General features: G+C 40.3%; 53 protein-coding genes, 1 pseudogene and 1 riboswitch (1 of these 55 running past the window's edge). Of the genes and pseudogenes, 39 read left to right on the plus strand and 15 right to left on the minus strand.

The genetic code is table 11. The features are described 5' to 3' along the window. Positions 1-105 precede the first annotated feature (105 nt). The 7 genes from H2672_RS12525 to dnaA form a co-directional block, all read right to left on the minus strand. The gene (locus tag H2672_RS12525; RefSeq protein WP_186671860.1) at positions 106-1,209 is read right to left on the minus strand and encodes an HD-GYP domain-containing protein; all 1,104 of its coding nucleotides are present in this window, start codon (positions 1,207-1,209) and stop codon (positions 106-108) included. Between the two features lie 134 nt (positions 1,210-1,343). After that, positions 1,344-3,893, minus strand: coding sequence for a DNA gyrase subunit A (gyrA, locus tag H2672_RS12530; protein WP_186671862.1), 2,550 nt, complete (start codon positions 3,891-3,893; stop codon positions 1,344-1,346). Positions 3,894-3,977: 84 nt separating this feature from the next. Continuing rightward, positions 3,978-5,900, minus strand: coding sequence for a DNA topoisomerase (ATP-hydrolyzing) subunit B (gyrB, locus tag H2672_RS12535; protein ID WP_186671864.1), 1,923 nt, complete (start codon positions 5,898-5,900; stop codon positions 3,978-3,980). A gap of 81 nt (positions 5,901-5,981) precedes the next feature. After that, positions 5,982-7,100, minus strand: a complete 1,119-nt coding sequence (gene recF / locus H2672_RS12540; RefSeq protein ID WP_186671866.1) for a DNA replication/repair protein RecF — start codon at positions 7,098-7,100, stop codon at positions 5,982-5,984. Then, positions 7,090-7,329 carry a S4 domain-containing protein YaaA gene (yaaA, locus tag H2672_RS12545; protein ID WP_186671868.1) on the minus strand — a complete coding sequence of 80 codons (240 nt, stop codon included), beginning with the start codon at positions 7,327-7,329 and terminating at the stop codon, positions 7,090-7,092. Before yaaA ends, recF begins: the two co-directional genes overlap by 11 nt. A gap of 99 nt (positions 7,330-7,428) precedes the next feature. Next, positions 7,429-8,565 carry a DNA polymerase III subunit beta gene (gene dnaN / locus H2672_RS12550; protein WP_186671870.1) on the minus strand — a complete coding sequence of 379 codons (1,137 nt, stop codon included), beginning with the start codon at positions 8,563-8,565 and terminating at the stop codon, positions 7,429-7,431. 170 nt (positions 8,566-8,735) lie between these two features. After that, complete coding sequence (dnaA, locus tag H2672_RS12555) at positions 8,736-10,085, minus strand: chromosomal replication initiator protein DnaA (protein ID WP_186671872.1); 1,350 nt, start codon at positions 10,083-10,085, stop codon at positions 8,736-8,738. Positions 10,086-10,590: 505 nt separating this feature from the next. On the opposite strand from dnaA, the gene rpmH reads away from it, so the two are divergent. The 11 genes from rpmH (at position 10,591) to H2672_RS12610 (ending at position 20,999) form a co-directional block, all read left to right on the plus strand. Next, entirely contained in the window at positions 10,591-10,725 is a 135-nt protein-coding gene (gene rpmH / locus H2672_RS12560; RefSeq protein ID WP_067204080.1) for a 50S ribosomal protein L34, read from the plus strand. An 80-nt stretch (positions 10,726-10,805) separates the two neighbouring features. Continuing rightward, positions 10,806-11,147 (plus strand): ribonuclease P protein component, encoded by a 342-nt coding sequence (rnpA, locus tag H2672_RS12565; protein ID WP_186671874.1) that lies wholly within the window; start codon positions 10,806-10,808, stop codon positions 11,145-11,147. 84 nt (positions 11,148-11,231) lie between these two features. Continuing rightward, entirely contained in the window at positions 11,232-11,996 is a 765-nt protein-coding gene (gene yidC, locus H2672_RS12570) for a membrane protein insertase YidC (protein WP_186671876.1), read from the plus strand. Further along, the gene (gene jag / locus H2672_RS12575; RefSeq protein WP_186671878.1) at positions 11,993-12,766 is read left to right on the plus strand and encodes an RNA-binding cell elongation regulator Jag/EloR; all 774 of its coding nucleotides are present in this window, start codon (positions 11,993-11,995) and stop codon (positions 12,764-12,766) included. Before yidC ends, jag begins: the two co-directional genes overlap by 4 nt. A 196-nt stretch (positions 12,767-12,962) precedes the next feature. After that, positions 12,963-14,348: a tRNA uridine-5-carboxymethylaminomethyl(34) synthesis GTPase MnmE gene (mnmE, locus tag H2672_RS12580; protein WP_186671880.1), complete on the plus strand. Its 1,386-nt coding sequence runs from the start codon at positions 12,963-12,965 to the stop codon at positions 14,346-14,348. A 117-nt stretch (positions 14,349-14,465) separates the two neighbouring features. Beyond that, a complete protein-coding gene (gene mnmG, locus H2672_RS12585; protein ID WP_186671882.1) occupies positions 14,466-16,355 on the plus strand; it encodes a tRNA uridine-5-carboxymethylaminomethyl(34) synthesis enzyme MnmG in 1,890 nt (629 codons plus the stop codon). 196 nt (positions 16,356-16,551) lie between these two features. After that, positions 16,552-17,268: a 16S rRNA (guanine(527)-N(7))-methyltransferase RsmG gene (gene rsmG, locus H2672_RS12590; RefSeq protein WP_186671884.1), complete on the plus strand. Its 717-nt coding sequence runs from the start codon at positions 16,552-16,554 to the stop codon at positions 17,266-17,268. Between the two features lie 93 nt (positions 17,269-17,361). Beyond that, complete coding sequence (gene noc / locus H2672_RS12595; RefSeq protein ID WP_186671886.1) at positions 17,362-18,225, plus strand: nucleoid occlusion protein; 864 nt, start codon at positions 17,362-17,364, stop codon at positions 18,223-18,225. Positions 18,226-18,365: 140 nt separating this feature from the next. Continuing rightward, positions 18,366-19,127, plus strand: a complete 762-nt coding sequence (locus H2672_RS12600; RefSeq protein ID WP_186671888.1) for a ParA family protein — start codon at positions 18,366-18,368, stop codon at positions 19,125-19,127. After that, complete coding sequence (locus H2672_RS12605) at positions 19,120-19,959, plus strand: ParB/RepB/Spo0J family partition protein (protein ID WP_186671890.1); 840 nt, start codon at positions 19,120-19,122, stop codon at positions 19,957-19,959. Before H2672_RS12600 ends, H2672_RS12605 begins: the two co-directional genes overlap by 8 nt. A gap of 335 nt (positions 19,960-20,294) precedes the next feature. Further along, positions 20,295-20,999 (plus strand): DUF554 domain-containing protein, encoded by a 705-nt coding sequence (locus H2672_RS12610; RefSeq protein WP_186671892.1) that lies wholly within the window; start codon positions 20,295-20,297, stop codon positions 20,997-20,999. Here H2672_RS12610 and yyaC read toward each other — a convergent pair. Next, positions 20,910-21,551, minus strand: a complete 642-nt coding sequence (gene yyaC / locus H2672_RS12615; protein ID WP_186671894.1) for a spore protease YyaC — start codon at positions 21,549-21,551, stop codon at positions 20,910-20,912. The two genes, H2672_RS12610 and yyaC, sit on opposite strands and share 90 nt — an antisense overlap. 74 nt (positions 21,552-21,625) lie before the next feature. On the opposite strand from yyaC, the gene H2672_RS12620 reads away from it, so the two are divergent. The 3 genes from H2672_RS12620 to ychF all read left to right on the plus strand — a co-directional run bounded on the left by H2672_RS12620 (position 21,626) and on the right by ychF (position 23,990). Continuing rightward, positions 21,626-22,510 (plus strand): mechanosensitive ion channel family protein, encoded by an 885-nt coding sequence (locus H2672_RS12620; protein ID WP_370569645.1) that lies wholly within the window; start codon positions 21,626-21,628, stop codon positions 22,508-22,510. 11 nt (positions 22,511-22,521) lie between these two features. Then, positions 22,522-22,719, plus strand: a complete 198-nt coding sequence (locus H2672_RS12625; protein ID WP_186671897.1) for a DUF951 family protein — start codon at positions 22,522-22,524, stop codon at positions 22,717-22,719. A 170-nt stretch (positions 22,720-22,889) separates the two neighbouring features. Beyond that, entirely contained in the window at positions 22,890-23,990 is a 1,101-nt protein-coding gene (gene ychF / locus H2672_RS12630; protein ID WP_186671899.1) for a redox-regulated ATPase YchF, read from the plus strand. Positions 23,991-24,085: 95 nt separating this feature from the next. On the opposite strand, the gene H2672_RS12635 is transcribed toward ychF, so the two are convergent. Beyond that, positions 24,086-24,655: a DUF3267 domain-containing protein gene (locus H2672_RS12635; protein ID WP_222439389.1), complete on the minus strand. Its 570-nt coding sequence runs from the start codon at positions 24,653-24,655 to the stop codon at positions 24,086-24,088. Between the two features lie 148 nt (positions 24,656-24,803). On the opposite strand from H2672_RS12635, the gene rpsF reads away from it, so the two are divergent. From rpsF to H2672_RS12735, 20 genes are all read left to right on the plus strand, one after another. Further along, positions 24,804-25,091 carry a 30S ribosomal protein S6 gene (gene rpsF, locus H2672_RS12640; protein WP_186671901.1) on the plus strand — a complete coding sequence of 96 codons (288 nt, stop codon included), beginning with the start codon at positions 24,804-24,806 and terminating at the stop codon, positions 25,089-25,091. A 59-nt stretch (positions 25,092-25,150) separates the two neighbouring features. Beyond that, entirely contained in the window at positions 25,151-25,696 is a 546-nt protein-coding gene (ssb, locus tag H2672_RS12645; protein WP_186671903.1) for a single-stranded DNA-binding protein, read from the plus strand. Positions 25,697-25,864: 168 nt separating this feature from the next. Further along, on the plus strand, positions 25,865-26,101 hold the full coding sequence (gene rpsR, locus H2672_RS12650; RefSeq protein ID WP_067204122.1) for a 30S ribosomal protein S18: 237 nt from the start codon (positions 25,865-25,867) through the stop codon (positions 26,099-26,101). Between the two features lie 202 nt (positions 26,102-26,303). Beyond that, positions 26,304-27,242, plus strand: a complete 939-nt coding sequence (locus H2672_RS12655) for a YybS family protein (RefSeq protein WP_186671905.1) — start codon at positions 26,304-26,306, stop codon at positions 27,240-27,242. Between the two features lie 12 nt (positions 27,243-27,254). Then, complete coding sequence (locus tag H2672_RS12660; RefSeq protein WP_186671907.1) at positions 27,255-29,231, plus strand: DHH family phosphoesterase; 1,977 nt, start codon at positions 27,255-27,257, stop codon at positions 29,229-29,231. Beyond that, complete coding sequence (gene rplI, locus H2672_RS12665) at positions 29,231-29,677, plus strand: 50S ribosomal protein L9 (protein WP_186671909.1); 447 nt, start codon at positions 29,231-29,233, stop codon at positions 29,675-29,677. Before H2672_RS12660 ends, rplI begins: the two co-directional genes overlap by 1 nt. An 18-nt stretch (positions 29,678-29,695) precedes the next feature. Beyond that, positions 29,696-31,051 (plus strand): replicative DNA helicase, encoded by a 1,356-nt coding sequence (gene dnaB / locus H2672_RS12670; RefSeq protein WP_186671911.1) that lies wholly within the window; start codon positions 29,696-29,698, stop codon positions 31,049-31,051. Between the two features lie 501 nt (positions 31,052-31,552). Beyond that, entirely contained in the window at positions 31,553-33,025 is a 1,473-nt protein-coding gene (locus H2672_RS12675; RefSeq protein ID WP_186671913.1) for a M23 family metallopeptidase, read from the plus strand. Between the two features lie 225 nt (positions 33,026-33,250). Beyond that, positions 33,251-33,961 (plus strand): response regulator YycF, encoded by a 711-nt coding sequence (gene yycF / locus H2672_RS12680; protein WP_067204140.1) that lies wholly within the window; start codon positions 33,251-33,253, stop codon positions 33,959-33,961. Positions 33,962-33,966: 5 nt separating this feature from the next. Further along, positions 33,967-35,793: a cell wall metabolism sensor histidine kinase WalK gene (gene walK, locus H2672_RS12685; RefSeq protein WP_186671915.1), complete on the plus strand. Its 1,827-nt coding sequence runs from the start codon at positions 33,967-33,969 to the stop codon at positions 35,791-35,793. Further along, positions 35,784-37,106 carry a YycH family regulatory protein gene (locus tag H2672_RS12690; protein WP_186671917.1) on the plus strand — a complete coding sequence of 441 codons (1,323 nt, stop codon included), beginning with the start codon at positions 35,784-35,786 and terminating at the stop codon, positions 37,104-37,106. The genes walK and H2672_RS12690 overlap by 10 nt, the downstream gene beginning before the upstream one ends. Then, positions 37,093-37,905 (plus strand): two-component system regulatory protein YycI, encoded by an 813-nt coding sequence (locus H2672_RS12695; RefSeq protein ID WP_186671919.1) that lies wholly within the window; start codon positions 37,093-37,095, stop codon positions 37,903-37,905. The genes H2672_RS12690 and H2672_RS12695 overlap by 14 nt, the downstream gene beginning before the upstream one ends. Before the next feature lie 12 nt (positions 37,906-37,917). Then, positions 37,918-38,706 carry an MBL fold metallo-hydrolase gene (locus tag H2672_RS12700; RefSeq protein ID WP_186671922.1) on the plus strand — a complete coding sequence of 263 codons (789 nt, stop codon included), beginning with the start codon at positions 37,918-37,920 and terminating at the stop codon, positions 38,704-38,706. A 308-nt stretch (positions 38,707-39,014) separates the two neighbouring features. Next, positions 39,015-40,262 carry a S1C family serine protease gene (locus H2672_RS12705; RefSeq protein ID WP_186671924.1) on the plus strand — a complete coding sequence of 416 codons (1,248 nt, stop codon included), beginning with the start codon at positions 39,015-39,017 and terminating at the stop codon, positions 40,260-40,262. 167 nt (positions 40,263-40,429) lie between these two features. Then, positions 40,430-40,594 carry a CxxH/CxxC protein gene (locus tag H2672_RS12710; protein WP_186672039.1) on the plus strand — a complete coding sequence of 55 codons (165 nt, stop codon included), beginning with the start codon at positions 40,430-40,432 and terminating at the stop codon, positions 40,592-40,594. Between the two features lie 79 nt (positions 40,595-40,673). Continuing rightward, on the plus strand, positions 40,674-41,153 hold the full coding sequence (rlmH, locus tag H2672_RS12715) for a 23S rRNA (pseudouridine(1915)-N(3))-methyltransferase RlmH (RefSeq protein ID WP_186671926.1): 480 nt from the start codon (positions 40,674-40,676) through the stop codon (positions 41,151-41,153). A 106-nt stretch (positions 41,154-41,259) separates the two neighbouring features. Next, positions 41,260-43,320, plus strand: coding sequence for a GAF domain-containing sensor histidine kinase (locus H2672_RS12720; protein WP_186671928.1), 2,061 nt, complete (start codon positions 41,260-41,262; stop codon positions 43,318-43,320). 339 nt (positions 43,321-43,659) lie between these two features. Further along, complete coding sequence (locus tag H2672_RS12725; protein ID WP_186671930.1) at positions 43,660-45,162, plus strand: malate:quinone oxidoreductase; 1,503 nt, start codon at positions 43,660-43,662, stop codon at positions 45,160-45,162. 154 nt (positions 45,163-45,316) lie between these two features. Next, the gene (locus H2672_RS12730; protein WP_186672041.1) at positions 45,317-45,697 is read left to right on the plus strand and encodes a VOC family protein; all 381 of its coding nucleotides are present in this window, start codon (positions 45,317-45,319) and stop codon (positions 45,695-45,697) included. An 837-nt stretch (positions 45,698-46,534) separates the two neighbouring features. Further along, positions 46,535-46,876: a zinc ribbon domain-containing protein YjdM gene (locus tag H2672_RS12735; protein WP_186671932.1), complete on the plus strand. Its 342-nt coding sequence runs from the start codon at positions 46,535-46,537 to the stop codon at positions 46,874-46,876. Positions 46,877-46,935: 59 nt separating this feature from the next. Here the strand turns inward: H2672_RS12735 and H2672_RS12740 are convergent, their stop codons facing one another. Then, positions 46,936-48,126, minus strand: a complete 1,191-nt coding sequence (locus tag H2672_RS12740) for a coenzyme F420-0:L-glutamate ligase (RefSeq protein WP_186671935.1) — start codon at positions 48,124-48,126, stop codon at positions 46,936-46,938. Between the two features lie 123 nt (positions 48,127-48,249). Between H2672_RS12740 and H2672_RS12745 the strand changes: the two genes are divergently transcribed. From H2672_RS12745 to H2672_RS12760, 4 genes and pseudogenes are all read left to right on the plus strand, one after another. Further along, positions 48,250-49,140 (plus strand): LysR family transcriptional regulator, encoded by an 891-nt coding sequence (locus tag H2672_RS12745; RefSeq protein WP_186671937.1) that lies wholly within the window; start codon positions 48,250-48,252, stop codon positions 49,138-49,140. A gap of 134 nt (positions 49,141-49,274) precedes the next feature. Further along, a riboswitch (Lysine riboswitch) is annotated at positions 49,275-49,457 on the plus strand. Between the two features lie 131 nt (positions 49,458-49,588). After that, a complete protein-coding gene (locus H2672_RS12750; protein ID WP_186671939.1) occupies positions 49,589-50,428 on the plus strand; it encodes a transporter substrate-binding domain-containing protein in 840 nt (279 codons plus the stop codon). Between the two features lie 64 nt (positions 50,429-50,492). Then, entirely contained in the window at positions 50,493-51,245 is a 753-nt protein-coding gene (locus H2672_RS12755; protein ID WP_186671941.1) for an amino acid ABC transporter permease, read from the plus strand. Between the two features lie 18 nt (positions 51,246-51,263). Continuing rightward, a pseudogene (locus tag H2672_RS12760) lies at positions 51,264-52,002 on the plus strand (amino acid ABC transporter ATP-binding protein). 98 nt (positions 52,003-52,100) lie between these two features. On the opposite strand, the gene H2672_RS12765 reads toward H2672_RS12760, so the two are convergent. Next, complete coding sequence (locus H2672_RS12765; protein WP_255485810.1) at positions 52,101-53,405, minus strand: uracil/xanthine transporter; 1,305 nt, start codon at positions 53,403-53,405, stop codon at positions 52,101-52,103. 250 nt (positions 53,406-53,655) lie between these two features. On the opposite strand from H2672_RS12765, the gene H2672_RS12770 reads away from it, so the two are divergent. Then, positions 53,656-54,264, plus strand: a complete 609-nt coding sequence (locus H2672_RS12770; RefSeq protein WP_186671943.1) for a class I SAM-dependent methyltransferase — start codon at positions 53,656-53,658, stop codon at positions 54,262-54,264. Between the two features lie 86 nt (positions 54,265-54,350). Here H2672_RS12770 and H2672_RS12775 read toward each other — a convergent pair whose 3' ends face one another. The 4 genes from H2672_RS12775 to H2672_RS12790 all read right to left on the minus strand — a co-directional run. Further along, positions 54,351-55,508, minus strand: a complete 1,158-nt coding sequence (locus H2672_RS12775) for an alpha-hydroxy-acid oxidizing protein (protein ID WP_186671945.1) — start codon at positions 55,506-55,508, stop codon at positions 54,351-54,353. Between the two features lie 57 nt (positions 55,509-55,565). Continuing rightward, complete coding sequence (locus H2672_RS12780; RefSeq protein WP_255485811.1) at positions 55,566-56,228, minus strand: methionine ABC transporter permease; 663 nt, start codon at positions 56,226-56,228, stop codon at positions 55,566-55,568. Next, a complete protein-coding gene (locus H2672_RS12785; RefSeq protein ID WP_186671953.1) occupies positions 56,225-57,244 on the minus strand; it encodes a methionine ABC transporter ATP-binding protein in 1,020 nt (339 codons plus the stop codon). Before H2672_RS12785 ends, H2672_RS12780 begins: the two co-directional genes overlap by 4 nt. A gap of 120 nt (positions 57,245-57,364) precedes the next feature. Then, positions 57,365-57,671, minus strand: partial view of a MetQ/NlpA family ABC transporter substrate-binding protein gene (locus H2672_RS12790; RefSeq protein ID WP_186671956.1) — the 3' end only. The gene runs 512 nt beyond the window's last position; the window shows 307 of its 819 coding nt (coding positions 513-819); the start codon falls outside the window, past its right edge; its stop codon occupies positions 57,365-57,367.

Below are 57,671 nucleotides of genomic sequence, written 5' to 3' on the forward strand. Positions count from 1 at the left end.
TATGTAGAATGCAAGACTTATTTTGAATTAGTTTTCATTTCTATTTTAGTGGCACTGAGATGCATTATCTCAAGCCTTTTTTATCATTACATTTTAAACATCCTCCTATTCCAATACCTTTTCAATAGCAAGATGACGATTCCTAGTCAAATCCAAAATAGATCCATCCACACTCTTCTTTACCATTGGACGTAATCTTGCGTCACGATGAACGAATATAACTTCCCCTGCTTCGCCGCTTGTCAGTAACACCTTGGTTCCAATAGAAAGATTTCCGACAAGGTCATGTAATGCTTGGACAACTTTTATATCGAATTTCCCAAACTCTTCTTCCTTTATCATCTCAATTACCTTAAATGAAGACTCCTTTGAACGATGAATCCGTTCTGACGTCATTGCATGGAAGACATCTGCAACTGCCAGGACTTGTGAAAACACGGAAATTCGATTTGCTTTCTCACCGCGTGGATAACCACTACCATCGAGTCGCTCATGATGCTGGAAGATAGCCAACTTCATTTCTTGTCGTAAAAGTGATGTGTCTTGAATCATTTGATAACTATACAATGTATGTTGCTTTACTTCATTGAACTGATCTTTTGTTAAGAATGCTGCATTTTCCGTAACTGCCATGTCAATTTTAGCCATTCCACAATCGGCAAGTACACCTGCAAGTCCAAGTTGTAAAGTCTGTCCTATTGGAAACCCAATCTGTCTACTGATAGCAGAAGCCAGTATTCCAACACCAATTGAGTGGTGATATGTGTAATCTTTGGTAGTTGAAAACTCATTTAATAATGTTAACATCTTTTTCTGTTCAATAAATGCATCTAATAGGGGGATCACTATGGAACGAACTTTTGCAATATCCGGACGTACACCTGCACGCCATCCAAGAAACTCCCTTTTATAGCTATGAACTGCGTCGCTGTATCGTGTTTGTAGATCTATCTGTTTCATAGGTATTTTTGCAAGCACATCGTCTGGATTCAATGGACCCTCGTTATCATCATATACTTCTTCTCTTTTAACGACGAGTCGTTCTTTGACTTTAACCTTTTTCACACTAAATGCATTCAAAACCGTTATATGTTCCAGTAAGAGCTCAGTATCTTTTCTAAGGATTGGGTAGATTGTATTTACAAAGATATCTTCGCTTGTAATTATGCCCGGACGTAGGTCACTTGTTTTTACATAGATTTCTGTCATCAATATTACCTGCCTTCACCTCATAGTTCTTTCTATCATACTCTAACTATTTCAATTAAACGATTAGATTATATAAATACACGTAAAAAAGGTTATTGAAATGGCCATGTCGGCCAGTTCAATAACCTTTTCACTTAAGACTCCGTATCTGTATCTTCATCTTCCTTCTCAATGGAAGATAACCCGGCGTCTTCATTATTTTCAGAAGAAACTACACTCTCTTCAACATTATTGTCGTCAAGTTCTTCTTCCTCTTCTTCTTTTACAACTTTTGCGACAGTCGCGACGAGTTCATCTTCTCCTAGTCGAATTAAACGAACTCCTTGCGTACTACGTCCAATAACGGAAATGTCGTCAATATCCATACGGATCAAAATACCATGTATCGTAATAAGCATTAAATCTTCAGTGCCATCTACTGTCTTCATCGCAACAAGAAGACCATTGCGCTCTGTCACGTTTAATGTCTTCAGACCGTAACCGCCGCGAGTTTGGATACGATACTCATCTTCTGGCGTACGTTTTCCGAATCCTTTTTCTGTAACTACTAATATTTCATCGCCTTCATTCACGGTATCCATACCGATTACAATATCGCCTTCACGCAGACGAATACCACGGACACCACCGGCTATCCGACCCATAGAACGAATATCTGTCTCATTAAACTTGATTAACATACCGTCCTTTGTACCAATGGAAATGTTTTCATCGCCTTTGGTCATTTTAACGCCAATGAGTTCATCATCGCCGCGAAGGGTAAGTGCAATCAATCCATTTGAACGGATATTAGCAAATTCGGAAACAGGCGTACGTTTAACAACCCCATTACGGGTCGAGAAGAATAAGTATTTGTCATCCTCGAATACATCTACAGGAATCATAGCTGTTACTTTCTCATCCTTATCGACACCTAACAGGTTGATGATAGGTAATCCTTTCGCAGTCCGGCTAAATTCAGGTACTTGGTAGCCTTTCGTACGGAATACCCGTCCTCTGCTTGTGAAGAACAAGATGGTATCGTGCGTCGATGTATTCAATAAATGTTCAACGAAGTCGTCGTCATTCGTGCCCATCCCTTGGATTCCACGACCACCACGACGCTGGCTGCGGTACGTATTAGCAGGCAAACGTTTAATGTAACCATTATGTGTGAGTGTCAATACTGAGTTTTCGACCGGGATAAGATCTTCATCCTCGATCATTTCAGCGCCGCCCAATGTAATTTCCGTTCTACGTTTATCTTCAAAACGAATTTTCACTTCGAGCAATTCCTCACGAATAATCTCAAGCAGTTTTGATTCATCTGCAAGAATCGCACGGAGTTCAGACATAAGGAGTTGCAACGCCTCGTATTCACTTTCAATTTTGTCTCGCTCAAGTCCTGTCAAACGTTGAAGACGCATATCAAGGATAGCCTGTGCTTGACGATCAGATAAATTAAATTGATCCATCAAACCTGTTTTCGCTTCATCTGTTGTTTTAGATGCACGGATAAGGGCGATGATTCTATCAATATTATCAAGTGCGATGCGCAGTCCTTCCAAAATATGTGCGCGATCTTCCGCTTTCTTCAGGTCGTACTGAGTACGTCTGCGGATGACAACCTTTTGGTGTTCCAGGTAATGGTACAAAATTTCCTTTAATGCAAGAATTTTTGGTTGACCGTCAACGAGTGCCAGCATGTTAACACCGAAACTAGATTGCAATGCCGTCTGCTTATACAAATTGTTTAACAGTACGTTTGCATTTGCATCACGGCGTACTTCCATCACTATTCGCATTCCGGTACGATCCGATTCATCGCGCAGATCAGTAATGCCATCGATTTTCTTATCACGTACAAGCTCAGCAATCTTTTCAATAAGACGTGCCTTGTTTACCTGGAATGGCAGCTCATGTACAAGAATTGTTTCCCTACCGTTCGATTGCTGTTCAATTTCTACCCTACCGCGGATAATAACAGAACCTCGTCCAGTTTCGTAAGCTCTTCTGATTCCGCTCCGACCAAGAATGATCCCGCCAGTTGGAAAGTCTGGGCCAGGGATAATTTCCATCAACTCTTCCGTTGAAATTGCAGGATTGTCGGCAAGTGCCAGAACAGCGTCAATTGTTTCACCAAGATGATGCGGAGGAATATTTGTTGCCATTCCGACCGCAATACCGGTTGTCCCGTTGACAAGTAAGTTGGGGTAACGACTCGGAAGAACGATTGGTTCTCTCTCTTGTCCATCATAGTTGTCTTGGTAATCGACAGTGTCTTTATTAATGTCTCGAAGAAGTTCCATTGCAATACGCGACATACGAGATTCCGTATACCGCATCGCAGCTGCACCGTCTCCATCGACAGAACCAAAGTTACCGTGACCATCGACGAGCATATAACGGTAGTTGAAATCCTGGGCCATCCGTACCATCGTGTCATACACAGCACTATCACCATGCGGATGATACTTACCAATGACGTCTCCGACAATACGTGCGGATTTCTTGTGCGGTTTATCGGCGGTATTTCCAAGATCCTGCATTGCATACAGAATACGACGATGGACCGGCTTCAAACCATCCCTCACATCAGGGAGCGCACGTGAAACGATGACACTCATTGCATAATCAAGAAATGATGTCTTCATTTCTGTACTAATGTTAATCCCCTTAACACCACGTTGCGGCATATCTGCCATTATTGTTAGACTCCTTTCAACTCAAAAATCCTTAAGAGAAAATAGTTCAATTACCTGACTAGCTTTATTACTTCAACTAACCAATTAAGTATCTATATTTTTCACATACATTGCATTTTCCTCGATAAATTTGCGACGCGGTTCGACTTCGTCTCCCATAAGCTGCTGGAATGTTGAATCGGCGTCAAATGCATCTTCAAGGTGAACTTGGAGTAGTGTACGTTGGTCAGGATCCATTGTTGTATCCCATAATTGCGTTGCATCCATTTCCCCTAGGCCTTTGTAGCGGGTAATAACTGGTTTTGGCATAGGTGAAAGCCGTCCGAAAATTTCTTGTAGCTCTTCCTCTGTGTAGCAATACTCTTCAATTTTTCCTTGCTTCACGCGATAAAGAGGCGGCTGGGCAATATAAACATACCCTGCTTCGATAAGCGGTCGCATAAAGCGGAAGAAGAAGGTTAAAAGAAGCGTACGAATATGCGCACCATCGACATCTGCATCAGTCATAATAACAAGTTTATGATAGCGTGCCTTGGCAAGATCGAATTCTTCACCGATACCTGTACCAAGTGCTGTAATCATTGCACGGATTTCTAAGTTACCTAAAATACGATCAAGACGTGCTTTTTCGACGTTCAAGATCTTACCACGAAGCGGAAGAATAGCTTGGAAGTGACGGTCACGTCCCATTTTAGCTGAACCGCCTGCCGAGTCACCTTCAACGATATATAGTTCACTTATAGCCGGGTCACGTGAGGAACAGTCTGCCAGTTTCCCTGGAAGACTTGATACTTCAAGTGCTGATTTGCGACGTGTGAATTCACGCGCGTTTTTCGCAGCAAGACGAGCCCGTGCTGCCATCAAACTTTTATCAATGATTTGACGTGACGTTGTCGGATTTTCAAGCAGGAATCGTTGGAATCCTTCAGAAAACAATGAATTAGTAATTGTACTAACTTCGGAGTTACCGAGTTTTGTTTTAGTCTGTCCCTCAAATTGCGGATCCGGATGTTTAATCGAAATGATGGCCGTTAGTCCTTCACGGACATCATCACCGGACAAGTTCGGATCAGCTTCTTTCAGTACACCATTTCTTCGAGAGTAATCGTTAATAACACGTGTCAATGCTGTCTTAAAGCCTGACTCATGCGTACCACCCTCGTAGGTATTGATATTATTGGCAAATGAAAACAAATTTTCTGCATAGCCGCTATTGTATTGCATCGCGATTTCGATTGAAATTCCGTCTTTTTCGCCTTCAATGAAAATAGGTTCATCATGAATTGGTTCTTTGTTTTGATTCAAATGTTCTACGTACGACTTAATGCCGCCTTCGTAGTAATAGACGTCGCTCCGCTCTTCATCGGTACGCTTGTCTGTAATCGTGATCCGGAGGCCACGGTTGAGATAAGCAAGTTCACGAAGTCGATGCGCTAAGATGTCATACTCATATGTTGTTGTTTCCGTAAAGATTTCAGGGTCTGCTTTGAAGCGGATTCTTGATCCTGTTTCATCAGTTTTGCCGATTACACTAAGTTCTTTCGAAACTGCACCACGTTCAAACTCGATGTAATGAACTTCGCCGTCACGTCTAACATATACCTCTGTAGTCTCAGACAATGCATTTACGACAGATGCACCAACACCATGCAAACCGCCGGAAACTTTATAGCCCCCGCCGCCGAATTTACCTCCTGCATGAAGTACGGTCATTATAACTTCGACTGCCGGTCTACCCGTTGATTCCTGTGTTCCCACCGGAATTCCCCGACCATTATCATCGACAGAAATCCAATCGTCTTTTTCTATCGTTACTTCAATATGATCACAGTAACCTGCAAGTGCCTCATCGATACTATTATCAACAATTTCCCATACAAGATGGTGAAGTCCTCTAGAACTAGTTGTCCCGATATACATACCTGGACGTTTGCGGACAGCTTCCAATCCTTCTAAGACTTGGATTTGATTTTCATCATAAGCCATCTGCATATCTTTCTCTTCCATTGCCAAACTGTTCACCTTCCCTTTCCGAACGTCTAACATTTGTATTTCTGGTGTTTAAATAAAGGGATGACTCAATTGTCATTACTCTCTATTAGCAACTTCACCTGCCGTCACTTCGAATATGTCTGCCTGACGAATTGTTTTATGGTCAATCCCTGCTACGTTCGTTGTCGTAACAATTGTCTGCACTTCTCCTTGAATTGTGTTCAAGAGATGGGATTGTCGGTAATCATCAAGTTCAGACAGTACGTCATCCAGCAAAAGGACAGGTGCTTCCCCAACTTCTTGCTTTACAAGTTCTATTTCCGCAAGTTTAAGGGACAGCGCCGTTGTCCGCTGCTGTCCCTGCGATCCATACGTTTGGATGTCGTAGCCGTTAACGAAAAAGTGAAGATCGTCTCTATGTGGTCCAATCAAGGTCATGCCACGATCTAGTTCACGGCGTCTTGCTTCAAGCAATCGCTGACCGAGTATAGACTGCATCTGTTCTACAGTCTGTCCGGAATCAAGTTCTTTTAGCGTTCCATAAGAAACTTGAAGGGATTCAATACCACGTGAGATTCCTTTATGGATTGGTTCCGCCCACTTTTGTAAAAGCTCCATGAAATAAAACCGTTTACGAATAACTTGGACAGCTACTTGAATATACTGCTCTGTATAAATATCAAACATGACATCGTTGAGGTTTAACTTCCCCCGATTGTCTTTTAAAATAGCATTGCGCTGTTTAAGCACTTTTTGAAATGTTAAAAGGTCATGTAAATAGGTTGGTGAAATTTGGCCGATTTCCATATCTAGAAATCGTCTTCTCACTTGGGGACTGCCCTTTACAAGATTCAAATCTTCCGGGGCAAACATTACGACATTCAATTGGCCAATGTACAAGCTAAGGCGTTTCTGTTCAAGATGATTGACACGCGCTTTTTTGCCTTTTTTAGAAATAACCAACTCTAATGGCAGTCGGCCATATTTACGTTGTATGTCCCCTTCTATTTTACCATATTCTTGGTCCCAGCGTATTAATTCACGATCATTTGAAGTTCTATGCGATTTTGCCATAGAAAGAACATAGATTGCTTCCATGATGTTTGTTTTACCCTGAGCGTTTTCACCAATCAGTACATTGATTTGCGGAGAAAACGAAAGGTCGAGTGATTCATAATTCCGGTAATTGGTTAATGCAAGTCTTTCAATATGCATCCGTTTGACCGTCTGGTAGTTCAGTTACTTTAAATGTACCAACGTTTGGAATTTTAACAATATCTCCGTCACGAAGTTTCTTACCTCGACGCTGTTCCTCCTCGTCGTTGACATAGACAATGTATTCATCCAAAAACCATTTAGCCATACCGCCTGAGCTGATTGTATTTGTCATTTTTAATAATTGTCCTAGAGTTATGAACTCCGTATCGATTGTAAGATTTTCCATAGAGTCTCAACCTTTCGCAAGTTAGTCTGTCTTTCTATTTTAGCCGACTTTCGACAGTAAGTAAAAAGGATAGTCAAATAAGTGACTATCCTTCGAGTTTCAGTATGTTCGTACAGGGAGAATAAGTTGCAAGATTGAATCGTCATCAACTGATTTCAAGATGAACGGTCGCATAGCTCCTGTAAATTGAATTGTTATGTCTTGCCCATCAATTGCTTTCAATGCATCCATCATATATTTAGCACTAAAAGAGATATTCAGCTCTTCGCCTGTTACGCCAATTGCTTCCACCAATTCTTCAACCTTACCTACTTCAGGTGAGTTTGAAGAGATTTCAATGACTTTACCTTCATTGGCTGAGAAACGGACAATGTTATTGCGTTCTTCACGCGCTAGAAGCGAAGCTCTATCAATTGCCTGAAGAAGCAGTCGACCATTTACCGTCACTGATGTTTTATATTCTAACGGAATAAGGCGCGAAGTATCTGGATAATTACCTTCCAATAGGCGTGAGTAAAATAATACACCACGTGTTTTGAATAGAACTTGTTGATCTGCAATGACAATATCCACAAGTTCGCCATTATCAGGCAAGATTTTATTTAGTTCTTGAAGACTTTTTCCAGGGATAACGACACTAAAAGGAACTTCCGGCATATCTTCAGGTATCGTCAATCTTCTTGCCAATCTATGGCTATCTGTAGCGATACAAGCAAGTCCTCCATCTTTAGCTTCCCAAAGTACGCCTGTTAATACAGGTCTAGTTTCTTGTTGAGATACAGCAAAGACTGTTTCACGAATGATTGATTTCATCAGATCTGCTGGCAATGAAAATAGATAATCATCTTTTACTTCTGGCAGGACTGGGTAATCTTCTGGGTCTAATCCAATTAGATGGAATTCAGACTTACCAGATTGAATATGTGTTTGTAGTCCGTTTGCAACTTCAATTATTACTTCGTTCGTAGGCAGTTTTCGTACGATTTCGCTAAAAACTTTAGCTTGTAGCACAATGCTTCCCTTTTCTGCGACACGAATAATCTGTTCTCCATTATCTTCTGCTGGTATGAATGTACAGATTGTAATATCTGAATCACTTCCCGTTAACGTCATTCCTTTTTCGTCCACTTCAATCTTTATTCCTGTCAAAATTGGAATCGCGACTTTTTGACTGATGGCCTTCATAACGTCGCTTAATCCATCAAGTAACTTATCTCTCATAATTTCAAATTTCATTCTATACCCTCGCTTAATATATATAGTATTAGTTATTAATAAAGTAGTAGTAATAGTAGTAGGGGCTGTGGATATGTGGGTAAGTCTATTTTCCCTTGGCGCCTAAACGTTTTCCACATGTGTATAACCTGTTCGTAGGTGTGCACCTCTTATTATATGTTATGCACAGGTCATCCTCTACCAAGGACATTACGAATATCTTGAACGTCTTGTTGCAAAGCTTGATCGTCTTTTAACAGTTGTCTAATCTTCTCGTGTGCGTGAATGACAGTTGAATGATCTCGTCCACCAAACTCAGATCCAATCTTAGGTAGGGAGAAGTCCGTTAGTTCTCTGGATAGGAACATGGCTATTTGTCGGGGAAATGCAATGGCCCTGGTTCTTTTCTTCGCAGTGAAATCCTCTAGACGTATGTCAAAGTGCTCTCCAACTGCTTTTTGGATATCAAGAATTGTTACAGTGCGCGGTCTTGAGTTCGGAATGATATCTTTCAAGGCTTCCGCGGCAAGATCTGTATTGATATCTGAATTAACAAGTGATGAATAGGCAACAACACGTATAAGAGCACCTTCTAGTTCACGTATGTTTGAGTCAATTTGGTTGGCAATGTACAGCATGACTTCATTTGGGATATCAACAAGCCCATCTGCCTTAGCCTTTTTACGCAAAATTGCAATGCGTGTTTCTAGGTCTGGAGGTGCTATGTCTGTGATCAAACCCCATTCAAAACGGGATCTTAGCCTATCTTCAAGGGTTGGAATCTCTTTTGGAGGTCGATCACTTGAAATAACAATCTGTTTCGATTCTTCGTGAAGCGTGTTGAATGTATGGAAAAATTCTTCTTGAGTTTGTTCTTTTCCCGCAAGGAATTGAATATCATCTATTAAGAGCACGTCCACATTCCGATAACGATTACGGAACTCGACAGCTTTATTATCACGAATAGAGTTAATGAATTCATTTGTAAACTTCTCAGATGAAAGATACATGACTTTTGCTGATGGGTTCTGTTCGAGTACATAATGTCCAATTGCATGCATTAAGTGTGTCTTTCCAAGCCCCACGCCCCCATAGATAAACAGCGGATTATAGGCTTTAGCTGGTGCTTCGGCAACGGCAAGTGACGCTGCATGGGCAAAACGATTTCCCGAACCAATGACGAACGTGTCGAACGTATATTTTAGATTAAGCATGCCAGGTGCCGACGTTAATGGAACCTTTTCTATAGGTTTCACAGTCGGTTTAGGTAGCATGAAATCATTTTCTTCCATGTTTTTAGGTACAACAAACTGAATGATTCGGTCTTCGCCGGTCAATTCGGATAGAATTCCAGTAATAAGATGTACATAGTGGTTTTCAAGCCAGTCTTTTGCAAATGAGTTCGGTGCGGCGATTGTGACATTCTCTTCGCCATAAGACATCAGTTTTGTCGACTTTAACCAAGTTTCAAAACTGGGTCTTGAAATCTTCTGCTCAACCTTCGACAAAACTTCGATCCATAATTCTTCTAAGTGTTCCAAACGTGTGCCTCCTTTACAGTGAAAATAAAAAACCCGAGGATATGTATTATACACAGTTTTCCGTTGTGTGGATAACAATTATGCAAAAGTGTTGAAAAAAGTATCCACAATGTATTAACAACTGTGGATAACAAAATTACTATAAAATTATGTGCATAACAAATTCATCTCATTGTAACAGGAAATGTTGTGGATTACAAGGAGTCTTGAACCTTATCCACAGTGCTAGCGGTTGTGGATGAAATCTTTATCCACAGCCCTTGGTATGTGAGGAAGATGTCGATAAGCGGTGTGTATAAAAAAACCCCGGAAAATACTATCCACATCATTGTTGAAAAAAGGCGATAGGAACCGTGGATAACTTATTAAGGTGAAATTAGAGAAACTAAGTGGGCTAAATTACTGACGAATAGGAAAGGGTTGACTTTTACCTTGGAAATCCGATATACTATTCAAGACTGTCACAGTAATAAATAGACAATCAATGCAGGAGGTGTCTTAAAAGATGAAACGTACTTACCAACCAAATAAACGTAAACGTAGTAAAGTCCACGGTTTCCGTGAAAGAATGAGCACGAAAAGCGGACGCAGAATTCTAGCAGCTCGTCGTCGTAAAGGAAGAAAAGTCCTATCAGCATAAGGCCACTGACATTTCAGTGGTCTTTTTTCTTTTTTATTAATGAAGAACTATAATCATAGATGACGGAGCAGGTGTATGGGATGAACAAACGTCAACGGGTAAAGAAAAATGAGGAATTTCAAGAAGTATTCAAAAAAGGGAAGTCGTTTGCTAATCGGCAATTTGTTGTGTATTCCTATAGGAAGGAAGACCAGCCAGAATTCAGGATTGGTCTGTCCGTCAGTAAAAAAGTAGGTAATGCAGTCGCCCGAAATAGGATCAAACGGTATTTACGACAGTCCTTCCTGGAAATGAAAGACGAACTGCGTAACGATATGGATTATGTCATCATCGCCAGACATCAGGCGGCCACATTAGATTTTCATGAAACGAAGAAAAGCTTACAGCACGTCTTACGTATTTCCCGCGTTTTAAAGAAGTAGAAGGAAGTATATGAACGTGATAAACTGTTAGTATCGGTCGATAGGGCCTTTTAATTGAATAAGATAAGATTTGGGGGAACTGATTTGAAAAAGAAATTAGCATTAATCCTCATACTGACAGCATTGTCGGTATTTCTTGCGGGATGTTCGGAATTCCAACAACCAATTTACGAGGACAGTGAAGGTTTTTGGAACAAATTTGTCGTCTGGCCGTTAGTTTCCCTTATAACGACATTCAAAGACATTCTAGGAACATACGGGTACGGAATTGTTGCAGTTACAATCATCATCCGACTTGTCTTGCTTCCATTAATGATCAAACAGACACAGAGTTCAAAGCGGATGCAGGAAATTCAGCCTGAACTGAAAGCGCTGAAAGAGAAATACAAATCAAAAGACGCGGTTACACAACAAAAGTACCGTGAAGAAATGCAAAAGGTTATGTCAGAACGAAAAATCAATCCGGCGGCGGGCTGTTTACCAGTCGTAATCCAAATGCCAATTCTATTCGGTTTCTATCATGCCATCAGCCGAATGAATGTCACATACGATATTGGGAACTTCTTATGGTTTGAACTTGCAGCGCCAAGTATTACGCTTGCAGTTTTAGCAGGAGCTATGCAGTTCATCGTTTTACGTACGGGTCCTGCAATGGACAACCCACAGATGAAAGTAATGATGTACATCATGCCATTCATGATTATGATCTTCGGTTCATTCTTACCGGCAGCACTTTCACTTTACTGGGTAATCGGTAATATCATTTCAATTATCCAAAACATCTTCATTTACAAACCATTTAAGAAAAAGGAAGTGGAACTTGTAAAAGTGGGAGGGAAACGGAAATGACAAGGACGACGCGAAGGGGAACCACGGTTGAATTAGCGATTTCATCGGCATTGATAGCACTTGGTGTTACGCGTGACGAAGTAGAAGTCGAAGTGATCAATCAAGGGAGAAAAGGATTTCTAGGTTTCGGTGCAAAAGAAGCTGAAGTAACCGTAACTATCGTAAATTTTGAAGAACCTTCCGTCCCTGAAAAGGTATCGGTACCTGAAGAAGCAAATCCTGTAATGGAAATACAACCATTTGAGATTGAAGTTATTGGCAAATCCGTTGAACCTCCCGGGGAGAAAGAGGAAGTCCAAATCGAAGGATTGTCTGATGAAACCGCAATTGCAGAAACAGAACACTATTTAAAAATGATTGCGATTGGAATGGGTATCGATGACATTCAAATTAGCCATGAAACTAACGGTAAATATGTTACTTTTCAAATGGAAAGTGCAAAAGCTGCATTACTGATTGGGAAACGTGGACAAACGCTAAATGCACTCCAGCAATTATCGCAGCTTGTAACGAACAAATTGGCGAGTCAATTCAAGGTTGTCCGGATAGATGTCGGTGATTACCGGGAGCGTCGCGAACAATCATTGGAACAATTAGCTGAACGAATGGCTGATAAAGCAGTCCGAACCGGAAAAAGAATCCAGTTAGAACCGATGGCTTCTTATGAAAGAAAAGTCATTCATAATGCATTATCACGACGACTGGATATTGAAACATATTCAGAGGGAACTGATCCATTCAGGTATCTAGTCATTGAATCTGTTAGGTGAAAAAAAGTCCTGCAAAGACGAACCCTGTCTCTGCGGGACTTTTTTGTATTAATTGTAAAGATGACTTAACTTATCCACATTATTTAAATTGCGACACTAGGAGGATGGAAGGACTTGTGATAATATATTATGTTAGATAGTCGTGTCCGAAATAGGTTATCCACATGTGAGTAACCAAGTCAGGAAGGTGAAAAACGTGCATTTTGATACAATAGCTGCCATCTCGACTCCAATGGGGGAAGGTGCAATTGCCATCGTCAGGTTAAGTGGGGACGAAGCTGTCCAAATAGCGGATCGTATTTTCCGTTCACCGTCTGGTAAAAGGCTAAATGAAGAACAATCACATACAATCCATTATGGTCATTTAATAGATCCATCAACTGCTGAAATTGTCGAAGAAGTAATGGTTTCTCTTATGAAGGCACCAAAAACATTTACACGTGAAGATGTCGTAGAAGTAAACTGTCATGGGGGAATTGTTGCCGTCACTCGTGTTCTTCAACTAGTGCTGAAGCAAGGGGCGCGTCTTGCAGAACCTGGTGAATTCACAAAACGTGCATTTCTTAATGGGCGAATTGATTTGTCTCAAGCCGAAGCGGTCATGGACCTTATTCGTGCAAAGACAGACCGTGCCATGAATGTTGCACTCAATCAGATGGAAGGAAAACTTTCTCGGTTGATTGGAGGACTGCGACAAGCGCTTATTGAAACGTTGGCGCAAGTTGAAGTAAATATCGATTATCCGGAGTATGATGACGTCGAAGAAATGACAATCCCGCTGATGATTGAAAAAAGTACGTGGGTAAGAAATGAAATCGATGAGTTGTTGAAAACATCATCTCAAGGTAAAATCCTTCGAGAAGGTCTGTCTACTGTTATTATTGGTAGACCCAATGTAGGCAAATCTTCCTTACTAAATAGCATCATTCAAGAAAATAAAGCAATCGTAACCGACATTGCGGGGACGACGCGTGATATTATTGAAGAGTACGTCAATGTGCGGGGTGTTCCACTTCGTCTAATCGATACTGCTGGAATCAGGGAAACAGAAGATATTGTGGAACGAATCGGCGTCGAAAAGTCGAGGAAAGTGTTGAAGGAAGCGGATTTAATTCTACTCGTCCTTAACAGTTCTGAAGAGTTGTCGATAGAAGACGAACGGTTATTTGAAGTAGTTTCAGGAATGGATACGATCTTTGTTATCAATAAAACCGACCTACCACAAAAAATTGATATGCAAAAAGTGATGGAACATGCCGGAACGGGCAAAGTTGTCACGACCTCTCTTGTGAAAGACGAAGGGGTAGATGAACTGGAAGAAGCAATTGCCGGACTCTTTTTCGAAGGAAATCTTGAATCAGGCGATTTCACATATGTTTCAAATGCACGACATATCGCATTGTTATACAACGCGCGTGCCACAATTGAAGACGCACTCGCAGCTGCTGAAGCGGGCGTTCCAGTCGATATGATTCAGATTGACGTTACACGGACGTGGGAAATTCTCGGTGAAATTATTGGGGACACAGTCCAAGACGGTCTACTTAATGAGTTATTTTCTCAATTCTGCCTCGGAAAATAAAATAAGATGAGTGTTCAAAAAGAATGAATGGAAAGGGGGAATCTGCCAAACGCAGTGACTTGCTACTACTTTTCATCGGATTTTTTGAATTACTTTAATAGAAAGAAGGAAAAGAACATGCCCAAATTTGAAGCAGGCACGTTCGACGTTATTGTTATTGGAGCCGGCCATGCGGGAGTTGAGGCGGCACTTTCCGCTGCTAAAATGGGTGCAACAACGCTCGTACTTACAATGAACCTCGATATGATAGCCTTTATGCCGTGTAATCCGTCACTTGGCGGTCCCGCTAAAGGGATCGTCGTACGTGAAATTGATGCACTAGGCGGTGCAATGGGGAAAGTAATCGACAAAACACATATCCAAATGCGGATGTTGAATACAGGCAAAGGGCCTGCGGTGCGTGCGCTTCGTGCGCAAGCTGACAAAGTCCTATACCAGTCGGAAATGAAACGTCTTCTTGAAGAACAGGAAAATCTATTACTTCACCAAGGCGTTGTAGAAGAACTAATCGTGGAAGACGATGAAATAAAAGGAGTACTTACACAAGTCGGTGCAATTTACCGTGCGAAGACAGTCATCATAACAACAGGTACATTCCTGCGCGGTGAAGTTATTATCGGTGACCTGAAATATTCGAGCGGACCGAATAACCAAATGCCTTCAATTAAACTTGCAGACAATATTCGTGAACTTGGTTTTGATATGGTGAGATTCAAAACGGGCACTCCACCACGTGTGAATAGCAGAACGATTGATTATAGCAAAACTGAAATCCAACCAGGAGATGATACAGCGTGGGCATTCAGTTATGAAACAACTGAATTCATCACTGATCAACTACCGTGTTGGCTGACATATACATCACCAAGAACACATGAACTTATTAATGAAAACCTTCACTTGTCACCGATGTATTCCGGGATGATTAAAGGGAAAGGGCCCCGCTATTGTCCATCAATTGAAGATAAAATTGTGCGTTTTGCTGATAAATCTCGTCATCAGATTTTCCTTGAGCCAGAAGGCCGAAATACGCAAGAAGTGTATGTCCAAGGATTATCGACAAGTTTGCCGGAACACGTTCAAAAACAATTAATTGCAAGCGTACCGGGACTTGAAAATGCGGAAATGATGCGTGCAGGCTATGCAATTGAGTATGATGCAATCGTCCCTACGCAACTATGGCCTACACTTGAAACAAAAAGAATTCGTAATCTATACACAGCTGGCCAGCTTAATGGAACATCTGGCTACGAAGAAGCAGCGGGCCAAGGAATCATGGCAGGTATTAATGCTGCTTCCCGTGCTCTAGGGAAAGAAGAACGTGTCCTAGGGCGTGCTGATGCATATATAGGCGTCCTTATTGATGACCTTGTTACAAAAGGGACAAGCGAGCCATATAGACTTCTGACATCACGCGCAGAATACCGACTGTTGTTGCGTCATGACAATGCGGATATGCGACTGACTGAAATAGGATACCAAATTGGATTGATTAATGAAGAAAGACACGATGCTCATATTATTAAGAAGCAACAAATTGAAGAAGAAATTATCAGGCTGCGAAAAGTGACGATTAAACCGACTAGTGATGTTCAGGACATCATACGTGAAACAGGCGGCTCGGAACTTAGAGAACCGATGAAAGCAGCAGATCTTCTAAAACGTCCTGAAATAAACTATAGCCAGATAGAAAGAATGGTTCCACCAGAAGAAAAGAAATCAAAAGAAGTAGAAGAGCAAGTTGAAATCTTCATTAAGTATGAGGGTTATATTGAAAAGTCATTGCAACAAGTAGATAAAATGAAAAAACTTGAGAACAAAAAAATACCCGATAATATCGACTATAATGCAATATCCGGTATCGCGTCAGAAGCCAAAAGTGTACTGAGTGAGGTAAGACCATTATCCATTGCACAAGCATCTCGCATATCCGGTGTTAATCCAGCTGATATTTCAATTCTTCTTGTCTATATTGAACAGGGGAGAATCGCCAAAATTTCGGGCTAAATTAGCTAATGCAGGTCTTGGATTAAATTACTTAATTCAAGTTACTTATGCTTTTCGTATTGTCTAGACTCCAGCGCCTAGAGTTTTGGGTCATAATCCGTACTGACAAAGCTGCAAAGAACATCGCTTTGTCAGTCCGCCTTATGCCTGTAGCCTCTGGACAGGCGCTTATGCTTTTCCTATGGGGGGAATATTGATGAATGTTGAACAATTTATACAGGCCTTAAAAGAACAAGGTATTGAATTGAGTGAAACGCAAATAGCACAGTTTAACCAGTATTTCAAACTACTGGTAGAATGGAATGAAAAGATGAACTTGACGGCAATTACAGATGCCCCCTCAGTTTATTTAAAACACTTCTATGATTCTATATCTGCTGCCTTTTATATTAACTTAAATGAACCAAAAGCAATTTGTGACGTAGGTGCAGGAGCTGGATTTCCAAGTATTCCATTGAAAATTTGTTTTCCAAACTTAGATGTGACCATTGTGGATTCATTAAATAAAAGAATTGGCTTTTTGAAAGTATTAGCTGAAGAACTTCAGCTTAAAAATGTGCACTTCGTCCATGCGAGAGCCGAGGACTTTGGACAAGACTCCAAGTACAGAGAAAAATTCGATATCGTCACTGCCCGCGCGGTTGCACGTTTGTCTGTCTTAGCGGAGTTATGTATACCACTAGCTAAAAAAGGTGGAATCTTCATTGCGATGAAGGGAGCAGCCGCGGATGACGAACTTCTAGATGCCAAAAAAGCAATTTCTGTTCTCGGAGCTACCATTAAAAAACAATACTCATTTATTTTGCCAATTGAAAATAGTGAACGAAATATCTTTGTTTTTGATAAAGAGAAAATCACTCCTAAAAAGTATCCTCGTAAACCAGGTATTCCGAATAAAATGCCAATTCAGTAAACTGTTTCACGTGGAACAATGAGTAAAGAGGATATACTACGCCGTGCCGAATTAGTAGAATTAGGGAGCAGTATTGAAAAGGTGGTGCCGGGAATGAAAAGTCCGTTTTCACGATTTTTTGGGAGTGGAGATAAAGAATTAGATCCACTAGTAGTGGAAGAGGTTCATCACGAAGTAATTGAACAGGTGAAAATTGAGTTAATAAATCCAAATAAATTTCAACCGCGTACAATATTTTCTGAAGATAAGATTGAAGAACTTGCGAGAACAATCCATACGCATGGTGTCATTCAGCCAATTGTCATTCGGAAAATTGGTGAAGGTAACTATGAAATCATCGCTGGAGAGCGTAGATATCGAGCAATGAAAAAACTGGGATGGTCGGAAGTACCGGCGATCATTCGAAACCTTGATGATAAAGAAACCGCATCCATTGCACTTATTGAAAACTTGCAGCGTGAAGAATTGACTGCAATTGAAGAGGCGTATGCCTATGAAAAGCTCCTTGAACTTCATTCATTAACACAAGAAGCGTTAGCGCAAAGACTAGGAAAAGGTCAATCAACTGTTGCTAATAAATTACGCTTACTGAAATTACCCGATGAAATAAAGAATGGAATATTAACAAAAGAAATATCAGAGCGACATGCAAGAGCGCTTATTCCAATTAAGGATAGCGAATTACAGTCACAGCTTTTCAAGGAAGTAATTGAACAGCAGTTGAACGTCAAACAGCTTGAAGCAAGAATTATTCAAGTTTTACATCCACCGGAGAAGGTAAAAGGTAAAAAGACAGCACCTCAAAGAAAATCGGTGAGTAAAGATGTCCGAATTGCTCTAAATACAATCAGGCAATCACTCGTTCTCGTTACTAAAAGTGGGATAGATGTAAAAACAGAAGAAGAAGATTCAGATGACTTTTATATAATCACTGTTAAAATACCAAAAAAGAAATAAAAAAAGACTCTTGCCTCGCATAGCAAGAGTCTTTTTACTACATATTTCTCTACAAAAAATGTTTTTTTTGTTAAACTAGAAGAAGTTACAAAATTGAAAGAATAAAAGAATAATAATAGTGCTGGAAAGCAGGTGCAGGTGTGGGCAGAATTATAGCGATAGCCAATCAAAAGGGAGGCGTCGGGAAAACGACAACATCCGTAAATCTAAGTGCTTGCCTTGCTCATATAGGCAAAAAGGTTCTTTTGATTGATACCGATCCGCAAGGGAATGCAACGAGCGGGCTAGGTGTTAACAAGGGAGAAGTCCAACAATGCATTTACGATATTTTAATAGACGATGTTAATATAAAAGACGTTATTCGTTCAACGAAAGTAGAAAACCTTGATATTGTGCCGGCAACTATATCCCTAGCGGGTGCAGAAATCGAGCTGGTTTCAACTATATCTAGAGAAGTACGGATGAAACATGCCATTCAGGAAGCGAAAGAGCTGTATGACTACATCATTATCGACTGTCCGCCTTCACTTGGCTTATTAACAATAAATGCACTGACCGCTGCTGATTCAATTATCATCCCAGTTCAGTGTGAGTATTATGCGTTGGAAGGTTTAAGTCAACTGCTAAGTACAATCCGACTTGTTCAAAAACATTTAAATGAAGACTTAATGATTGATGGCGTTTTACTTACGATGTTCGATGCAAGAACAAATTTAGGGATTCAAGTTATAGATGAAGTTAAAAAGTATTTTCAAGATAAAGTGTACAAAACAATCATTCCACGAAATGTACGATTGAGCGAGGCACCGAGTCATGGAGAACCAATTATCATTTACGATTCAAGATCACGTGGTGCAGAAGTATATTTAGATTTGGCAAAGGAAGTGGTTCGCAATGGCTAAAGGCCTTGGAAAAGGATTAAATGCTTTATTTCCTGGAGAGTCACTGGCAAAAGTAGAATCTGTCGAACATATTCATGTGAAAAGTATTAAGGCCAATCCGTATCAACCAAGGAAAATATTTGATGAAAATGCAATTCAAGAGTTGAGTGCTTCCATTAAAGAACATGGTATCCTTCAGCCAATTATTCTTCGGAAAATGGGAACGACATACGAGATTGTTGTAGGTGAGAGACGTTTCCGTGCAGCACAAATGGCAGGCCAAACTGAAGTACCAGCAGTTGTCCGTATCTTGACGGACGAAGAAACAATGGAGTTTGCGATCCTTGAAAATTTACAGCGGGAAGACCTGACGCCAATTGAAGAGGCAGAAGCTTATCAGAGTCTCATGGAAAATCTGGGTCTTACACAAGAACAGCTAGCATTTAGACTCGGTAAGAGTAGACCTCATATCGCAAATCATGTCCGTTTACTTTCATTGCCTGAAAAAGTAAGAAATTACATTACTATAGGTAAAATTTCAATGGGGCATGGTCGAACACTACTCGGTCTACGTAAGAAAGAACAAATTGCACTAGTGGCGGAACGGGTACTAAGAGAAGGGCTTAACGTCCGCCAATTAGAAAAGCTGGTTCAAACAATAAATGAGGATGTTCCACGTGAAACTAAACCGAAAAAGCGTAAAGACCTATTCCTGGCTGAGCGGGAATCCAATTTGCGTGATTATTTCGGAACGAATGTATCAATCAAGAAAACAAAAAACAAAGGGAAAATTGAAATCGAATTCTTCTCTGAAGATGATCTTGAGCGTATTCTTGAATTATTGAACGAATAAGCGATGCACCTATTTTGCCAATTGTGCAAAATAGGTTTTATTTTTAACTTCATTCAGCAGAGATCCAACTATCTGCCGAATTGTAGAACTCATGCTAAGGTCACCGCGTCCTGCGGCAACGCCTGAGTAACCAAAAGCCTTCAGCAGATGTTCCAGATTTTGAACGGAGTTAATTGAGCAAGCTTACTGCCTGCGTGATGTAGGTTGGTTAGCAGGGAGGAATTGAATTTCATTCCACCTAGTTTTCGCAAGGATGCGACATTCTTAAGCTAACTTCCTTACTTGATCTGGACACAAACACGCCAAGGCGTATTTGATTAAGAGGAAGTGAAAAGATGATTTTATTTGGAACAATTATAAACGTACTTTTAATAATTGTAGGCGCGTTCATTGGTCGATTTTTGCATAATATACCCGAGCGGATGAAAGAAACTGTCATGTATGGAATTGGACTTGCGGTTGCTGTTATTGGCATACAAATGACATTTGAAAGTACGCAAATCCTGATTGTTATTATTAGTATCGTTATAGGCGCAGTCATTGGTGAGTGGATGGATCTTGATAAGAAAGTGAATGATTTGGGCCACTGGATGGAAAGCAAGATACCAGCGAGTGATAAAGGTCCGGGTATTGCGCAAGGATTTGTGACAGCCACGTTGATTTTTGTTGTTGGATCGATGGCCATCATTGGCGCTATCGATAGTGGGCTAAGAAATGATCATGATGTTCTTGTCATGAAAGGGATTATTGATGGTTTTACTGCCATCATTTTAAGCTCAACATTAGGCATTGGCGTCGCATTTGCTGCGATTCCTGTATTACTTTATCAAGGAATCATCACGTTATTCTCCACTCAAATAAGTCGCTTTGTTCCAGACGATTTACTGAACTTCTTCATCTCTGAAATGACAGCGACAGGCGGATTGATGATTTTGGCTATTGGTTTAAATTTAATTGGTTTGACTAAAGTGAGAGTTGCCAATCTGATTCCGGGTATCCTTGTTGTTGGAGTTGCTGTTACTATCGTGCACTTCTTTTGACTTGCGTCGCCCGTGTGCAAGTTGCAATGCCCGAGCGATAGTGCGACTCATCTCATATGGAAGGTAGAGACGGGTACTTTGCAAAACGGCGTGTTCCATGAACCCAGCAATATTGACGATTCCTTTTATGGATACGTCTCCAACAGGGGGCAGATCTTTACCGACCGCTTTGCCAGGGTGTATAGGCCCGCTATTAAAAAGCAACTGACCAATAGAACTGACTTGTCCCAGGCAGGCATCGATCGCTACGATGAAAGCGGAGGGATTAGTGAGTTTGGTTTCATCTATACGTTGTTGCAGATTTAAAGCATGTAATGGACTTTCCAATGTACCGATTACAGTGAACGGGAACAGGGGAGACTCGGATAGGAAAGAACCAGTTAGTGGTCCTAGCGAGTCACCGGTAGATCGATCGGTCCCGATACAGAAAAAAATGAGGTCTTGGGTTTCGAATGGAATGTGCTGGAGGAATAATGAACTGAGTTTCCAAACGGCACCCGTTTCCTTATGGTGAATGCGATAATCATATGGTGTAGAAAGAGTAGATCGCATGAAAAAACTCCATTTCTTTTTTTATAACTCAGTCTACGCTTGCAAGTGATTTATTATACGAAAGGAAGAGGATTGTGGCAGTAACCATAAATGAAGACATTACAAAGTTAAAAGAAGAAGTTGAAGAAGTAGGTAACATACTATTTAGTTCAGAAACTTGGATTGATATTGGTAAGCTGGGACTTAAAGTTTTCTTCATTATTCTGCTATCCATCATTGTTGTAAAAATAGGTAAAAGCGTTATTAGCCGCGCATTCAAGGTGAAGCTGAAAGGTGCCTCGCTCCATACAGAGCGCCGCGAAACAACATTGGTTAAGCTTCTTCAAAACACATTGTCATATGTCGTCTATTTCGCAGCAATATTAGCAATCCTTTCTGCTTTTACAATCAATGTTGCAGGAATTCTTGCGGGGGCTGGAGTATTGGGCTTGGCAGTAGGTTTTGGTGCCCAAAGTCTCGTGAAGGACATCATTAGTGGGTTCTTCATCATTTTTGAAGATCAATTTTCAGTCGGCGATTATGTTCAAATCAATGCGGCAGTTGGAACAGTCGAAGAAATTGGTCTACGTACGACTAAAGTAAGCGCATATGGCGGGGAGATACATATTATCCCGAATGGAAATATTTCAGAGGTTGTTAACTACTCGGTCAATAATTCATTAGCAATCCTGGATATTAGATTGGCATATGAAACAGATATACTAAAAACAGAAAAATTATTGGAGAATTTTTTAGCTGGCTTATCGGAGGGGTATGAAGCGCTGATATCCCAGCCTACCATAGTAGGTATACAGGACCTGGGTACGTCGGAAATCGTCATGAGAATTACGGCAGAAACACAGCCAGTTATGCAGTATGCAATTGCAAGAAATCTTCGCAGGGATTTGAAAATTTTTCTGGATATGAACGACATCGAAATACCATATCCTAAAATGGTCATGTACCAACCCAAAAAGTGAGGTGTATATAGGTGACGGAAAAACTATTCGGATTAAACGACGTTGTAGAAATGAAAAAACAACATCCATGCGGAACAAACTCTTGGAAAATTATTCGAATGGGAGCAGATGTTAGAATAAAGTGTGAAGGATGCAGTCACAGCGTCATGATTCCACGCAATGAATTTGCCAAGAAGATGAAAAAAGTACTTGTTAAAGCAGAAATGTAATTTATTAAAACATTCATGATGCTGGTTTGCGTGATGTAGGCCATGCAGTAAACTTAGGTTGCATTCCACTAGCGGATGGACAACTAGGCCTGCTGTCCTTATAATGGAAGAGTTGCATATAGAATGTATGAGTGAATGAATGAACATATAAATGAAAGGTTGTGGAACGAATGGCATTAACAGCTGGAATCGTCGGTCTACCAAACGTAGGTAAATCTACACTATTCAATGCAATTACAAAAGCGGGGGCAGAGGCGGCAAACTATCCGTTCTGTACAATTGATCCGAACGTCGGAATCGTTGAAGTACCTGATGAAAGACTAGATAAGCTTACAGAACTAGTAGTACCTAAAAAGACAGTACCGACTGCATTTGAATTTACTGATATAGCGGGAATCGTTGAAGGAGCAAGCAAAGGAGAAGGGCTAGGGAACAAATTCCTTATGCACATCCGTGAAGTGGATGCAATCTGTCAAGTTGTCCGTTGCTTCGTAGACGAAAATATTACACATGTGGCTGGAAAAGTCAATCCAATTGATGACATTGAAATTATCAATCTTGAATTGATCCTTGCAGATATGGAAGCTGTTGAAAAGCGCTTGGCACGTGTTACAAAAATGGTAAAACAGAAAGATAAAGTGGCAATTGCAGAAGAGCCAATCTTGATTAAATTAAGAGAAGCATTCGAAAACGAAAAACCTGCACGTTCTGTTGAGTTTACTGATGAGGAATTTATCCTTGCAAAAGGGATGAACCTTCTGACGATTAAACCGATGCTTTATGTAGCAAACGTTGCGGAAGATGAAGTTGCAGATGCGGACAATAATGAGAATGTTAAAGCTGTCCGTGCGTTTGCAGAAAAAGATAATGCGCAAGTAATTGTTGTCTGTGCAAAAATTGAAGAAGAAATGGCTGAACTTGAGGATGATGAAAAGGCGATGTTCCTTGAAGAGTTGGGTATCAAGGAATCAGGTCTCGATCAACTTATTAAAGCATCTTATAAGCTTCTTGGCTTTGCAACATACTTCACGGCAGGCGTACAAGAAGTTCGTGCGTGGACATTCCGTAAAGGCATGAAAGCACCGCAATGTGCTGGAATCATTCATACTGACTTCGAACGCGGTTTTATCCGTGCCGAAACGGTTGCGTATGATGACCTAGTTGCAACAGGATCAATGGCTGCTGCCAAAGAGGCAGGAAAAGTTCGTCTTGAAGGCAAGGAATATATTGTTAAAGACGGCGACGTTATGCTGTTCCGTTTTAACGTTTAACTTGATTCGGCAGAAGTCCGCCGCAGGTTAAGTTATGCCAGCGGCGAATTTAATGAAAAAGCGATTCCAGATTGTTACATTCTGGAATCGCTTTTTTAAATCTCCAACTCATTCAACTTTTCAGGCGAATAGACATAGAGCCTCGGCAATTCGGGGTCATCTTTCACAACCCAATCGTCGGGCAGTTCTTTCAACTCCTTATACATAGCGAAGTCGCCAGCTGCCCCGCCTATTAATAAAGCAGACAGGCTCACTAGCAAACCACTTCCAATATAAAGACCAATAAAGGCTGGAACAATTCCTGTCATCCAAAAGGGAAGCAGTAGGGCTTTCCGGATAGCATGATTTGTCATAAGTTGGTCAGTTGTTGCATAGGCAATGCCCATTTTTAGATTGACTCCGACAATCATCTTTTTCCACGAAACGCCTCCAAATACACGGAAACCAAGCAGATGAAATAATTCATGAAGAATGATTAGTAGGAGATAGCCTACAATGAAAAAAACAACTGTCCAGACATTGAGTGAAAATGAAAATTCCTTTTCAATAATGATTTTAAGGACCCATAATGAAAGGAGAGCACTTGCAGTTATTATTAGGCTATTCTTAGCCACTTTTGGTAAATCAATCGCAATTATTTTGTCAGGTACAGGAAATCCATTCAATGAAAATCACCTCTATTCAAAAGTATACAAGAAAATAGTTGAAAGATGAATGGAACTGTGCTAATATATACTGATGTGAGTAATATATTTACTTACTCCTTGCCCGCTGACATCAGCAGGGCCCAAGTCCATAAGGAGGTGACTACAGATGAGAAAGTACGAAATTATGTACATTATCCGCCCAACAGTAGAAGATGAAGCGAAAAAAGCGTTGATTGAACGTTTTGACGAAGTTCTTCTTTCTAATGGTGCAGAAAACATCGAGTCGAAAGAGTGGGGCAAGCGTCGTCTTGCTTACGAAATCGACGATCTACGTGAAGGTTTCTATCAACTAATTAAGTTGAATTCAGAAACTAAAGCAATCGATGAATTTACACGTCTTGCGAACATCAACGAAGATATCATTCGTCATATGACTGTTCGTATTGAAGACTAATCCATATATAAATAATGAACAGGTGAAACTTACAAAATGATGAGGGAGGTTGAATTATAATGATTAACCGAGTTGTTTTAGTAGGGCGATTGACAAAAGATCCTGAACTCAAGTATACACAAACTGGTATTGCTGTGACACGTTTTACGTTAGCAGTAAACCGAGCTTTTCAAAGCGCTTCGGGCGAAAGAGAAGCTGATTTCGTTAGTTGTGTTGCTTGGAGAAAACAGGCTGAAAACGTTGCAAACTTCTTGAAAAAGGGAAGTCTTGTCGGAGTAGATGGCCGTATTCAGACGGGTAGCTTTGAAGGACAAGATGGAAAGCGTGTTTATACTACAGAAGTTGTAGCAGACAGCACGCAGTTTCTTGAACCGCGTAATGCATCTGGCGAAAATAGATCGGGAGCTGGCGGTGGGGCACCTTACCAAGGTTCTCAACAAAGCGAGCAACCGAGCTATCAGAATCAGCAGTCAAACCAACAATACCAACAATCAAATCAGCAATATCAACAGCCTAATCAGCAAAATTACACACGTACTGACGATGATCCATTCTCGACAGGTGGAGGTCCGATAGAAGTATCGGACGACGATCTGCCGTTCTAATGATCAACCCGTCATTATGAGGGTTTTGAGAAGCAAGCAGTGCTAGGAAACGAGTGAGTGAACACCGGAGCGTGCTTTGGCACGTGAGGATGTGAATGAGCGAAGTTGACAACGCAATGCGCCGCTTATCGAAAGCCGAATGATAATTAAGTAAGGAGGGGAACAACTATGGCACCACGTCGTGGAGGAAAGAGACGCCGTAAGGTTTGTTATTTCACATCAAACAACATTACTAAAATCGATTATAAAGATACAGATATGCTTAAGAAATTTATTTCTGAGCGTGGAAAAATCTTGCCTCGCCGGGTAACTGGTACAAGTGCGAAGTATCAGCGTAAACTGACACTTGCAATCAAACGCTCACGTATCATGGCACTTCTTCCATTCAGTTCGGAAGAAAGATAATTTTATTTAGATAGACCGCCTCGTCAGACCGACACAACCGGTATGGGGGCGGTCTTTTTATTCGAACAAAAGAAGTACATATGTTCTTGGTTTGGTTTAAAAACAATAATCATGATACAATTGAAGCAACTATCCATAGTGATTTTAAGTTTAGGTATGGATAGAATTAGTCGTCCAACGAAAGACCGGAGGAATATATATTATGCAAGATAACGCAAGAAAAATTACGTACGGGGCAATGATGATTGCGTTATTTGCAATCTTGCTTGCAGTATCGTTATATACGCCATTTCTCGGAAATGTCACCATGTTCTTCATTCCGTTACCGATTATTTTGTATAGATTGAAATACGACCGGACCTCGTCACTTCTTACATTGGCGACTGGCGTCGTGTTGTCACTACTAATCGGAGGCATTCTACTGGTGCCATTCGCTTTCGTCTACGGGGTTCTTGGATTCATTATTGGGGAAACCATTATGATGGGCAAATCAAAGTTATATATCTTCATGGCTTCTGGGCTCACCCTGCTTATCACTGGGATGGGTATTTATGTTGGTGCTGTCCTATTCTTCGGATTTAATATGATTGACGAGTTAATGATGGTTATGGGAGATACTAAAGAGCAGATGAAGTCGTTCATGGCTAACTACGGCGGCTTACCCGACGGCTATGATGAAGCCGTTACAACAACGTTCCAGATGTACGAATATACAATTCCATCTATCTTTATCATAAGTATTTTCATGTTAGCTTTCATTCTTCTCTCGTTAAACCTTGGAGTTGCCAAGCGACTGGGATTTGAAGTACCCAAATTTCCGCCATTCCGGGAAATGAAGTTGCCAATGATTGCAGTGATCTTGTACGGGGCAATACTTCTTATTACGCTCTTTGCAGATGTGAAGCCGGGGACAAATCTATACCTGATTACCGTCAATGCGACTACCGTTTTAAGATTCTTGTTTCTATTGCAAGGTGTTTCACTTATCCATTACTATGTAAATGAAATGAAGTTACCGAAAGTAGCGACAGTTGTTGCCACGATTTTTGCATTAATGCTGGCCCCGATAACAACGATGCTTGGGATACTTGATACGGGAGTGAATATACGTGCCTGGCTTAGAAAAGACAAGTCGAAGTAAGGGGGTGGAACAATGACGTCGTTTTTTAGAAAAAGGGCAATACGGTATCCGTTGACAGTATTGTCGATTCTGGGCATGATGGCGGCAGTGCTCCTGCTCTTATTCCAGTTTTGGGCCGGACTTCTTTTCTCCGTCTTATTTATGGTTTCAATGGGATTTGCATGGAAAATGGAAGAACAGACTTATATCGAAACAGAGAAACATATTGAGACGTTGTCGCACAGGGTGAAGAAAGTCGGAGAAGAAGCACTTCTTGAATTGCCGATTGGAATCATCCTCATTAATGAAAAAAACATTGTTGAGTGGGCAAACCCGTATGCGGCAAAAGTATTTGCACATCAGGAAACGCTTATCGGCGATGATTTGTTCGATCTATCTGGACAATTTCATGCGATTTTAAAAAGTGAAAAAGTAGAGAACAATGTTTTGACGATTGGAGAACAGTCGTATAAGGTCTTTTATAAAGCAGAAGAGAAACTTATTTATTTATTTGATATTACGGAGCAACTAGTGATGGAGACTCTTTATTATGCAGACCGTACGGTTCTCGGTATTATTCTTGTAGATAATTATGATGAAGTATCTCAGGCGATGGATGATCAGACAAGAAGTCAGCTTAATTCCCTAGTGACCTCACTTATAAATAGCTGGGGAACAACGAATGGGATCTTTGTGAAACGAATTGCGACTGATCGTTTTCTGGCTGTATTTAACGAAGCTACATTGGCCAATTTGGAAAAAACAAAGTTCTCAATTTTAGATGACATTCGTGAAACAACTGCTAAGCAGAGTACGGCACTGACACTCAGTATTGGTGTGGGTGTGGGGTCTACTTCATTAATCGAGTTGGGTGAACTGGCACAGTCGAGTTTAGATCTTGTGCTCGGACGTGGTGGTGACCAAGTGGCCATTAAGCGTTCTGACGGAAAGTTGAAATTCTACGGAGGGAAAACGAACCCCGTTGAAAAAAGGACCCGTGTTCGCGCAAGAGTTATTTCACATGCTTTGCGAGATCTTATCCAAGGCAGTGATAAAGTATTTATCATGGGCCACAAAATGCCTGATATGGACGCAATCGGTGCAGCAATTGGTGTTCGGAAAATGGCCCGCAAGAATAATGTTGTGGGATATGTAGTTGTCAACTTCAATGAACTAGACGGAAGCGTCACACGGCTCATGGATGAAATTAGGCGCGATACGGATCTGTTCAATCAATTCATCACGCCCGATGAGGCCCTTACAATGATTACAGAGAAATCATTGATTATCGTCGTTGATACGCATAAACCAAGTATGGTCATTGATGAACGAGTCATCGATAAAGCTGAGAAGGTTGTCGTCATCGATCACCATCGACGTGGAGAAGAGTTCATCAAGAACACGATGCTTGTCTACATGGAACCATACGCGTCATCCACTGCAGAGCTCGTTACCGAATTAATTGAATACCAACCGAAACAAGAAAAACTTACGATGCTCGAATCGACTGCCCTCCTTGCGGGTATTATCGTCGATACGAAAAGCTTCACACTACGCACAGGGGCAAGGACGTTCGAAGCGGCATCTTATTTGCGAACCAATGGAGCAGATACAATACTAGTTCAGCGACTGTTAAAAGAGGATATCGCTACTTATGTCCTGAGATCTAAATTGATTGAAACCGTTGAATTGTCGGACTCAGGTATCGCCATTGCAAAAGGACAGGACCAAGTTGTTTATGGCGCAGTTTTGATAGCTCAAACGGCTGATATTCTTCTTACAATGCAAGGTGTTGCGGCTTCATTTGTCATTGCATGCCGTGCAGATGGTAAAATAGGAATAAGCGCCCGTTCTCTCGGTGAATTGAATGTTCAGCTCATCATGGAGGAACTTGGAGGCGGCGGCCATTTGACCAACGCCGCATGTCAGCTCGATGTTGAATCGGTGGAAGAAGCAAAAGAAATGCTAACGGCTATATTGAATACAAAGATAGAAAGGGGAAATTCATAATGAAAGTGATCTTATTGAAAGACGTAAAAAGTATTGGGGCAAAAGGTGATGTGAAAGAAGTATCTGTAGGGTATGCACAAAACTTCCTACTGAAAAACAATTTGGCGGTTGAAGCAACACCAGGTAATATCAGCAGACTTGAAGGCCAAAAAAACCGAGTTGCGAAAGATGCCGCTGAAGAATTGGCAGAAGCAAAAGTGCTAAAAGAACAAATTGATAAAATTACGGTTGAAATGAAAGCTAAGTCAGGCGAAGGCGGAAGGCTATTTGGTTCAATTACAACAAAACAAATTGCTGAAGCATTAAATAAAACTGAAGGTATTAAAGTAGACCGTCGTAAAATGGAATTACCGGATGCAATTCGAGCACTTGGCTTCACGAATGTTCCAATCAGAATTCACCCGGACGTGACAGCTACACTTAAAGTACATGTAGTAGAAGAATGATAAGGAGAGATTGGGTAGATGAATCAGATGATTGATCGCGTCCCACCACATAATAATGAAGCGGAGCAGGCGGTTATCGGAGCAATTTTCCTTGAACCACAAGCGCTCATTACGGCGGCAGAACTTCTTATGCCAGAAGATTTCTACAGGATGGCGCATGAGAAAATCTTCCGAACGATGATAATTCTGAGTGACAAAGGTCAGGCAATTGACGTTGTTACGGTTACGGAAGAACTATCTGCTAAAAAAGAACTAGAAGATGTCGGCGGTATTTCGTATTTGATGGAAATTGCCAACTCAGTTCCAACAGCGGCAAACATTGTGCATTATGCACGTATCGTCGAAGAGAAAGCACTTCTACGACGTCTTATCCGTGTGGCTACTTCAATTGTTGAAGACGGCTATGCGCGGGAGGATGAAGTGGAAGCCCTCTTAGCCGAAGCAGAAAAGAAAATGATGGAAGTATCCAACCGGAAAAATGCTGGGGACTTTCGTCATATTAAAGACGTCCTTGTTGAAACGTATGATAGTATCGAACTTCTTCATACGAAAAAAGGTGACGTTACAGGTATCCCAACAGGTTTCCGGGATTTAGATAAAATCACAGCCGGTTTTCAGCGCAACGACTTAATTATTGTTGCTGCGCGTCCATCGGTAGGTAAAACGGCATTTGCATTAAACGTGGCGCAAAACGTCGCGACGAAAACAGATGAAAACGTCGCTATCTTCAGTCTGGAGATGGGGGCGGAACAGCTTGTTATGCGTATGCTTTGTGCGGAAGGCAATATTGATGCACAGGTACTTCGGACAGGTGCCCTCGAAGCGGAAGACTGGCGTAAACTTACGATGGCAATGGGCAGCCTATCAAATGCTGGTATTTTCATCGATGACTCGCCAGGTATCCGTGTCAATGACATTCGTTCAAAATGCCGTCGTTTGCAACAGGAACACGGACTGGGCATGATAATGATTGACTATATGCAGTTAATTGCAGGGAGTGGGAGTAAGCCCGGTGAAAACCGCCAGCAGGAGGTTTCAGAAATCTCACGGTCGCTGAAATCACTCGCAAGGGAATTGAAAGTACCAGTAGTTGCATTGTCTCAGCTATCCCGTGGCGTTGAGCAACGCCAGGATAAGCGTCCGATGATGTCCGATCTCCGGGAATCAGGGAGTATTGAGCAAGATGCGGATATCGTTTCGTTCCTCTACCGTGAAGACTATTATGATAAAGAAACAGAAAATCAGAATATGATTGAAATTATAATAGCCAAACAACGGAATGGTCCAACGGGTACGGTAACTCTTGCCTTTGCAAAGGAATACAATAAATTTGTCAATATAGACTGGAGTCAGCACGAATCGCCGGATTATTAATAAAGTTAATCTTTAATCAGAGGGTGTTTTCTTCATCCCCCACTGATTGTTTAAAGAACTTAGGCTAAAGGCGCCACGTCCTGTGGAAAGCCTAAGTAACCAACATCCTGTTGGCCCTAACCATTCGGTGTTTTACTGCCCGTTAATTCGGGATAAACACGAACAGTGTTACGAGTCTCTGGAGATAATCACATTAAATAGAGAAAGACGTCTTATGATACCTGGGACTCCCGGTATACAAGACGTCTTTCTTTTATGTCGATAAATACCTAAAAGTGATGCTGCAAAGTCGAGACAATGAAAAGTAGATAGTCAAATAGAACGCCCTATCATTAGAAAGTAATAGTTAATAAATGGATGCTATTCTACATTCTCATTACAAAGACCTAGAAATCTACAAGAATGGCATTGGATATGTTAAATTAGAGAGGCGTGAAAAATTTGCACACTATAAATGATCTATATCAGTCTTCTGATTGAAATATGGAGGGAGTTTCATATATGTTTTTCAATAGAAATAAACAGGGCGAAACAAAGAAAGCATTACCAAAACTTATTCGTCCTTTCAAAAAGACTCAAAAAGTCCTCGTTATGACAGTAATGTTAGCAGGACTTGGGATAAATTCAGGTTTTGCGAATGAGGAGGGAAGTAATAGCCTCTTGACTATATTCCATGTCTATTCAAAAGGGGAGTATGTCGGTGTTATAGCCGATCAAGAAAAGCTGGAAGAATTGAAAGAAGAAGAGCTGCAAAAGGTGGCCTCCGAATTTAAGAATCTTCCGCTTACAATAGGAACAGATTTGTCAGTGATTCCAGAGCGGGTATTCACAGCAGAAACGGACGATGACATCGTCCTAGAAAAACTTCATGGCACGCTGTCCGTTGAAGCTGAAGCAATAGGCGTTTCAATCGACGGAGAACTGGCATTCTACGTTGATGACATGAACACATATAATGAAGTGATTCGCGAGTTGAAATTACAATCCGTTTCTGAAAAGAAGCTTAATGAATTCGAAGCCCGCACAGCTACTACTGAATCAATACCCGCTTTGAAAGAAGATGAAACGCGTATCGTAAACATCTTAATAAGCGGTGAGATGCAGGCAGTACCGGGGAAAGTATCTCCAGAAGAGGTAAGAAGTACAGAAGAGGCCATGGTCCTTCTTAATAAGGGAACACTTGAAGAGAAGAAGTATGTAGTACGTTCAGGTGATGTCCTTGGATCAATTGCCGCCGACCACAATATGGCAACGACTAAATTGTTAGAACTAAATCCGGGCTTTACAGTAGATAAGCTTCTTAGGCTAGGGGACGAGCTTAACGTTACGGTAATTGAGCCTTATGTAGAAGTGGAAGTCCTTTACGAAACGAAAACAAAAGAAGCAATTAAATACGCAACTCTAACTGAAGAAGATAGTTCCTTATACAAAGGTGAAAAGAAAGTGACAAAGAAAGGTTCCGACGGGCAAAAAATTGTTACGGAACTAATTCGTAAACGAAACGGTCAGACGATAGGTAGGTCTGTTTCTGATGAAAGTATTATTGTTGAAGCAGTAGACAAGGTGACGGTTGTCGGAACAAAAGTGATGCCTTCAAGAGGATCAGGTACATTCATTTGGCCTGCATCTGGAGGATATGTATCTAGTCAAATGGGGACTCGCTGGGGGAGGACGCATCAAGGTATTGATATCGCACGTCCGTCTTCATATGGGATTGTAGCAGCAGATAATGGGGTTGTTACAACTACAGGACGGCATAGCACATATGGCAATCGGGTTGTTATCACACATAACAACGGCTATGAAACCTTGTATGCACATCTCTCATCGATTGAGGTTAGCGAGGGACAAACTGTACCACAGGGAACAAAGATTGGTGTCATGGGGTCGACAGGCCGTTCCACGGGCGTCCATCTTCATTTTGAAGTATTCAAGAATGGTACTAATATAAACCCTATGAGCGTGCTAAGATAAATAGATAACCAGGGACGATACACATGTTGTATCGTCCCTTTTTTATCATTTCGACACCATTCGAGGAATATTGCCCGGGAAATAGTGAGAGCGGTAGAGATAAAGAAATATGGTCTATTTATCCTGCCTGTAGTTGAAAGCAGAAAGGTGCGAAGCGTCGGGAAGAATGATAGAGTAAAAGGACACGGATAGAGGCGCCAACAGGGCGAGATGGGGGAAGAGAAAATGCAAAACAAAGTAATTTTAATTGTCGATGACGAAAAACCAATTGCCGATATACTTGAATTTAATCTAAAAAAAGAAGGTTTCACTGTTTTTTGTGCTTACGATGGAGACGAAGCGCTTGAAAAGGTAGAAGAAGTTAAGCCAGATCTGGTACTTCTTGATATAATGCTTCCGAAGCGCGATGGTATGGAAGTATGCCGAGAAATTCGAAAGAAATATGACTTTCCGATTATAATGCTAACAGCGAAGGATTCAGAAATCGATAAAGTACTCGGTTTGGAACTTGGGGCAGATGATTATGTCACAAAGCCATTTGGAACGCGTGAGCTTATTGCGCGTGTGAAAGCAAATTTACGCCGTCATATGAAATCAGTTGAGGAAGAACAAGAAGGTGCTACAAATGACATTACAGTTGGAAACCTGATTATTCAGCCAGATGCTTACCTTGTTCTAAAAAGAGATGAAAAGATTGAACTGACACATCGGGAATTTGAACTTCTTCACTATCTTTCGAAGCATATTGGACAAGTGATGACGCGAGAGCACCTCTTACAAACAGTATGGGGTTATGATTACTTTGGAGATGTACGAACTGTAGATGTGACAATTCGTCGTTTGCGCGAAAAGATTGAAGATGCACCAAGTAATCCTACGTGGATTGTGACAAGGCGTGGCGTTGGTTATTACTTACGTGATCCGGAACAGGAGTAACAGTCATGCAAAAAGTTGGTTTTTTTCGATCTATCCACGTTAAATTTGTCTTAATCTATGTGATGCTAATTCTAATTGCAATGGAAATAATCGGGCTTTATTTTGCACGCGAGCTCGAACAGACCCTGAAAACAAACTTCACAACATCAATTGCCGATAGGATGAGTTTGGTTGAATTCAGTGTGAGTGAAGAAATGATAAAAAAACGAGCCGCGGACGACCCGATGACACTTGAGAAGAGTCTTCAGGACGTCCTTTCGGGCTTTAAATCGGAAGATATCAATGAAGTCCGGGTTATTAATGCTGGGAATATTATTCTTGCAACATCGGCCTTAAATAATTTATCCATGGTCGGGCAGCGTTCAGCGGACGACATTGTGAGAAAATCAAATGCATCGAAAGCTCAATATGACATTATCAATCTGGACCGAAAAACAAGAAACCGAATCTTGGTTCGTGCAACTCCGATAGTTGTTGATGATGAAGTAAAAGGCATACTTTATCTCGAGGCAAATATTGAAAAGGTGTTTAAACAAATTGATGAAGTAAATCGTATATTAGCCGGCGGAGTAGCTGTATCGTTGTCTATTACAATCATTCTTGGCATTTTGATCGCACAGACGATGACAAGACCAATATCTGATATGAGACGGCAGGCCCAAGCAATGGCGAAAGGAAACTTCTCGCGAAAAGTTCGTGTCTATGGAAATGACGAAATGGGGCAACTTGCAATCGCCTTTAACCATTTAACGAACCAATTGCAAGAATCTCAGTCATCAACTGAAAGTGAACGGCGGAAACTGGCTTCCGTATTGGAGAATATGACTGATGGTGTTATTGCAACTGATCGTAAAGGTCGCGTCAGCCTTATTAATGACTCCGCTCTTCTGATGCTAAGACTGACACGGGATTTGGTTTTGAACCGACCGATTTCTAGCATTCTTGGACTTGAGCAGGAATATGCATTTGAAGATTTAATCCAAGTCAAAGAATCTATTGCACTCGATTTTAGTACGGAAGATCAGCCTTATATTTTACGGGCAAACTTTTCCGTTACACAAAGAGAAACTGGTTTTGTGAATGGCCTTATTGTTGTCTTACATGACAATACAGAACAAGAGAAAATCGACATGGAAAGGCGCGAATTTGTTTCAAATGTATCGCACGAATTGCGTACACCACTGACAACAATGCGAAGTTACTTGGAGGCGCTTGCTGATGGTGCATGGAAGAATGAGGAGATTGCACCATCCTTCCTTCACGTAACGCAGACTGAAACCGAGCGAATGATTCGCCTTGTTAACGATTTATTGAAGCTATCACGCATGGACAGTAGAGATTATGATTTGAATAAAGAATGGGTTGAATTCAATTACTTTTTCAAATCAATCATTGATCGATTTGAGTTTTCGAAGTCTCAAGAAGTCCAGTTTATACGCCTTCTCTCTTCCACCGAGTTGTTTGTTGAAATCGATACGGATAAGATGACTCAGGTGCTAGATAATATTATTTCAAATGCATTAAAATATTCACCGGACGGCGGAAATATCCGTTTTGGCATCACAATGTCCGAAGACTTTATTAAAGTAATGATTTCGGATGATGGCATGGGAATACCACAGGCGAACGTTAAACGGATTTTTGACAGATTCTATCGAGCAGATCGTGCAAGATCCCGTGCGATGGGTGGTACAGGACTAGGCCTGGCAATTGCTCGTGAAATGATTGTGGCGCACGAAGGAGAAATATGGGCGGAAAGCGAAGAAGGAAAAGGGACGACAATATTCTTTACGTTGCCGTTTGAACTTCAGGAGGACGGTGAATGGGGTTGAAATATGTTGAAACTGTCAAATCAATCGTACTTTTCTTACTTGTGGCGCTCAGCATTATACTTACATTTTCTATTTGGACGTATTCACCACGATATGAAACCATTGAGCAGTTTCCGCCCGTAGATATTTCTATAGGTGGTAAAAAGAAAATTGATGAAATTATAAAACCTTATAAAGTGTTATTTAACTTTGATGACGTTTTGAAAGGAACGACTGATTCAGATAAAATTGACCGTATTATGGATAAGATCACAGATTGGAAAATAGCAGACATTACCCCGGTGGATGAAAACTTTACAACAGAGGATATAAGCACATTTCTACGGAAGCCTAACCGGTTTACAGTGTTCTTTCAAAGTGAAATCCCTTTGTCTGTCTATGACAGCGTTTTGACAATTGAAGAACCAACGCCCGAAATTTCATTTAACCAGATTGTGGTTGAGTGGAAGCCAGACAATAATGCGATGACTGTTTACTTTGTGAGTAAAGTAAACAAGAAGCTTTATAGCGGAAAAGTGAAGGCGGAGGATTATCAAAGTCTCGATAATTCAATATTAACAAAGGGGCGAGAGCTTCAAGAGTATAAAGAAGTAAAACCTGATAGTTCTTCCTATCTCGTAGTTTCAGCTGAGCCTGTGGAAACGATCAAGTACACGTTTCTTGAGGATGAAGTACCCATTAATAAATTCCGTGATGCATTGTTCAGTGATGCAAATGCAGTACGGAACAGCCAAGTGGGAATTCATCATGAAGAACTTGCCGACGATCATGCATTGATGAATGTTTATACAGAGAAGAAAACATTTAAATATGTTTCTCCAAGTGCAGATAGTAGAGAGCTTGCAATTCCCTCAGAGTTACTAATAAATACAATCAACTTCGTCAACGTACATGGCGGATGGACAGACGAATTTAGATTTACGTACATGGATGCGAAGACCCGGTTTGTACGATTTCGGTTATATTTGAACGGATTACCTGTCTATACAGATTCCAGCTCTTCTGCTGAAATTCTTCAAAAGTGGGGGAAAAACCGGATATATAGTTATGCCAGGCCGTACTATAGACTTAATTCTCAATATCCAGCAAAAACAGAAGTTGAACTTCTTCCACCAGGCACTGATATTGCTGAAAGGCTTAGAAAATCGGATATGTTGGACTTGGATGCTGTCGAGGAAATTACTCCGGGTTACTTTATGAAATATAAGCCAGGACTATTCATCATGGAACCGGCGTGGTTTTACTTGATAAACGGCAATTGGAGCCGCTTTTCACCTGAAGGTTTAGGAGGTGAATTGATTGGATTGGAATAAGTCGAAAACAATATTCATTATTGTCTTTTCAATAGTAAACGTTTTCCTCTACCATCTTTATTTGAACAAGCTTACAGATGCACAAAATGTCCAGGTGATGGGGAAAACACCAATCGAAGAATTGCTGAAGATGGATAATGTTACGTATGACGAACTGCCACCCTACAAAAATGATCAGTTTTATATGTCCGCAAGATCTATGATATTTACAGATGAGCAGATAGACAAACTTGAAAATCAAATAGTCGAGGTTTCGGACGAAACATATCTTCAATCGGAATTGAATGATCCGGTCAGTGTGCTGAATGAGAAAGGCGATTTTGATTTTACGAAAGTTCTTTCAAAGTACGTATTAAACGGCGCCGAGTACGAACTATGGACCGTGAATGAAGAGACGCGGCAAGCATTACTTTTTCAGAAAGTGAAGGACAATCCTATTTATTTCAGTCGTAATGCGATGCTGACATTGCATTGGAATGAGAAGAAGGAAGTTACAAACTACGAGCAAGGTATGCTGGAAGAGTTCGGCACTTTTAATCGTAAAAAAGATCTTCTTTCTCCTATAGAGGCAATCGGTAATTTGTACTCACGTGGGTACTTGAAACAAGGTTCCAAAGTAAAGTATATGAAGCTCGGTTATTCGACACATGTTCAAGTATCGGAAACCCAAGTGTTTGCTCCGACATGGCATGTGCGTGTAGAATTAAAGGATGGAGTAATAGAAGATTACTTCATCAATGCAATTGAAGGTATGATTATAGAATTACAGCATGAACCGTTGGAAGAAGAGAATGAATAAGGGGTTTTTGTAATGCGTTTTAGTGTCCTCGCAAGCGGCAGTAGCGGCAATGCGGTATTTATAGAGAGCGATGAACATACTTTTCTCGTTGATGCGGGATTTAGTGCGAAGAAGATGGACAGTTTAATGGCTGGCATTGATCGTTCTATGAAAAAGATTGACGGTATTTTTGTAACACACGAGCATAGTGACCATATAAAAGGAATTGGTGTTGTCGCACGAAAATACGGGACGCCAATTTATGCTAATGAAAAAACATGGCAGGCGATGGATGGTCTTGTGGGCAATATTCCGCTTGATCAGCGTTTTCAATTTGATATGGAAACAGTGAAATCATTCGGTTCACTCGATGTTCAGTCATTTGCAGTTTCACACGACGCAGCTGATCCGATGTTTTACGTTTTCCATGAGAATGGTCGGAAACTTGCGGTCATTACAGACACGGGTTATGTGAGTGATAGGATGAAAGGGTTCATCCGCGGTGCAGATGCTTTTGTCTTTGAAAGCAACCATGACGTCAGCATGTTGCAGGTAGGGCGCTATCCTTGGTCCGTGAAACGACGAATTCTTAGTGATGTTGGACATGTATCCAATGAAGATGCTGCAGTTGCAATGAGCGAAGTTGTCGATCAAAAAGATACGAGAATTTATTTATCACATTTGAGTAAAGATAATAATATGAAAGACCTTGCAAGGATGAGTGTTACACAGACGCTTGAGACATGTGGTATCAGGACAGGTGAATTTGTTCATCTTTATGATACGGATGCAGATCAGCCGACCGAACTTGTCACAGTATAGAGTAATGTCTCTAGCCTTACCTTCGAGGGATTGTATAAAAACCTTACTAGTGTAAGGTTTTTTATTTGTCTAGGAAATTATAAAATCACGTACTGTGGATAAGCTGCTACAGAGAGATTTCGCGTCCAGACTCCATCGGCTAGAGGCTCGGAGGCCCGTAGGACGTGGGTCACGCAGACATTGCCGCGGGCCTACAGGACTTAGGCTGCATTCATTTGTAACAGGCACTTGCGCTTTTAATTTTTTGAAATGGCTGAAATAGGGTAATGTTAACTACAATGACATCATCAGTAGAAAGGGAGAGGTGTATGGACGAACACAATCAGAATCAAATGAATGGAGGACCACAACCTTCTGCTCCAGTACTGGAAAGTACATCGCGCAATAGTCAAAAGCCTCCGAAAAGAAGAGGCGGTTTCATATCAGGGTTTATTGGCGTTGGAATTGGTGCGCTTCTTGTTTGGTTCATCATGCAAGGTGAAAGTAATACAAAGGAACAACTGCAGACGAATAGTGCAGAGCAGAAGACCGACGTTATGCCAACAAATCGTGTATCCCTCGATGTGACTAGCGATGTAACAGACATCGTTGAAAAAGTGGTAGATTCAGTTGTTGGCGTAACGAACTTAAAAACGGATAGTGATCCTTGGTCGCCCGTAGAAACGACGAGGGAAACGGGTTCTGGTTCCGGTGTCATTTATAAGAAGCAAGGTGACAAAGCCTACGTCGTCACGAATCACCACGTTGTGGAAGGTGCGCAAGAACTTGAAATTACTTTCGATGATGGTTCAAAGACGGCAGGAAAAATCATTGGCAGCGATATGTGGACTGACTTAGCCGTCATTGAAATTGACGCTAAACTTGTTAAAACAGTTATTGATTTTGGGGATTCGGATGCTTTGAAACGCGGTGAAACAGTAATTGCGATTGGAAACCCGCTTGGCCTTGGTTTTTCAGGTTCGGTAACCGTCGGTGTTGTATCTGGAAAAGATCGTTCGATTCCAATTGATTTCGATGAGAATGGCACAGTAGATTGGTTTGCAGACGTCCTACAAACCGACGCTGCTATCAACCCAGGTAACTCGGGAGGCGCATTGATTAACCTTGGTGGACAGCTTATCGGCATTAATTCCATGAAAATATCGGAAGCAACAGTTGAAGGAATCGGACTGGCCATTCCCGTCAATCTTGCAACACCGATTATCGATCAACTTGAAAAGCAAGGAAAAGTAAACCGTCCAACAATGGGCGTTACATTACTCGATCTTAGAAGCATACCTGCGCAGCAACAAAGGGAAATGCTAAAATTACCGACGAATGTAACAGATGGGGTTATTATCAATGAGGTTATGATCAATTCGCCTGCTGAACTTGCTGGCGTGAAGCAGTATGATGTCATCGTTGAGATGGACGGCGAAAAAATTGAAGATATGGTCAGCTTGCGTAAACACTTGTATACTTCGAAGGAAGTAGGCGACACGATGCAAATGAAAGTGTATCGCGATGGGCAATTGCTCGAAATTGAAATGGTGTTAAAAGACGGTAACTCGTTCTGATAATAAAAATTATACACAGATTCCTATGAAAAACTTATCCACAACGGGTATAATAGCTAACAGCTAGCTATTACGCCCGTTTTTTTATTATATTCGCCCTTTGTGGATAAATCTAAAAATTTGTGAATAACTTTGTGCAAAATAAAAAGCTGAAAGTTGGGATAGAAATGAATATTAATAGCTGCGAAACTCATATAAACCATGCCTTAGACGTTTTTGTAGCGGAGCAAGGAAAGTTTCCAATTATGGAAGTTGTACCGGAAGAAGAAAAGTTATCCACAAAATGCAACTACTGCGAAGAGTTTGCGATATATGTTGTGGTGGACGAATAGCCAGACACAAGATGTAGATAATAGGTGTGGATATGTGTATAAGTTTTGTTTGTAATAAATTAAAAAGGGTGGACAACTTGTGAATATTACAATTGTGACAGTAGGTAAATTAAAAGAGAAGTATTTAAAAATGGGCATTGAGGAATTCTCTAAACGATTAGGCGCGTATGCAAAAGTTAACGTAGTCGAAGTAGTAGATGAGAAAGCACCTGAATCATTAAGCGATGCTGATATGGAAATTGTGAAGAAAAAAGAAGCGGAACGAATTCTGGCGAAAATCGGGTCGGATACGTATGTGATTGCGCTTGCGATTGAAGGAAAGATGAAGACGTCAGAAGAGCTAGCTGCGGACTTAGAGTCGTTGATGACCTACGGACGTAGTAAGGTAGCGTTTGTTATCGGCGGATCGCTAGGATTGCATGACAGTGTAATAAAACGGGCAGATGAATTACTGTCCTTTTCGAAAATGACATTTCCACATCAGATGATGAAGCTGATATTGTTGGAGCAGGTATATAGGGCTTTCAGGATAATGAAGAATGAACCGTACCATAAGTAAAGGCGGTTTTTGTTATAGAAATTTCAAATCTTTTTAATGATTGTGGTGTTTGAACCTCTTGAACTTCAGCTGAAATTTATAATGCCTATGATTGGGGACCGTATGGATGTTAAGTGAACAGACGAGATATTCTAGGCTTGCGAACATAACTAAAATAATAAATACAAAGTTAGAACTTCGTGAAGTATTACAGCGTGTAACAAAGGCAATATCCGAAGAGATTGTTCAATGTGACTCTGTCGGTATTTATTTACCCCAAAAGGATGGAACATTCAGGGGGTTTGCAGGAAAACCAGAAGTCATAAATGGTATAACACTTGATACGCAGGTAATTGATCCTGAAATAGACTTACTGGCCAGAGAAGTAATTGAAACCCAAAAAGCCATCTACATCCCTGATACCTCAAAGGATAATAGGCCGGACCCGAGACCAGTCAAAGCTTTCAAAATTAAATCCTTATTAGTTCTGCCTATCGCATTTGGGCATGAGTTATTTGGTCTAGTTTTTTTATTCGATTATGGGACTCCAATGAACTTAACAGAGTCAGAAATTCAAAGTGTTGAAGCTTATGTGAATATGGCGGCAGTGGCAATTCAAAATGCCAATAATTTAACACAAAAAGAAGATCTTATTTCCGAAAAGCAGTTATTACTTAATGTGACACGTGATTTGTCGATGTGTGTTTCTATAGTGGAAAGTCTTGATATATGCTTTTTTTACTTAGGAAAAGTTTTAGATAGTAAAAGTATTGCTGCCCACCTACTAGATTCCTTAGAAAAAACAACAATTTTTAGTAAAGACTATGAGTGGACACAAGCAGATTGGGTTGCGAACCTTAAAAGCATAGGAATTGATCAAAACTATGAAACCATGATGCAAGAGGTTATTAAAACAAAACGTATAATTTCCATCCCGAATCTAGATAGTAAGGATTTACTTATGATTCCGTTGGTTTCAATGGGAGAAGTATTAGGAATAATAGCAGTTGTTAATGTAGAGGGGAAAGCCGACAATTATCATAAGTCCCAAATTCAACTGGCACAATCTATAGTTGATGCTACAGCTCCTATATTTTCTAACTTGTTATATATGGACCAACTTGAAAACATGGTGGAAGAGCGAACAAGCGAATTAGCTGCTGCTAATGAAAAAGTTACGAGTGTAATTGAAAGTATTACGGATGGATTTTATGCTTTGAATAAAGAATGGGAATTTATATATTTAAATAAACATCAATATTTACCACAAAACAAAACAGCAGAAGATGTATTAGGTAAGAATATTTGGGATGTCTTCCCGAAGAACCTAGATACAGTCATGTATAAAAAACTTCATCGTGCAATGTCAGATCGAGTAACAGTACATTTCGAATTCCTCTCGACCTATAATAATTATTGGTTCGAAGTAGTCGCTTACCCATATGATGATGGAATCTGTTGTCTCTTAAAAAACATTACTGAAAAAAAGAAATATGAAGAGGAATTGAAAAGGTTATCCAGCTTAGATTTAATAGGGCAAATGGCAGCAGGTATTAGCCATGAGATAAGAAATCCAATGACAACGGCACGGGGGTTCTTGCAGTTATTAAAAGAAGAGGACGAATTGGAAAAATATAATGGTTACTTTAATTTAATGATTGAAGAACTTGACCGTGCCAATGCTATTATTACTGAATTTCTGTCAATGGGTAATACAAAGACATCCGATTTAGAGATGTTAGATTTGAATTTAATTATTCATGGTATCGTTCCCTTAATAAAGATTGATACACTTAATCAAAATAAGTTTATTCAAGTTGATACTAAAGACATTCCAGAATTACTTTTAAATCGCAATGAGATACGGCAATTAATAATAAATCTATACCGTAATGGCTTAGAAGCGATGAGTGCAGGGAAAGTTCTATCCATCAGCACCTACAAGGAAAATGAAAATTGTGTGGTTCTTGCAGTACGGGATCAAGGAGAAGGAATCAGGCCTGAAATAGTAGAGAAATTGGGTACTCCATTCTACACGACTAAAGATAATGGTACTGGCTTGGGATTAGGCATTTGTTATGCTATTGCTGCACGCCATAATGCAAAGATAGAGATTCAAACGGGATTGGAAGGGACTACCTTTTTGGTTAAATTTAATTATAAAAAGATGAATAAAGTTCTGCTTTAGATTAATAGCGGAGGACCGTACCATAAGTGAAGGCGAAAATTAGAGGGGGACGACTCACTGGTAACGGCAAATCAAAGCCTTTATCATTGTAAGAGGCTGGGTTAAGGCCATGGGTTTTAAGTATTCCTGGGGACCACTTGTTTCTTACCAACTTTTAAATAAACTATAACTACTATATAATAGAAGTTATTCCGACCCATAAGTAATTGTAATATACTATAGGATTGTTATAATTGAGACAGAAAAGGTATGTGACTGGGTCACTCTTTAGCTTGCCATCAAGTCCAAGCAGGAGCGCATACATCCTTTCTGCGAATATGAGGTATAAGGATGGTAAAAATGAGCAACCAAGAAACTAAAACAGACGTTATCTTAATTGGTGCCGGAGTTATGAGTGCGACTTTGGGGACAATGCTAAAAGAATTAGTACCAGAATGGAATATTAAAGTCTTTGAGAAGCTCGCAAATGCCGGGGAGGAAAGCTCTAACGAATGGAATAATGCGGGAACAGGGCATGCAGCACTGTGTGAACTGAACTACACCAGTGAAAAGCCAGACGGATCTGTAGATATAAGCAAAGCCATAAAAATCAATGAACAGTTTCAGCTTTCAATGCAGTTTTGGTCTTATCTTGTGAAAAATGGACTGATCAATAAACCAGAGGACTTTATCATGCCGTTACCTCATATGAGTATGGTACAAGGGGAACAAAATGTAGCGTTTTTAAAGAAACGTTTTGAAGCAATGTCAAACAACCCATTGTTCAAAGGAATGGAGTTTTCCGACACCCCGGAAAAACTGATGGAATGGATTCCGCTTATTATGCAAGGTCGTCCATCGAATGAAGCGATAGCAGCGACAAAAATCGACACTGGAACGGACGTCAACTTCGGCGCTTTAACCCGCATGTTATTTGACTACTTACAGACTAAAGGTGTCGATATCAACTACAAACGTAGTGTTGATGCTATTAAACGTACGAACGACGGCGCATGGGAATTGAAAGTGAAAAATGTTGATAGCGGTAGCATCGAACGCCATACTGCAAAATTCGTCTTCATCGGGGGCGGGGGCGGAAGTTTGCATTTATTGCAAAAAACCGGCATTCCTGAAGGAAAACATATTGGTGGATTCCCTGTTAGCGGAATCTTCATGGTGTGTAATAATCCGGAGGTTATAGCGCAGCATCACGCAAAAGTATATGGAAAAGCGCAGGTTGGTGCTCCGCCAATGTCTGTTCCGCATCTTGACACAAGATTTATCGACAATAAAAAATCGTTACTATTTGGACCATTTGCCGGATTTTCGCCAAAGTTCTTAAAAACGGGTTCAATGTTGGATTTGGTGACTTCTGTAAAGCCTAATAATGTCTTAACGATGTTAGCAGCGGGTGCAAAAGAAATGTCATTGACAAAGTATCTTATCCAACAACTTATGTTATCCAAAGAACAGCGAATGAAAGAGTTACAAGAGTTTATTCCGAACGCAAAAATTGAAGAGTGGGATTTTGTAGTAGCGGGCCAACGTGTACAAGTCATCAAAGATACTGAGGCGGGCGGTAAAGGAACACTTCAATTTGGTACGGAAGTGATTACTTCAGCAGATGGCTCGATTGCAGCTTTGCTTGGCGCTTCTCCAGGTGCTTCTACTGCGGTGCATGTTATGTTTGAGGTAATCAAAAAATGCTTCCCACAACATATCGAAGAGTGGGAACCAAAACTTAAAGAAATGGTTCCCTCGTATGGCATGTCACTAATGGAAAACCCAGAGCTTTTGCACGAAATGCATGCTTCAACAGCGCAGACACTTGGTCTAAGCGAAAACTTGCCGGACCAAACCTGAATTTTAGGATGTAGAAACAATGGTGATAAACTATACTATAGAACCTTTGATCTGTCTTTGGATTAAGGGTTTTTTTTCAAGACCTATAGTTAGACGGACACGGAGAACCGTGTCGTAAGTACGCAAAACAAACTACAGATAGGGAGTGAACACTATAATTACTAAAATCGGCCAAATTATGCTGTATGTAAATAACCAAGATGAGGCAGTAACATTTTGGACAGAAAAAGTAGGATTTAGCGTCATTTCAGAAGAAGATAATGGGCAAGGAATGAAATGGATTGAAATTGCGCCGTCAAAGGACGCTGAAACAGCTTTTATCCTTCACAATAAGGAACTTATTGCAAAAATGCAGCCGGAATTAAATCTTCAAACGCCATCGTTACTGCTTTTCTCAGATAAGCTTGATGAAATATACAAAGACTTTAAGGATAAACAGATTACAGTTGGTGACCTGGTAACACTGCCTTCTGGCAGAGTGTTTAACTTTGCGGATAATGAAGGAAATTACTTTGCAGTTTTGGAAAAGAAGTGAATTTCTAATTATATATATTGAACCATGTCTGTTTATTAATTATTTATTTGCATAATCGGTCCGCTTACGGCTAACTATTCATGACAGATTTACTGAGGGGTTCTATTGTTGTGAATAGTTGCCTGTCGCGCACCTATAATGTTCAAGTGCAAAATGCTGTTATGTTTGAAAGAATGGAATAGATGACTTTCTATAGGGATTGTAAGTGCCCGAAGATGCAATTTCGGGCACTCTTGCACGTTGTACAATGTGTTTCTTGCTTACTTTTAACATAGAGTAGTCATCTAATTATGTGATGCCTACTTGAAAGTGATTCTTTTTTAATAAATAAAGAAAAAACTATAGAAAGTTTCAGCCGCCAAAATTGCATCTTTGGCGGCTTTTCTCCAGCTAAGGAGCCGGTATTCTTTCGTCCCAAAAAGCTTCAGCACTTCGTTTATCTGTGTTTTTGAAGTGCGACGGATGAAGGACCACCATACGATTACCGAAAAGACTTTGTAGTGATGCGACAAAGTCGCATCACTACACGCCCAGACATCTCGGTAATCTTATAGAAGTCATTCAATCCGAAGCGATTCCAAAACAACTATACACGTAGCGCCCAGTAGATGATCATGTTATTCACTAGTTACTTTTGGTTAATCAACATACGTGGTATTGAACAAATGAATACCAATATAAACTGAGCGGAGGCATCCCCTAGCGCCGTAGCGACCTTGAAGGGAATCATTATTTCAACTTATGTAGAAAATGTTTGGCAGAGGACCTCAGGAAGGTTTGTCAATACGGGAAGACTATGAGAGGATATAAGCATATAACGAATGGAGGAAATGAATTATGCCGAATTTACCAAACTGCCCGAAATGTAGTTCTGAATATACATATGAAGATGGAAACCTTTTCGTTTGCCCAGAATGTGCCCATGAGTGGTCTTTAGGAGCAGAAGCTGGAAATGTTGAAGAGCAAAAGATTTACAAAGATTCAAATGGAAATGTTTTAAACGATGGCGATTCTGTAACAGTTATCAAAGACCTTAAAGTAAAAGGAAGTTCATTAGTTGTTAAAAAAGGAACAAAAGTAAAAGGGATACGTTTAATTGATGAAGACCATGACATTGATTGTAAAATTGATGGTATTGGAGCTATGAAGTTAAAAACAGAATTTGTTAAAAAGCTATAAAAACCACGCTTTACATGTGAAAAAAAGCTAGGCTCAGCGCCTAGCTTTTTTATTGTCTGTTACTTTGTGAAGTTATCGAAATAGCCTTGTATAAAGACGATAGGCGTACCTTTATCTCCGCTACCTGATGTTAAATCAGAAAGAGAGCCGATGAGGTCGGTAAGTTTTCTAGGTGTAGTACCTTGTGCTTCCATCGCCCCTACAAGATCGTCGTCTTTATCGGTAATGAATTGTGAAATAGCTTGTTTAAGTTCATCGCCTCTTAAATCAGCAAAGTTATTATCGGCAAGATATTTTAACTTTATTTCATTAGGTGTACCGTCAAGTCCCGGTGTGTAAGCCGGTGATACGACCGGATCCGCGAGCTCCCATATCTTACCGACAGGGTCTTTAAATGCTCCATCTCCGTAAATCATGACTTCGATATCTTTTCCAGTCTTTTCTTTGAGCATATGCTGTATGTTATCCACGACAGGTTGGCAATTACGTGGGAAAAGTTTAACATCGTCTTCAGTTGATTTGTTTGATCCAAGCAAACCATAATCTTCATTATAACCACTGCCATCAATAGACTCAGCTAATATGTCATCGAGGCTATAAATGTTAATGCCACCATTTTCTTTTAATATTTTTTTAGTTCTAAATCTCGTGTGTATATCACAAGTAAGTACATGTTTTGTATAATCTAAAATGGTTTTTGGGCTATTTGAGAATATTACTTCACATTCAACGCCGTATTCTTCAACTAATGATTTATAGTAATCAATATAGTCAACGCCAGTAAAAGTATGTTTATTATAGCCAAAGTGGCCGCGGAATTGTTCTTCTGTTAAAACATCTGTCCAAGGATTAATACCTTTTTCGTCAAGCATGTCCAGATCCACTAGGTGATTTCCAACTTCATCGGATGGATAGCTAAGCATTAAAACCACTTTTTTAACGCCTTTTGCAATACCGCGAAGGCAGATTGCAAAACGATTACGACTTAAAATGGGGAATATTACCCCAACAGTTTCTTCTCCAAATTTTGAGCTAACGTCTTTAGCAATATGATCAATCGTTGCATAATTTCCTTGAGCTCGAGCAACAATGGATTCTGTTATAGAAACAATATCTTTATCATTAAATGTAAAGCCTTCAATTTCGGAAGCTTTTAACACACTTTCTACGACAATATCCTCAATATTATCTCCACGATTTATTATTGGGCAACGGAGACCCCTTGCAACTGTTCCAACTATTCTTTCCAATGGAATCGCTCCTTAGTATTACAAAGTATATTTACATTATCTAACTGTCTACCTGTACTATACAACGTATTAGTGGTATAAGTAAAATTAATATAACGAATGGTAGGTATAAGGAGTGGTTATGTGGTAAGTAAATTAGATTTATATAAAATTTTTTGTAAGGTAGGAAAAAGTGAAAGTTTTTCCAAGGCAGCAAAAGATCTTTATATGACACAACCAGCCGTTAGTCAGGCAATCATGCAATTGGAAAGGGAATTAGATACCCGCCTTTTTATTAGAACACCTAAAGGAGTTTCTTTAACAAATGAAGGTAGCCTTTTATTTGAGTATGCTAATTCGGCTATTAATTTAATTCATGTCGGAGAAGAAAAGATTTTAGAGTTTAAGAATTTAACGACAGGTGAATTAAAGATAGGCGTAGGGGATACCATTTCTAGGTACTTTTTACTTCCCTATTTAGAAGCTTTTCATAATAGATACCCGAATATCAAATTTAATATCGTTAATGGTACAACATTGGAACTTTGTACGATTTTAAAATCAGGAGGGGTGGATATTGCTGTTTGTAACTTCCCGATTGATGATCCTACATTAGAACTAAGGCCGTGTATTGATATCCAGGATACGTTTGTTTACGGGGAGAGATTTAAGAAAATCTTAGCTAAACCGTTGAGCCTTCATGAATTAGTAAAACTGCCATTAATTTTTCTAGAATCAAAATCAAATTCCAGAAGGTATGTGGAGGATTTTATGATATCTAAAGGTATAAAAATTTCCCCGGAATTTGAATTAGGTTCACATGATTTATTACTGGAGTTTGCTAAAATAAACTTAGGGATAGCATGTGTGACTAGAGAATTTTCCAAAGAGTACTTAACTGAAGGATTATTGCATGAAGTACAGCTAATTGAAGAAATACCTAAGAGAAGTATAGGCGTATGCTTTTTAAAAAGTGTACCACTATCACGAGCTTCAACAAAGTTTGTAGAGATCGTAGAAAATAAAAATAACTAGTTATTCTGTTTATTGTTAATTAATAAACTACTAGGCTGTTGTATAACAAAGTCAGCCACTTGCTAGACCAGTTGACAGATAGAATATAGTCTTGTAGAGTATGTAACATAATTGAATACAACCTCACTTTTTATAGGTGAGGTAGAGGCGCGTTATTTAACAGTCCTTAGAGGAGCTTGAGAAGCTACGATTCTAGGGAGAAGGAAATATCGCCGAAGTTTGTACTATTTCTCTGTATTACTTACTGGGTCTGCAGTTAAGAACTGTAGGACTGTCTCAATAAACGTTCCGGTTTATTGAGGTGTGCTATCTCATTATGGAAGGAAGAGGATTTAGGGCAACTATACATATTGTGATCTGAGATTATATCAGATCTTTTTTTGTACAGGTTGGCCTTTTTAGTATATAAAGATACTTGAAAATCTAAACAAAAAGGGGGATTTTGTTCATGAAAAAAAAGTTATCATTACTACTAGCACTGTCTTTTTCAGCAATTATGCTAATAGCGGGATGTGGGGCAAGTAGTTCGGGGAGCAAAGATTCATCGGAAGAAAAGGAAACGCTTACAGTAGGTTTGGAAGCTGGGTATCCCCCATTTAATTGGACGCAAATGGGTGATGCCAATGGTGGTGTGAAAATCGATGGCAATGCAGAATATGCAGGTGGCTACGATGTTGAAATTGCGAAAAAGATTGCGGATGGCTTAGGGATGGAATTAGTGGTTGTGAAAACGGAGTGGGATGGTCTTGTACCCGCATTAGTATCTGGTAAAATCGATGCGATTTTTGCAGGGATGTCACCGACAAAAGAGCGCAAACAGACCATTGACTTCTCTAATAACTATTACACGTCAAACTTTGTAATGATTGTCAAAAAAGGTGGATCGTATGAAGGGGCTACTTCCATCCAAGACTTCTCTGGAGCAAAAATAACTGGTCAGTTAAATACATCTCACTATGGGGTAATCGATCAAATTAAAGACGTGAAAAAACAACCCGCATCAGATAACTTTCCTGCAATGCGTGTTGCCCTGGAATCAGGCGTGATTGATGGATATGTATCTGAACGTCCAGAAGGAATTAGTGCTACTTCAGCAAATGATAAGTTTGCAATGGTCGAGTTTACAGATGGGTTTGAAGCGGATGAAGAAGAAACGGCAGTGGCAGCCGGACTGAAAAAAGGCAGTGAATTAACAGACAAGATTAATGATATCTTAGCAGATATTTCAGAGGAAGAACGTCAAAGTATTATGGATGCCGCTATTAAAAATCAGCCAGCGGCTAAATAAGGGTGAAGTGGTACCGGCTGCATTTTTTTGCAGTCGGTTTTATGTATGAACTAGGGGGAAAAGTATGAGCTTTGAGTGGATGTTATCATTAATTATTAATAACTGGCCGATGTTCCTTCGTGGAGCAGGAATGACACTCTTAATTTCCATAATTGGTACTATATTAGGTGGAGTTATTGGTTTAGTAGCAGGGGTTATTCGTACGATACCCGCGCCAGAACGACGGGTAAAAAGGATCTTTTTAAAAATAGTTAACGTAATTCTAACTATGTACATAGAATTTTTCCGTGGAACGCCAATGATTGTACAAGCTATGGTCATTTATTATGGTTCTGCTTTAGCTTTTGGCATAGATATCGACCGAACAGCTGCAGCTATATTTATCGTATCAATTAACACAGGGGCTTATATGGCTGAAATTGTTCGAGGCGGTGTACTTTCTGTTGAAAAAGGACAATTTGAAGCAGCACAAGCGGTTGGTATGAATCATGTCCAAACGATGCTAAACGTTGTATTACCACAAGTGATTCGTAACATTTTACCGGCAACTGGAAATCAATTTATCATTAATATTAAAGATACATCCGTATTGAATGTAATTGGTGTAACAGAACTATACTTTCAAACAAAAACCGTGGCAGGAATCAGCTTCAAATATTTTGAGCCATTTTTCATTGCGTGTATTTTGTATTTCATCATGACATATGCCGTGACACTAATTCTACGATATTTCGAAAGAAGATTAGAGGGTCCAGAAAATTACAGTATGATAGGTCAGCCAGCACAAGTGATTGGAGCAAATACAAAAGAGCATTAAAAGGAAGGGCGAGCATACATGGAAAACGTAATTGATATTCAACATCTAAGTAAATCCTTTGGAAACCATGAAGTGTTAAAGGACATTGACTTTTCAGTATCTAAAGGAGAAGTTGTCTGCATTATTGGTTCTTCTGGATCTGGAAAATCTACTCTACTACGTTGTATTAATCTGTTAGAAAAACCAAGTGGAGGTCAAATCATCTATAATGGTAAAAATATTTTAGATAATAAGCATGATATCCACGCTTACCGGACAAAGTTAGGAATGGTATTCCAGCAATTTAACTTATTTAATAATCACGATGTATTACAAAAATTGCGTTGTCGGTCAAGTGAAAGTGTTAAAGCGCTCAAAAGAAGAAGCTGAAAAAATAGCGATGAAGTATTTGGAAGTGGTTGGTATGGGCCAATTTGTTAACGCAAAATCAAGACAATTATCTGGAGGCCAAAAACAACGTGTGGCAATTGCTAGAGCGCTTTCTATGGAACCCGATGTCATGTTGTTTGATGAACCTACATCGGCCCTAGATCCTGAGATGGTAGGTGAGGTTCTGAAGGTAATGAAGGAACTTGCTGGAACGGGGCTGACGATGTTAGTTGTTACACATGAAATGGAATTTGCAAAGGAAGTTTCGGACCGTGTGGTATTCATGGACAAAGGAGTAATTGCAGAAGAAGGAAGCCCTGAGCAAATCTTTAATAATCCAACGCAAGAACGTACTAGGGAATTCCTAAAACGTACCTTAAAGCAGTAGTTGTACATACCCGAAAGATTCCTTCAACTATATAAGAATAAAAAAGAAAGGATATCCCATTGAAGGATATCCCTTTTCAGTTGTCTATCAAACAGAAGTCATGTGTTTTTTTGATGAAATCTAGATCCAAGATAATACAAAAACTCCATAAAGAGTGCAACCAGGATTCCCATGAGCATACCATTCGAAAGAATTGGACGTACAAGTTGTGGAATCGTAGTAAAAGCAGTTGCTGGCAGTGACATAATTGCGAGTCCAAGAAGAGCTGGTAATGCGATACGATAGACGGTTTTGGGCTCAAAAGTTAACCCTTCGATGTTCCGAATTGCTGTACGGAACAACTGAATGTAGGCAACGAATAGCACTGTATTGCCGACACTGTGTGGAATTGTTGAGAAAAAGGCACTTAATTGTGGAATCATTCCCAAGAGGATGAATAGCGCGGATCCCACGAAAAATGGAGCTCTTTCTCGAATACCTGTTGACTGTAATAAGCCTAATGATGAAGCGTACGGTGCATAAGGAACGAGTCCAAGCACACCTGAAAATGTCGAAAACAGTCCAGTCAGTGCGAAGGAAGCACGGTACTGCCTGGGAGTTGTCTCCATTTCAAAAATATCTTCTGCCCCTTTTAATGTGGCAATTGTATTGGTGGTGTTTAATAATCCGGTAATGACGACAGTAATGACAATGCCCCACTCAAAGGCGGGTTGCCCCCAAGGAAACAAGGTAATGAAAGGGGGCGCATTAATTGTCTCTGTTACTTCCACGGGAAACAGTAGCGCGGCGGCAATCCACCCGACAGTCATTCCGATGAGTAAATTCAAGCTACTGATAATCCCTTTCCCTTTTACATGAATAAGGATTGTCAGTGCGGCGAGAATAAATGAAAAACAGGCGATTTTTACATCTATAGAATCATCTACATTGAGGCCAATCATTCCTTTTAGAAAAATAGTAATGAGCTGATTAGCCAGTAATAGAAGAAAGACAAACATCACGACAGGCGTGAACCACTTCTTTAATACTTCCCCCATACCCAAAATGCCGAAAACTGAGACGAGAATGCCCGAAATTATTATCCCAACTGCAATGCTGCCACCAATCGTAGTCAGTTCAAGATTCATCGTACTGGCAGTAGCAGCTAAACTTAAAATGACGCCCCACCATAGTCCGGATTGACCTTCCATTAATGCCAAACGATGCCCGATAAGCCCTTGCGACAGACAGGCTATCCCTGTGAATATGAAGGAGCGTTGGATTGCAGATACAATTTCAATTGATTCCAACTGAAAAGCACTGCCAATTGAAATGGGAATGACCACCGTATTGGCAAACATAAAGAATAGCCACTGAAATCCGGCTAGTAATGTCACAGATGTTTGTAATGATTTTGTTTCCAATCAATCCGTCCCTTTCTACTCTAAGTTTATTTTACGGAAACTAGATATACGGAGGATTATACCATACTAGCATCCTGTAATAGATGGAAAATTTAAATTATTTGTATTGATACGATATGTCGGTGAAATTGGTGACTAAATAAAGTCATCCAAATGCATACTGGAAAAAACTTGACTAGGTTTTTAAAACGTTCGGGTTTATTTCTGCTATTAAGATACAATAGTTATAAACAAGTTGGGAGGAATGGCTATGTATGATAAAGAATGCGATCGGTTGCTGCGCATTAATACCGTTGGAATGCGGGAATGGCTGCATCAGTCCTCTCATTATAACCGCTATGAAGCGACACCTTATAATGCACTAGATGAATTTTTTCAGGTATATGAATTAAAGAATACCGACAGATTAGTGGATTTTGGATGTGGCAAAGGCAGGCTTCCATTTTATGTGCATAATCGTTGTAATGTTTCAGTTACTGGGATTGAGATGAGTGGGCAGTTATATCAGGAGGCACTTGAAAACCAAGCAAGTTATATGCAAAAGGTCAGACGGTCAAGTGAATTCATCCGTTTTGAATGCTGTCTGGCAGAGGAATATGACGTGGAGACGGAGGATAACCGATTTTATTTCTTCAATCCATTTTCAATCCAAATTTTTATGACGGTTCTTGCTAATATTCTGCGGTCAGTGGAACGGTACAAACGGCCTGTGGATATCATCCTTTATTATCCGACGAGTGATTATATCGAGTTTCTTGAAACGAGTACCCCTTTTGAACTGATAAAGGGAGTGAAGGTATCAAGCATGCATGAAAAAGACCCTAATGAACTTTTTTTGGTGTACCGACTTGGAGAATAATCCGACAAAAAGTAAAGCCGCGTTCCAGGCGGAACGTGGCTTTACTTTTCCCTTATAGATGAAGAAATGGGTAGTTTCCCGTTATCTCAAAAAACCTTGGGAGAGTTCGTAATTAGTAAGTCGCGAAGATCTTTTAAATCAGTAACACCCGATAGTGAAATGGAAACTTTCATTTCTTGAAGGATATTCTCCAATACCTTTTCAACGCCTTTTTGTCCGCCTACCGCTAGACCGTAGACGAAAGGTCTACCGATTAAAACTGCATCAGCACCTAGTGCAAGTGCTTTGACAACATCCGTGCCCCGTCGGACTCCGCTATCTAATAGTACAGGAACTTTGCCACCTACCGCCTCTACGATTGCCGGTAGAGCCTCAATACTAGCGATTACCCCATCAAGTTGACGGCCCCCATGGTTAGAAACGATAATTCCATCAATACCGTTTTCGATAGCGAGTTTTGCATCTTCGATATGTAAAATCCCTTTTAAGAGGATTGGCAAGGACGTTTTTTTCTTTAACTCCGCGACTTGTGCCCAACTTAGTGTAGGGTGGTAAACGTTATCCAGTATTCCTTGAATGACGGCGTCAAAATCGTTAGTTGGAATAGAGGCTAAAAATACTGGATCAGTTTCATAGTTCGCTTTGCCAAAGCCTTGCTTCAAAGGGGAATATTGATTGCGTACGTCCTCTTCACGCCATCCCATCATTACTGTATCAATTGTTAATACAATAGCCTCAAAACCCGCTTCCTCGGCCCTTTTGACCATGCTATAACCAATTTCATCGTTGGTGCTTGACCAATAAAGCTGAAACCATTTTGGACTGTTGCCGGTAGCTTCTGCGATTTCTTCAATTGAAAAACCAGATACTGTACTTTGAATGAAAGGAATCCCGATTGTCGCGGCTGCTTTTGCAGTGGCGATGTCACCATCTTCATGTGCGATTAATTGCATGCCGACAGTAGCGATTAGCAAAGGATAAGGGTATGTACGGCCGAATAGTTTTACAGATGTGTCCAATGTAGAAACGTCATTTAGGAATCGTGGGACAATGGAAAACTTTGAAAAAGAGGAGCTGTTTTTTCGCAGCGTTTCTTCGCCACTCGCCCCAGATTGGATATAGCCGAATGCGCCAGCGGACATTTTTTCTTTAGCTGCTGCTTCCAGTTCATCGAATGACACCGGAAAAGACTCAGCAGGGTCGATATTTTGTAATAGTAAGTCGTTATTTCTAGTTGATGTCAAAATGATTCATACCCTTCGTAAGGAATTTGGTTTTCTTTTTATAAAAAAACACTTGAATTAGTCCTTTTTCAGACGTGTAGCGAGCCTATTTCCGAGCGACTGGATACTTTGAACAAGGATGATAAGAATAAAGATGGTTACGTACATTACGTCAACTTCGTATCTCAAATGCCCATAACGATAAGCTAAATCACCAAGACCTCCGGCGCCGACGAGACCTGCCATTGCGGTTGCACCGACTAAGCTAACAGTAGCAATTGTTAACCCCAAAATGATGGATGGGCGGGCTTCTCTTAGCATTACATTCCAAATGATGTGTCTTGTTTTAATGCCCATCGCCGTATAAGCTTCTACTACTCCATTTTCGACTTCCAATAATGCCGTTTCCATTAGACGGGCAATGTATGGAGAAGTATAGATTACGAGAGGGACGATGACGCCTTGTACCCCAATTGTCGTGCCTACAATTAGTTTCGTGAAAGGCAAGATGAAAAATAATAAAATAATAAATGGAACGGATCTGACAATGTTAACGACTAAATTTAATAGATGGTTTAACCATTTATTATCCAGTGCTTGTCCGGGTCGTGAAAGCACCAATAAAATCCCTAAAGGAATTCCGATAATGATAGAAAACAAAAGTGATATTCCGACCATTTGAAAGGTTTCGACAGTCGCTTGTTGGAATTGGGGCAACCACTTCTCGATAAACTCGCTCAATTTTCATCCCTCAATTCTTCTGTGCCGACACCTTGTTCTTGTAAGAAACACAAAGTACTTTCGACATCGCTTTTTTCACCGATAATATGAACGACTAAATTCCCAATTACGCCATTTTTTAGTTCGATGATATTCGCAGCTAATATATTTGGCTTGACATTAAACTTTTGACTTACCTCTGCAAGTAACGGTTTTCCTGTAACCAAACCAGTAAAGGTTAGCCTGATTACCGAGCCGGACAAATTCAATTGCGAAATCAAAGTTGCAGACAAGTTACGTTGGGAAATGGTGTTTAAAAACTTTTTCGTCGTTTGGTGAGATGGATTTGTGAATAGCCCAATCGTTGTGCCTTGTTCCACGATACTTCCACCTTCGAGTACGTAGACGTAATCACAAATTTTTTGTATCACGTTCATTTCATGTGTGATAAGTAAAATTGTGATGCCAAACTCTTCGTTTATTTTTAATAGCAAATCAAGGATGGAATCCGTTGTCTCGGGATCAAGTGCACTTGTCGCCTCATCGCTTAGCAATATTTCCGGCTCCTGCGCCAACGCTCTTGCAATTGCGACACGCTGCTTTTGCCCGACAGACAATTGAGAAGGATAATGATGATGCTTATCTTGTAAACCAACAATCGCTAAATACTTATTCGTACGTACTTTCACTTCTTCTTTATTGACCCCTAGAAGTTTTAACGGAATGGCAATGTTGTCGTAAACGGTTGCTGTTTTCAATAAGTTGAATCCTTGAAAAATCATTCCTATCTTTTGGCGTGTAGCCCCTAACTTATTAGGGGAGAGCGCGGTTATTTCTTCACCGTTTATGACTATCTTTCCGCTCGTCGGTCGTTCAAGTAGGTTCACACATCGGATTAAGGTGCTTTTACCAGCACCACTGTAACCAATGACCCCATGAATCTCACCTTTTTTCACATGAATATTGGCATCGTTGACGGCTTTCACCTCTTTGCTTTTTACCGTAAACACTTTCGAAACATTTTCCAATATAATCATATTTTTTGCTCCTTTCGAGAAAGAGAGGCGCATAGGCATTATAAAAAATGCAAGCGTCCTCTCCTTACTTTGTCACTATTTATTTTGAAATAAAGAATCCGGTTTAGCTAGCAAAAATAGTTACCAGGAAGGAATAATGGCTCCATCAAACGTTTCCTCGATGAATTTCTTTACTTCTTCTGAACGATATAAATCTATAAACTGCTGAACAACTTCTTCATCCTTAGATTCAGTTCTTACGGCAATAAGGTTCGCGAATGGAGAATCCTTTGGCTCGATAAAAATCGAATCTTTTGTTGGAGAAAGACCGGATTCTATTGCGAAGTTAGTATTAATAGCGGCAGCGTCAAGCTCATCTAGTTGGCGAGCAATTTGAGCGGAATCAAGTTCAATAAATGCATAACCATTCTTGTTTTCATCAATATCG

Origin of the sequence: Sporosarcina sp. BP05 (assembly GCF_014282005.1) — a bacterium.
Classification (GTDB): Bacteria; Bacillota; Bacilli; order Bacillales_A; family Planococcaceae; genus Sporosarcina.

What these genes read in the sequence shown, in the direction of transcription:
- H2672_RS12525 (WP_186671860.1), bottom strand. Translation starts at nt 1,209, where the DNA reads ATGACAGAAATCTATGTAAAAACAAGTGACCTACGTCCGGGCATAATT.
- gyrA (WP_186671862.1), bottom strand. Translation starts at nt 3,893, where the DNA reads ATGGCAGATATGCCGCAACGTGGTGTTAAGGGGATTAACATTAGTACA.
- gyrB (WP_186671864.1), bottom strand. Translation starts at nt 5,900, where the DNA reads ATGGAAGAGAAAGATATGCAGATGGCTTATGATGAAAATCAAATCCAA.
- recF (WP_186671866.1), bottom strand. Translation starts at nt 7,100, where the DNA reads ATGCATATTGAAAGACTTGCATTAACCAATTACCGGAATTATGAATCA.
- yaaA (WP_186671868.1), bottom strand. Translation starts at nt 7,329, where the DNA reads ATGGAAAATCTTACAATCGATACGGAGTTCATAACTCTAGGACAATTA.
- dnaN (WP_186671870.1), bottom strand. Translation starts at nt 8,565, where the DNA reads ATGAAATTTGAAATTATGAGAGATAAGTTACTTGATGGATTAAGCGAC.
- rpmH (WP_067204080.1), top strand. Translation starts at nt 10,591, where the DNA reads ATGAAACGTACTTACCAACCAAATAAACGTAAACGTAGTAAAGTCCAC.
- rnpA (WP_186671874.1), top strand. Translation starts at nt 10,806, where the DNA reads ATGAACAAACGTCAACGGGTAAAGAAAAATGAGGAATTTCAAGAAGTA.
- jag (WP_186671878.1), top strand. Translation starts at nt 11,993, where the DNA reads ATGACAAGGACGACGCGAAGGGGAACCACGGTTGAATTAGCGATTTCA.
- mnmG (WP_186671882.1), top strand. Translation starts at nt 14,466, where the DNA reads ATGCCCAAATTTGAAGCAGGCACGTTCGACGTTATTGTTATTGGAGCC.
- rsmG (WP_186671884.1), top strand. Translation starts at nt 16,552, where the DNA reads ATGAATGTTGAACAATTTATACAGGCCTTAAAAGAACAAGGTATTGAA.
- noc (WP_186671886.1), top strand. Translation starts at nt 17,362, where the DNA reads ATGAAAAGTCCGTTTTCACGATTTTTTGGGAGTGGAGATAAAGAATTA.
- H2672_RS12605 (WP_186671890.1), top strand. Translation starts at nt 19,120, where the DNA reads ATGGCTAAAGGCCTTGGAAAAGGATTAAATGCTTTATTTCCTGGAGAG.
- H2672_RS12610 (WP_186671892.1), top strand. Translation starts at nt 20,295, where the DNA reads ATGATTTTATTTGGAACAATTATAAACGTACTTTTAATAATTGTAGGC.
- yyaC (WP_186671894.1), bottom strand. Translation starts at nt 21,551, where the DNA reads ATGCGATCTACTCTTTCTACACCATATGATTATCGCATTCACCATAAG.
- ychF (WP_186671899.1), top strand. Translation starts at nt 22,890, where the DNA reads ATGGCATTAACAGCTGGAATCGTCGGTCTACCAAACGTAGGTAAATCT.
- rpsF (WP_186671901.1), top strand. Translation starts at nt 24,804, where the DNA reads ATGAGAAAGTACGAAATTATGTACATTATCCGCCCAACAGTAGAAGAT.
- ssb (WP_186671903.1), top strand. Translation starts at nt 25,151, where the DNA reads ATGATTAACCGAGTTGTTTTAGTAGGGCGATTGACAAAAGATCCTGAA.
- rpsR (WP_067204122.1), top strand. Translation starts at nt 25,865, where the DNA reads ATGGCACCACGTCGTGGAGGAAAGAGACGCCGTAAGGTTTGTTATTTC.
- H2672_RS12655 (WP_186671905.1), top strand. Translation starts at nt 26,304, where the DNA reads ATGCAAGATAACGCAAGAAAAATTACGTACGGGGCAATGATGATTGCG.
- H2672_RS12660 (WP_186671907.1), top strand. Translation starts at nt 27,255, where the DNA reads ATGACGTCGTTTTTTAGAAAAAGGGCAATACGGTATCCGTTGACAGTA.
- rplI (WP_186671909.1), top strand. Translation starts at nt 29,231, where the DNA reads ATGAAAGTGATCTTATTGAAAGACGTAAAAAGTATTGGGGCAAAAGGT.
- dnaB (WP_186671911.1), top strand. Translation starts at nt 29,696, where the DNA reads ATGAATCAGATGATTGATCGCGTCCCACCACATAATAATGAAGCGGAG.
- H2672_RS12675 (WP_186671913.1), top strand. Translation starts at nt 31,553, where the DNA reads ATGTTTTTCAATAGAAATAAACAGGGCGAAACAAAGAAAGCATTACCA.
- yycF (WP_067204140.1), top strand. Translation starts at nt 33,251, where the DNA reads ATGCAAAACAAAGTAATTTTAATTGTCGATGACGAAAAACCAATTGCC.
- walK (WP_186671915.1), top strand. Translation starts at nt 33,967, where the DNA reads ATGCAAAAAGTTGGTTTTTTTCGATCTATCCACGTTAAATTTGTCTTA.
- H2672_RS12690 (WP_186671917.1), top strand. Translation starts at nt 35,784, where the DNA reads ATGGGGTTGAAATATGTTGAAACTGTCAAATCAATCGTACTTTTCTTA.
- H2672_RS12700 (WP_186671922.1), top strand. Translation starts at nt 37,918, where the DNA reads ATGCGTTTTAGTGTCCTCGCAAGCGGCAGTAGCGGCAATGCGGTATTT.
- H2672_RS12705 (WP_186671924.1), top strand. Translation starts at nt 39,015, where the DNA reads ATGGACGAACACAATCAGAATCAAATGAATGGAGGACCACAACCTTCT.
- H2672_RS12710 (WP_186672039.1), top strand. Translation starts at nt 40,430, where the DNA reads ATGAATATTAATAGCTGCGAAACTCATATAAACCATGCCTTAGACGTT.
- H2672_RS12720 (WP_186671928.1), top strand. Translation starts at nt 41,260, where the DNA reads ATGTTAAGTGAACAGACGAGATATTCTAGGCTTGCGAACATAACTAAA.
- H2672_RS12725 (WP_186671930.1), top strand. Translation starts at nt 43,660, where the DNA reads ATGAGCAACCAAGAAACTAAAACAGACGTTATCTTAATTGGTGCCGGA.
- H2672_RS12735 (WP_186671932.1), top strand. Translation starts at nt 46,535, where the DNA reads ATGCCGAATTTACCAAACTGCCCGAAATGTAGTTCTGAATATACATAT.
- H2672_RS12750 (WP_186671939.1), top strand. Translation starts at nt 49,589, where the DNA reads ATGAAAAAAAAGTTATCATTACTACTAGCACTGTCTTTTTCAGCAATT.
- H2672_RS12755 (WP_186671941.1), top strand. Translation starts at nt 50,493, where the DNA reads ATGAGCTTTGAGTGGATGTTATCATTAATTATTAATAACTGGCCGATG.
- H2672_RS12770 (WP_186671943.1), top strand. Translation starts at nt 53,656, where the DNA reads ATGTATGATAAAGAATGCGATCGGTTGCTGCGCATTAATACCGTTGGA.
- H2672_RS12785 (WP_186671953.1), bottom strand. Translation starts at nt 57,244, where the DNA reads ATGATTATATTGGAAAATGTTTCGAAAGTGTTTACGGTAAAAAGCAAA.